Source organism: Pseudonocardia sp. ICBG601 (assembly GCF_020496245.1).
Genome location: NZ_JAHLJA010000148.1, coordinates 566,957 through 623,738, shown reverse-complemented (window position 1 = coordinate 623,738; position 56,782 = coordinate 566,957). Strand labels below are relative to the sequence as shown.

54 protein-coding genes and 1 tRNA gene (2 of these 55 cut by a window edge) are annotated in these 56,782 nt (G+C 74.1%); 43 read left to right on the top strand and 12 right to left on the bottom strand.

Features of this window, described 5'->3' with window-relative positions:
* On the bottom strand, positions 1-462 hold the 5' portion of the coding sequence (locus KPL57_RS32130) for a hypothetical protein (protein ID WP_226354389.1). 354 nt of this gene lie to the left of the window's left edge; 462 of the gene's 816 nt are visible here — the first part of the coding sequence; the start codon lies at positions 460-462; its stop codon lies off the left edge, out of view.
* 246 nt (positions 463-708) lie between these two features.
* Here KPL57_RS32130 and KPL57_RS32125 point away from each other — a divergent pair, with 246 nt between their 5' ends.
* The 7 genes from KPL57_RS32125 (at position 709) to KPL57_RS32095 (ending at position 6,993) form a co-directional block, all read left to right on the top strand.
* A complete protein-coding gene (locus KPL57_RS32125) occupies positions 709-2,757 on the top strand; it encodes an Hsp70 family protein (protein ID WP_226354388.1) in 2,049 nt (682 codons plus the stop codon).
* 281 nt (positions 2,758-3,038) lie between these two features.
* Positions 3,039-3,374 carry a hypothetical protein gene (locus tag KPL57_RS32120; RefSeq protein ID WP_226354387.1) on the top strand — a complete coding sequence of 112 codons (336 nt, stop codon included), beginning with the start codon at positions 3,039-3,041 and terminating at the stop codon, positions 3,372-3,374.
* A gap of 79 nt (positions 3,375-3,453) precedes the next feature.
* Positions 3,454-4,266 carry a DMT family transporter gene (locus KPL57_RS32115; protein WP_226354386.1) on the top strand — a complete coding sequence of 271 codons (813 nt, stop codon included), beginning with the start codon at positions 3,454-3,456 and terminating at the stop codon, positions 4,264-4,266.
* A 9-nt stretch (positions 4,267-4,275) separates the two neighbouring features.
* A complete protein-coding gene (locus KPL57_RS32110) occupies positions 4,276-4,998 on the top strand; it encodes an alpha/beta fold hydrolase (RefSeq protein WP_226354385.1) in 723 nt (240 codons plus the stop codon).
* 43 nt (positions 4,999-5,041) lie between these two features.
* Positions 5,042-5,380, top strand: a complete 339-nt coding sequence (locus KPL57_RS32105) for an MmcQ/YjbR family DNA-binding protein (RefSeq protein WP_226354384.1) — start codon at positions 5,042-5,044, stop codon at positions 5,378-5,380.
* Positions 5,381-5,395: 15 nt separating this feature from the next.
* Positions 5,396-6,349 carry a ketopantoate reductase family protein gene (locus KPL57_RS32100; RefSeq protein WP_226354383.1) on the top strand — a complete coding sequence of 318 codons (954 nt, stop codon included), beginning with the start codon at positions 5,396-5,398 and terminating at the stop codon, positions 6,347-6,349.
* On the top strand, positions 6,346-6,993 hold the full coding sequence (locus KPL57_RS32095; protein ID WP_226354382.1) for a maleylpyruvate isomerase N-terminal domain-containing protein: 648 nt from the start codon (positions 6,346-6,348) through the stop codon (positions 6,991-6,993). The genes KPL57_RS32100 and KPL57_RS32095 overlap by 4 nt, the downstream gene beginning before the upstream one ends.
* Here the strand turns inward: KPL57_RS32095 and KPL57_RS32090 are convergent.
* Positions 6,990-7,589, bottom strand: coding sequence for a hypothetical protein (locus KPL57_RS32090; protein WP_226354381.1), 600 nt, complete (start codon positions 7,587-7,589; stop codon positions 6,990-6,992). The genes KPL57_RS32095 and KPL57_RS32090 overlap by 4 nt on opposite strands.
* 205 nt (positions 7,590-7,794) lie before the next feature.
* Here KPL57_RS32090 and KPL57_RS32085 point away from each other — a divergent pair, with 205 nt between their 5' ends.
* The 4 genes from KPL57_RS32085 to KPL57_RS32070 are packed head-to-tail and all read left to right on the top strand — an operon-like array spanning position 7,795 to position 10,878.
* Entirely contained in the window at positions 7,795-8,703 is a 909-nt protein-coding gene (locus tag KPL57_RS32085) for a hypothetical protein (protein WP_226354380.1), read from the top strand.
* The gene (locus KPL57_RS32080; RefSeq protein WP_226354379.1) at positions 8,700-9,770 is read left to right on the top strand and encodes a PrsW family glutamic-type intramembrane protease; all 1,071 of its coding nucleotides are present in this window, start codon (positions 8,700-8,702) and stop codon (positions 9,768-9,770) included. The genes KPL57_RS32085 and KPL57_RS32080 overlap by 4 nt, the downstream gene beginning before the upstream one ends.
* 46 nt (positions 9,771-9,816) lie before the next feature.
* A complete protein-coding gene (locus KPL57_RS32075; protein WP_226354378.1) occupies positions 9,817-10,449 on the top strand; it encodes a pyridoxamine 5'-phosphate oxidase family protein in 633 nt (210 codons plus the stop codon).
* 54 nt (positions 10,450-10,503) lie between these two features.
* A complete protein-coding gene (locus KPL57_RS32070) occupies positions 10,504-10,878 on the top strand; it encodes a hypothetical protein (RefSeq protein WP_226354377.1) in 375 nt (124 codons plus the stop codon).
* Positions 10,879-11,084: 206 nt separating this feature from the next.
* Here KPL57_RS32070 and KPL57_RS32065 read toward each other — a convergent pair.
* Positions 11,085-11,158: transfer RNA gene (locus KPL57_RS32065), tRNA-Gly, on the bottom strand.
* Positions 11,159-11,321: 163 nt separating this feature from the next.
* On the opposite strand from KPL57_RS32065, the gene KPL57_RS32060 reads away from it, so the two are divergent.
* From KPL57_RS32060 to KPL57_RS32050, 3 genes are read left to right on the top strand one after another with little or no spacing between them, the layout of a single operon-like run.
* Positions 11,322-12,503 carry a UDP-N-acetylglucosamine 2-epimerase gene (locus tag KPL57_RS32060; RefSeq protein WP_226354376.1) on the top strand — a complete coding sequence of 394 codons (1,182 nt, stop codon included), beginning with the start codon at positions 11,322-11,324 and terminating at the stop codon, positions 12,501-12,503.
* Between the two features lie 26 nt (positions 12,504-12,529).
* Positions 12,530-13,114 (top strand): dCTP deaminase, encoded by a 585-nt coding sequence (gene dcd / locus KPL57_RS32055; protein ID WP_062398841.1) that lies wholly within the window; start codon positions 12,530-12,532, stop codon positions 13,112-13,114.
* Positions 13,115-13,160: 46 nt separating this feature from the next.
* The gene (locus tag KPL57_RS32050) at positions 13,161-14,366 is read left to right on the top strand and encodes a hypothetical protein (RefSeq protein ID WP_226354375.1); all 1,206 of its coding nucleotides are present in this window, start codon (positions 13,161-13,163) and stop codon (positions 14,364-14,366) included.
* A 61-nt stretch (positions 14,367-14,427) separates the two neighbouring features.
* Here KPL57_RS32050 and KPL57_RS32045 read toward each other — a convergent pair whose 3' ends face one another.
* Positions 14,428-16,902 (bottom strand): heterodisulfide reductase-related iron-sulfur binding cluster, encoded by a 2,475-nt coding sequence (locus KPL57_RS32045; protein ID WP_226354374.1) that lies wholly within the window; start codon positions 16,900-16,902, stop codon positions 14,428-14,430.
* Between the two features lie 521 nt (positions 16,903-17,423).
* On the opposite strand from KPL57_RS32045, the gene KPL57_RS32040 reads away from it, so the two are divergent.
* Genes KPL57_RS32040 through KPL57_RS32010 form a run of 7 tightly spaced genes read left to right on the top strand, consistent with a single transcriptional unit; the run spans position 17,424 to position 25,374 of the window.
* Positions 17,424-17,702, top strand: coding sequence for a hypothetical protein (locus KPL57_RS32040; protein WP_020622502.1), 279 nt, complete (start codon positions 17,424-17,426; stop codon positions 17,700-17,702).
* A 3-nt stretch (positions 17,703-17,705) separates the two neighbouring features.
* Positions 17,706-18,395, top strand: coding sequence for a hypothetical protein (locus tag KPL57_RS32035; protein ID WP_226354373.1), 690 nt, complete (start codon positions 17,706-17,708; stop codon positions 18,393-18,395).
* A complete protein-coding gene (locus KPL57_RS32030; RefSeq protein ID WP_226354372.1) occupies positions 18,382-21,438 on the top strand; it encodes an ATP-binding protein in 3,057 nt (1,018 codons plus the stop codon). The genes KPL57_RS32035 and KPL57_RS32030 overlap by 14 nt, the downstream gene beginning before the upstream one ends.
* Positions 21,435-23,342, top strand: a complete 1,908-nt coding sequence (locus KPL57_RS32025) for a hypothetical protein (protein WP_226354371.1) — start codon at positions 21,435-21,437, stop codon at positions 23,340-23,342. Before KPL57_RS32030 ends, KPL57_RS32025 begins: the two co-directional genes overlap by 4 nt.
* A complete protein-coding gene (locus KPL57_RS32020) occupies positions 23,332-23,928 on the top strand; it encodes a hypothetical protein (protein WP_062398831.1) in 597 nt (198 codons plus the stop codon). The genes KPL57_RS32025 and KPL57_RS32020 overlap by 11 nt, the downstream gene beginning before the upstream one ends.
* The gene (locus KPL57_RS32015; protein WP_226354370.1) at positions 23,925-24,950 is read left to right on the top strand and encodes a C40 family peptidase; all 1,026 of its coding nucleotides are present in this window, start codon (positions 23,925-23,927) and stop codon (positions 24,948-24,950) included. Before KPL57_RS32020 ends, KPL57_RS32015 begins: the two co-directional genes overlap by 4 nt.
* A gap of 28 nt (positions 24,951-24,978) precedes the next feature.
* On the top strand, positions 24,979-25,374 hold the full coding sequence (locus tag KPL57_RS32010; protein ID WP_226354369.1) for a hypothetical protein: 396 nt from the start codon (positions 24,979-24,981) through the stop codon (positions 25,372-25,374).
* Between the two features lie 185 nt (positions 25,375-25,559).
* Here KPL57_RS32010 and KPL57_RS32005 read toward each other — a convergent pair whose 3' ends face one another.
* From KPL57_RS32005 to KPL57_RS31990, 4 genes are all read right to left on the bottom strand, one after another.
* Positions 25,560-26,381: an ESX secretion-associated protein EspG gene (locus tag KPL57_RS32005; RefSeq protein WP_226354368.1), complete on the bottom strand. Its 822-nt coding sequence runs from the start codon at positions 26,379-26,381 to the stop codon at positions 25,560-25,562.
* Positions 26,378-27,754 carry a hypothetical protein gene (locus KPL57_RS32000; protein ID WP_226354367.1) on the bottom strand — a complete coding sequence of 459 codons (1,377 nt, stop codon included), beginning with the start codon at positions 27,752-27,754 and terminating at the stop codon, positions 26,378-26,380. Before KPL57_RS32000 ends, KPL57_RS32005 begins: the two co-directional genes overlap by 4 nt.
* A gap of 29 nt (positions 27,755-27,783) precedes the next feature.
* Entirely contained in the window at positions 27,784-28,110 is a 327-nt protein-coding gene (locus KPL57_RS31995) for a PE domain-containing protein (protein WP_226354366.1), read from the bottom strand.
* A gap of 77 nt (positions 28,111-28,187) precedes the next feature.
* Positions 28,188-28,712, bottom strand: coding sequence for a DUF3558 family protein (locus KPL57_RS31990; protein WP_226354365.1), 525 nt, complete (start codon positions 28,710-28,712; stop codon positions 28,188-28,190).
* Positions 28,713-29,004: 292 nt separating this feature from the next.
* Between KPL57_RS31990 and dnaK the strand changes: the two genes are divergently transcribed.
* The 4 genes from dnaK (at position 29,005) to KPL57_RS31970 (ending at position 33,350) form a co-directional block, all read left to right on the top strand.
* On the top strand, positions 29,005-30,873 hold the full coding sequence (gene dnaK / locus KPL57_RS31985) for a molecular chaperone DnaK (protein WP_226354364.1): 1,869 nt from the start codon (positions 29,005-29,007) through the stop codon (positions 30,871-30,873).
* A gap of 38 nt (positions 30,874-30,911) precedes the next feature.
* Positions 30,912-31,574, top strand: a complete 663-nt coding sequence (grpE, locus tag KPL57_RS31980; RefSeq protein WP_226354363.1) for a nucleotide exchange factor GrpE — start codon at positions 30,912-30,914, stop codon at positions 31,572-31,574.
* 88 nt (positions 31,575-31,662) lie between these two features.
* The gene (gene dnaJ / locus KPL57_RS31975) at positions 31,663-32,889 is read left to right on the top strand and encodes a molecular chaperone DnaJ (protein WP_226354362.1); all 1,227 of its coding nucleotides are present in this window, start codon (positions 31,663-31,665) and stop codon (positions 32,887-32,889) included.
* 5 nt (positions 32,890-32,894) lie between these two features.
* Positions 32,895-33,350 (top strand): heat shock protein transcriptional repressor HspR, encoded by a 456-nt coding sequence (locus KPL57_RS31970; protein ID WP_301549047.1) that lies wholly within the window; start codon positions 32,895-32,897, stop codon positions 33,348-33,350.
* Between the two features lie 109 nt (positions 33,351-33,459).
* Here KPL57_RS31970 and KPL57_RS31965 read toward each other — a convergent pair whose 3' ends face one another.
* A complete protein-coding gene (locus KPL57_RS31965) occupies positions 33,460-34,650 on the bottom strand; it encodes an MFS transporter (RefSeq protein ID WP_226354361.1) in 1,191 nt (396 codons plus the stop codon).
* 332 nt (positions 34,651-34,982) lie between these two features.
* Here KPL57_RS31965 and KPL57_RS31960 point away from each other — a divergent pair, with 332 nt between their 5' ends.
* From KPL57_RS31960 to KPL57_RS31945, 4 genes are all read left to right on the top strand, one after another.
* A complete protein-coding gene (locus tag KPL57_RS31960) occupies positions 34,983-36,473 on the top strand; it encodes an ABC transporter substrate-binding protein (RefSeq protein ID WP_226354360.1) in 1,491 nt (496 codons plus the stop codon).
* Positions 36,470-37,411, top strand: coding sequence for an ABC transporter permease (locus tag KPL57_RS31955; protein ID WP_100879042.1), 942 nt, complete (start codon positions 36,470-36,472; stop codon positions 37,409-37,411). Before KPL57_RS31960 ends, KPL57_RS31955 begins: the two co-directional genes overlap by 4 nt.
* Complete coding sequence (locus KPL57_RS31950) at positions 37,408-38,265, top strand: ABC transporter permease (RefSeq protein WP_226354359.1); 858 nt, start codon at positions 37,408-37,410, stop codon at positions 38,263-38,265. Before KPL57_RS31955 ends, KPL57_RS31950 begins: the two co-directional genes overlap by 4 nt.
* Positions 38,266-38,328: 63 nt before the next feature.
* Positions 38,329-39,132: a TauD/TfdA family dioxygenase gene (locus KPL57_RS31945; protein ID WP_226356610.1), complete on the top strand. Its 804-nt coding sequence runs from the start codon at positions 38,329-38,331 to the stop codon at positions 39,130-39,132.
* A gap of 69 nt (positions 39,133-39,201) precedes the next feature.
* On the opposite strand, the gene KPL57_RS31940 is transcribed toward KPL57_RS31945, so the two are convergent.
* Positions 39,202-40,374 carry a globin domain-containing protein gene (locus KPL57_RS31940; RefSeq protein ID WP_226354358.1) on the bottom strand — a complete coding sequence of 391 codons (1,173 nt, stop codon included), beginning with the start codon at positions 40,372-40,374 and terminating at the stop codon, positions 39,202-39,204.
* Positions 40,375-40,689: 315 nt separating this feature from the next.
* Here KPL57_RS31940 and KPL57_RS31935 point away from each other — a divergent pair, with 315 nt between their 5' ends.
* From KPL57_RS31935 to KPL57_RS31895, 9 genes are all read left to right on the top strand, one after another.
* Positions 40,690-41,499: a pyridoxamine 5'-phosphate oxidase family protein gene (locus KPL57_RS31935; protein ID WP_226354357.1), complete on the top strand. Its 810-nt coding sequence runs from the start codon at positions 40,690-40,692 to the stop codon at positions 41,497-41,499.
* A 211-nt stretch (positions 41,500-41,710) separates the two neighbouring features.
* Positions 41,711-42,055: a hypothetical protein gene (locus tag KPL57_RS31930; protein WP_226354356.1), complete on the top strand. Its 345-nt coding sequence runs from the start codon at positions 41,711-41,713 to the stop codon at positions 42,053-42,055.
* A 218-nt stretch (positions 42,056-42,273) separates the two neighbouring features.
* Positions 42,274-44,910 carry an ATP-dependent chaperone ClpB gene (clpB, locus tag KPL57_RS31925; RefSeq protein WP_226354355.1) on the top strand — a complete coding sequence of 879 codons (2,637 nt, stop codon included), beginning with the start codon at positions 42,274-42,276 and terminating at the stop codon, positions 44,908-44,910.
* Between the two features lie 50 nt (positions 44,911-44,960).
* Positions 44,961-45,290 (top strand): YbaB/EbfC family nucleoid-associated protein, encoded by a 330-nt coding sequence (locus tag KPL57_RS31920; protein WP_226354354.1) that lies wholly within the window; start codon positions 44,961-44,963, stop codon positions 45,288-45,290.
* A complete protein-coding gene (locus KPL57_RS31915) occupies positions 45,287-45,619 on the top strand; it encodes a hypothetical protein (RefSeq protein WP_226354353.1) in 333 nt (110 codons plus the stop codon). The genes KPL57_RS31920 and KPL57_RS31915 overlap by 4 nt, the downstream gene beginning before the upstream one ends.
* The gene (locus KPL57_RS31910) at positions 45,616-46,524 is read left to right on the top strand and encodes a hypothetical protein (protein ID WP_226354352.1); all 909 of its coding nucleotides are present in this window, start codon (positions 45,616-45,618) and stop codon (positions 46,522-46,524) included. Before KPL57_RS31915 ends, KPL57_RS31910 begins: the two co-directional genes overlap by 4 nt.
* A 74-nt stretch (positions 46,525-46,598) precedes the next feature.
* Positions 46,599-47,246 (top strand): hypothetical protein, encoded by a 648-nt coding sequence (locus KPL57_RS31905; protein ID WP_062403935.1) that lies wholly within the window; start codon positions 46,599-46,601, stop codon positions 47,244-47,246.
* A gap of 96 nt (positions 47,247-47,342) precedes the next feature.
* On the top strand, positions 47,343-48,323 hold the full coding sequence (locus KPL57_RS31900) for an SDR family NAD(P)-dependent oxidoreductase (RefSeq protein ID WP_226354351.1): 981 nt from the start codon (positions 47,343-47,345) through the stop codon (positions 48,321-48,323).
* Positions 48,324-48,353: 30 nt separating this feature from the next.
* Entirely contained in the window at positions 48,354-49,352 is a 999-nt protein-coding gene (locus KPL57_RS31895) for an adenosine deaminase (protein WP_226354350.1), read from the top strand.
* 7 nt (positions 49,353-49,359) lie between these two features.
* Here the strand turns inward: KPL57_RS31895 and KPL57_RS72880 are convergent, their stop codons facing one another.
* Complete coding sequence (locus tag KPL57_RS72880; RefSeq protein WP_374203816.1) at positions 49,360-51,975, bottom strand: LuxR C-terminal-related transcriptional regulator; 2,616 nt, start codon at positions 51,973-51,975, stop codon at positions 49,360-49,362.
* A 323-nt stretch (positions 51,976-52,298) separates the two neighbouring features.
* Here KPL57_RS72880 and KPL57_RS31880 point away from each other — a divergent pair, with 323 nt between their 5' ends.
* The 5 genes from KPL57_RS31880 to KPL57_RS31860 all read left to right on the top strand — a co-directional run bounded on the left by KPL57_RS31880 (position 52,299) and on the right by KPL57_RS31860 (position 56,634).
* Positions 52,299-53,135: a mycofactocin-coupled SDR family oxidoreductase gene (locus tag KPL57_RS31880; protein WP_226354349.1), complete on the top strand. Its 837-nt coding sequence runs from the start codon at positions 52,299-52,301 to the stop codon at positions 53,133-53,135.
* Positions 53,136-53,173: 38 nt separating this feature from the next.
* Complete coding sequence (locus tag KPL57_RS31875; protein WP_226354348.1) at positions 53,174-54,343, top strand: acyl-CoA dehydrogenase family protein; 1,170 nt, start codon at positions 53,174-53,176, stop codon at positions 54,341-54,343.
* Positions 54,344-54,371: 28 nt separating this feature from the next.
* Entirely contained in the window at positions 54,372-54,761 is a 390-nt protein-coding gene (locus tag KPL57_RS31870; protein WP_226354347.1) for a hypothetical protein, read from the top strand.
* A gap of 125 nt (positions 54,762-54,886) precedes the next feature.
* Positions 54,887-56,479 (top strand): AMP-binding protein, encoded by a 1,593-nt coding sequence (locus KPL57_RS31865; protein WP_226354346.1) that lies wholly within the window; start codon positions 54,887-54,889, stop codon positions 56,477-56,479.
* On the top strand, positions 56,476-56,634 hold the full coding sequence (locus KPL57_RS31860) for a flavin reductase family protein (RefSeq protein ID WP_308253060.1): 159 nt from the start codon (positions 56,476-56,478) through the stop codon (positions 56,632-56,634). Before KPL57_RS31865 ends, KPL57_RS31860 begins: the two co-directional genes overlap by 4 nt.
* A gap of 15 nt (positions 56,635-56,649) precedes the next feature.
* Here KPL57_RS31860 and KPL57_RS31855 read toward each other — a convergent pair whose 3' ends face one another.
* On the bottom strand, positions 56,650-56,782 hold the final stretch of the coding sequence (locus KPL57_RS31855; protein ID WP_226354345.1) for a nucleoside/nucleotide kinase family protein. It continues 509 nt past the right edge of the window; 133 of the gene's 642 nt are visible here — the last part of the coding sequence; its start codon lies beyond the right edge, outside the window; the stop codon is at positions 56,650-56,652.

Here is a 56,782-nt window from a genome sequence, read left to right as displayed (position 1 = left end):
CACCGCGCCGTCACCGGAGGCGGAGGTCGACCGGATGTCGATGTCCTGGTCGAAGTCGCCACCGTGGGTGTCGATGTGCTGGTTCACGGAGTTGTCGACGATGGTGTCGCGGTCGTCGATGTTCTCGGTGTGCCACACGTCCTTGACGTGCACGTTCTCGTGGGACGCGGCGGCCTTGTGGCCGTGGTCGCCGTGGCCGCCCTTGCCCTCGCTCCAGCCGCCCTTGTCGCCGCCGCCCCAGTTGAAGCCGGTGTCGTAGTGGCGGTCGAAGGAGACGGTGTCGTTGTCCTGCGCGATGACCAGCGCGTCGCGGACGTCCTCCGGGGACAGCTCGGAGAGGCCGTAGTGCTGCAGGACCGCGTTCGGGTTGTCGTTGAACCAGTCGCGGACCTGGATGCTCTCGGAGCCGTTGCCGAGCAGGAGCTTGATGAAGTCGATCAGCGAGATGTCGTGTGCAGCCATGACGGCCTCCGGTGTCGCTCGGGGTGTGACCGGTCCGTCGGCGACGACCGGTGTTGATGACGAAAGCTAGGGGCGCCGGCCGGTCCGGCCATCGGGGATCGCTCCGGGTCCCCAGGGGGGCCGTTAGGGGATCGGTCCCCAACCTCGAACTGCTGCGCCGCACGGGCTAACACCGGGGCCGCCCCCGTCGATGGGTCTCGCGAGAGGACTACGCCGGCGTGCCGGTTCGACGAGGGGGGAGCAGTGATGTCGTACCTGCTCGGGATCGATCTGGGGGCCACCTCGGTGACCGCTGCCGTGCTGCGCACGGGCGGTGCCGCGGAACCCGTGCGGCTGGGGGGCCGCGACGGGAGCGACGTGCTCCCGGCGGTGCTGGTCGCGACGCCCGGGGGTGACCTGCTGTGCGGTGAGCCCGCCCGTCGCCGGGCCCCGGCCGAGCCGGACCGCGTCGCCCGCGGCTTCCTCGACCGGGTCGGGGACCCGACCCCGCTCTCGCTGGGCGGCTACGCCTACGCGGCCGAGGACCTGTGCGCCCGGCTGGTGCGCGTCCTGGTCGACGAGGTGTCCACCCGGCACGGCGGCCCGCCGTCGCGGATCGGCGTCACCTGCCCGGTGGGCTGGGGACGCCACAAGCGCGACCTGCTGGCCGCCGCACTGCGTCGCCGCGGGCTGACCGTCTCCCTGGTGACCGCGCCGCAGGCCGTCGCGCTCGCCCACCGCGCCGTCGTGCCGGCCGGGGGGCCTCTCGCCGTCGTCGACCTGGGAGGCAACGGGACCACCGCGACCGTGCTGGCGGCGGCCGCACCCGGGGTGCTGCCCGACGCCGTCGGCCGCACGCTGAGCTGCCGGACCGGTGGCGCCGACGTCGACGACGCGGTGTTCGCCTTCGTCCGGTCCTCCTCCCCGGCCACGGCCGCCGCGTTCGACGCGCTCGACCCCGACGACCCGCGGACCGTCGCCGCCCTGACCGCCCTGCGCGACGAGTGCCGCGCCGCCAAGCAGCTGCTGTCCCGGGACACCGTCGCGACCGTCCGGGTGGAGATGCCCGGCCTGCGGACCGCGGTCCGGATCCACCGCTCCGACCTCGACGAACTCACCCGCCCGCTGCTCGAGCCGGTCGCCGACCTGGTGCAGGACGTCGTCGCCGCCGCCCCCGACGCCGAGGTGCTGCTCGCCGGCGGTGCCGCGCGGATGCCGGTCGTGGTGCAGGCGGTCTCGGCGGCACTGGGCCGCCCGGTCGCCGTCGTCGCGGATCCGGTGGCCGACGCCGCCCGCGGTGCCGCACTGGCCGTCGCTCCGGGGGCCGGGACCTCCTGGCCCGGTGTGCGGATGGCGCCGCTGACCGGTGTCCCCGCGCCCCGCGAGCCCGTCGACCCGGCCGGGCGCAGCCCGTGGGACCGGCCCGGGCCGGACGCCACCGAGCGCACCGACCGGACCACCCCGGCGTGGCCGACCCGCGGCGAGCGGGAGCGGACCGCACGGACCGAGCAGCCCGCCGCGGCCGCCACGGCCGTCGCGCTGCTCGACCCGGAGCCGCCGACCGGCCCGCTGACCGCGGTCCCCCGCCCCCGTACGGCGCAGCCCCCCGCCCCCGCACGGACCTCGGTCCTCGGGGCCGGACAGCCGCCCGCACCGTCCGCCGCCCGCCCGGAGCGGCCCGCCCCGGACACCCTGGTCACCCGGGACGCCCCGGCCACCGCCCGTCGCGCCACGGTCACCCGGCAGCGCCTGGTGGTCGGTGCCGGTGGTCTCGCCGGTGCCGCCGCCATCGCGGGTGCGCTGCTGTTCTGGCCCACGACGAGCCCCGGGATCGGTGAGCTGAGCGCGGCCCCCGTGCTGAGCTCACCGGCCGTCGCGCCGGCCCCGGTCGCCCCGGGGGCCGCCCCGGCCGCCGGCGTCGCCGCCGGTCCGGCCGCGGGTGCCCCCGTGGGCGGGAGACACGCCGCCACCGGTGGCGCCGGTGCCTCGGGTGGCACGGCCACCGGGGGTACTGCGGCCCGCCCCGCCGCGGGTGCCGCCGCTCCGGTCGCGGCCGTCGCCCCGGCCGCGCCCGCCCCGGCTCCGGCCGCGCCCGCCCCGGCCGTCCCGCCGCCGACCGCCTCCACCCCGCCGGCGTCGACCCCTCCCAAGACGCCGCCGCCGACCACCCAGACCCCGACGGAGGGCACGCCCGACCCGACCACCCCGCCGGTCACGACCCCGCCCACCACCGACCCGACCACCCCGGTCCCGGGCCCGACGACCACGGCCCCCGCGCCGACGTCGACCACCCCGGCCGCGGGTGCGGCTGCGTGATCATCCTGTCGGACAAGGAATCGATCACTGATCACCCTCTGCGCTGCGACGACAGCGCCGAGTGACCCCCACCCCGTCCTGCCCGGACCCCGGAGCGGGATGATTCGGACCGCCGGGCCGGCGTGGACACGGGAGCCCCCACGCCGGCTCGGCCCCATGCACTATGCGATACGGCCGTGCCCGAAGGTGTGACTGCTACCGCGTCGCGTCGCCCGTGTCCACCCCCTCCGACGTGGTAAAACACTGGTCGTCACGGTTCGGGCACGGTGTGAGAGGGGCGCGTGGTGACGCGGTTGGCGGGGGCGGTCATCGGCATGGCGGCGGGTGCGTTGGTGCTCGCGTATGTCGTGGTGGGCTGGCCCATCCTGGTGGTCGGAGGGCCGCTGCTGGTGGGGGTGGCCCTGACGGTCGGCATCCTGGTCCTCACCGAGCGCCCGCGGGCCGTGCTGGCGCAGCGCCGCGCGACCCAGGGCGGCACGTCCCCCTGGCAGGCCGCCGCCGGTACGCGTGACGAGCAGCCCGGCAGCGGGCTGATGAGCGGCTTCTTCGAGATGCCCGCGGCGCTGCCCGAGCAGCGGCCCGCCCCGTCGGACGCCCGCCCGGCCGGCACCCGGTAGCAGTACGTCACAATCGGCCGGTGCCGATCATCCTGCGTGCCGCCCGTGCCCTGACCCGGGCCCGCCCGTGCTGATCGGCATGCTCTTCGCGGTGTTCGCGATGCTCTGCAGCACCGTCGCCGCTATCCTCCAGGCCGACGCGGCCAACCAGGGCGGGCGCACCAGCGCCGTCCTGGCCCGCCCCCGGTTCATCGGCGGGATCGCGATGGACATCGTCACCTGGCTCTGCATGGTCGTCGCGCTGCAGTTCATCCCCATCTTCGCTGTGCAGGCGACACTCGCCGGGGCCATCGCGATGACCGCCCTGTACGCCCGCTACTTCCGCGGCGAGTGGCTGCGGCCGGTGCACCGGCTCGCCATCGGCGCCAGCATGCTCGGGCTCGCGTTCGTCGCCGGCAGCGCGGGGACCGAGCGCAAGCAGGCCCTGACCGGCCACGGCACGACCGTCGCCGTCCTGATCGCGGCGCTGGTCGTGATCATGGGTGTGACGCTGGCGATCACGAACTCGACCAAGCCGTGGCCGTCGGCGGTGCTCGCCGGGCTCGGGCTGGGCGGCGGCTCGGTCTGCATCCGCGCGATGCACGTGTCCGAGGGCGTCGACCTGGCCGGCCTGCTGCGCGAGCCGCTGGTCTACATCCTGGTCGGCATGGCGCTGACCGGCCTGTACAACTACGCCCGCGCGCTGCAGCTCGGCGACGTCTCCACGGTGACCGCGCTCTACATGGTCACCCAGGTCGTCGTGCCCGGGCTGGTCGGCATCACCCTGCTCGACGACACCGTCCGCCCCGGTCTGTGGTGGCTGCTGCTGCTCGGGCTGGCGCTCGTCGTCTACGGCACCTCCATCCTGGCGCGGCGCCGTCCGGAGAAGCGGACTCCCCCGCGGGTGGCCTAGTTTCGGGCCATGCCCTCCTTCGAGCGCCCCGGTGTGACCCTGCACTACGAGGAGCACGGCACGGGGTTCCCGGTGCTGCTGCTCGCCCCGGGCGGCATGAACTCGACGATCGCGGCCTGGGGCAACGCCCCCTGGGACCCGGTCGCCCACCTCGCTCAGCGGTACCGCGTCATCGCGATGGACCAGCGCAACGCCGGGTCCTCGGTCGCCGAGGTCCACGGCAGCGACGGCTGGGACACCTACACCGCCGACCAGCTCGCCCTGCTCGACCACCTCGGCGTCTCCGAGTGCGCGGTGCTCGGCATGTGCATCGGCGGCGCCTACATCGCGAACCTGCTGGTCACCGCCCCGCAACGCGTCCGGGCCGCGGTCGCGCTGCAGCCCATCGGCCGTGCCGACAACCAGCACCTGTTCGAGAAGAGCTTCGACAGCTGGCGCGCCGGGATCGAGGCCGACCACCCCGAGGTCCCCGACGACGACTGGGCCGCGTTCCGCACGAACATGTGGGGCGGCGGCGGGATGCTGTACTCCGTCCCCGACGAGGCGCTCGCCCACGTCGCGACGCCGTGGCTGGTGCTGATGGGGATCGACGCCTTCCACCCGGAGCCGGTGTCGCGCCGCCTCGCCGGGCTCGCGCCCGGCGCGGAGCTGGTCGAGCAGTGGAAGGTCGAGCCGCACGTCGACGACGGCCGCGCCGCCGTCGACCGGTTCCTCGCGGCCCACCTGGTCTGATTCCTCCACGACGCGCAGCGCCCGCCGCGGGCACCATGACCCCATGCCGAGCTGGGACGACGTGGTGCGGATCGGGTCCGGGCTGCCGGAGGTCGAGGAGTCGACCTGGTACCGGACGCCGTCGCTGAAGGTCCGTGGCAAGGGCTTCGCCCGGCTGCGCACCGAGGCCGAGGGCGGGCTGGTGCTGATGTGCTCGCTCGAGGAGAAGGAGGCGCTGCTCGCGTCGGGCGACCCGGCGTACTTCACGACCCCGCACTACGACGGCCACGGCTCCATCCTCGTCGACCTCGACCGGGTCGACGCGGGGCAGCTCGCGGAGCTCGTCGAGGAGGCGTGGCGGCGGAAGGCCCCGCCGTCGGTGGTGCGCCGGCGCGACGGTTGAGCCAGGATCGTCGTCGTGCGCTATGTGGTGATCGGGGCAGGGGCCGTCGGCGGGACGATCGCGGCGCGGCTGCACGCGGCGGGGCGGGAGGTCGTGGTCGTCGCCCGGGGCGCGCACCTCGACGTGATCCGCGAGCGCGGGCTGCGCCTGGACACCCCGGACGGGTCGACCACCCATCCGGTGGAGGCCGTGGGCACGGTCGGGGAGGCCCGACCCACCCCCGACGACGTCGCGATCCTCGCCGTCAAGTCGCAGGACACCCCGCCGCCGCTGGCCGCGCTGCTCAAGGCGGCCCCCGGGATCACCGTGGTGTGCGCGCAGAACGGCGTCGCCAACGAGCGGCTCGCCGCGCGCCGCACCGACCGGGTGCAGGCGATGCTGGTGATCCTGCCCGCCGAGCACTACGAGCCGGGGGTGGTCGCCGCGTCGTCGTCACCGGTCCCGGGCGTGCTCGACGTCGGCCGGTTCCCCTCTGGTGTCGACGCCACCACCGAGGCGATCGTCGCCGACCTCACCGCGGCCGGGTTCTCCTCCCGCGCCGACCCGGACGTGATGGCCGCGAAGTACGGCAAGCTGCTCACGAACCTGGCCAACGCCGTCGACGCGGTCTGCGGGCTCGACGACCCCGACGCGCCCCGCCTCGTCGAGGCCGTGACCGCGGAGGGCCGCGCCGTCCTGGACGCGGCCGGGATCACCGCCCGGACCGGCGACGACGACCGCGTCCGCCGGGAGGGCACCATCACCGAGCGGCCGGTCGCGGGCGCGACGCGGCGGGGCTCGTCATCGTGGCAGAGCCTGCAGCGCGGGACCGGCTCCATCGAGGCCCGCTACCTCAACGGCGAGATCGTGGCCCTGGGCGCGGCGCACCGGATCGCGACCCCGGTCAACACCGAGCTGATGCGGGTGGCCGAGGAGATGGCCGCGGCCGGGGAGCGGCCGGCGTCGCGGTCCGGTGCGGACCTGCTGTGACGGCCTACCCGCTCGACGTGGCGCGCCGGGCGTTCCTCGACGCGCTCGACGGGCTGTCGGCGTTGCTCGACCACGTCGACGACACCGGCCTGCACGCCCGCAGCCGCTGCCACGGCTGGCTCGCCGCGGACGTCCTCGCGCACCTGCACCTGGGTCTGGTCGAGATGCTCGCCGGGTTCCCCGCCCGCACCGACCGCCCCGCCGACGTCGACCTCGCGACCTACTGGACCGCGACGCCGCCCGGGTCCGGGGCGCCGGGCTGGGCGCACGAGCGCTTCGCCCGCGCCGTCGCGGCCGCATACGCCCGCCCGACCGGGCAGATCGTCCACGTCGCGATGACGCTGCGTGGCCTGCGCCGGCTCGTCGCGGACCTGGACGCGCCGTACCGGCTGGAGTTCCAGGGACACGTCCTCGACGTCGGGGACTTCGTCGGCACCTGGGTCGTCGAGGTCGTGGTGCACCACCTGGACATGACCGTCGCGCTGCCGGACGCACCGGCCCCGCCCGCGTCGGGGCTCGCGGTGGTGCGGGAGACGGTGACCCGGCTGGCCGGTCCCGACGTCGTCGCGGGGTGGGGGGACGACACCGCCCTCGCGCTCGCCGCCACCGGGCGGGAGCCGGGGATGACGCCCGTCCTGGGCTAGTAGGTGATGCTGACGGGCCCGTCCTGCAGCTGCGCGCGGGAGAACGGCACGCCGCCGGTCGCGCCGCTGCCCACGGCGATCCGGTAGAAGTCGTCCCGGGCGGCGACGTCGTCGATCGAGAACGAGAACGTGCACGTCGAGGAGTAGCCCGACCAGCTCGTCCCCGCGCCGGACGTCCCGTCGCCGAGGACGCCCGCGCCGACGATCTCGCCGTTCGCATCGGTGATCGTCACGGGTGTACCGCTGTCGAGCCAGCTGTAGAGCCCGGCCCCGTTGCACGCGCTGTGCGGCGGCAGGGTCGCGTAGGTGCTGGTCAGGGTCACGGCACCGGTCACGTCCATGGTGCGGTGCGCCCCCGCGGCCGCACCGAGCATCGCCACACCCAGCAGCGCCCCGACGACGCCCAGCACGACCCAGCCCCGGCGTGGCCCGGTCCCCGTCACGGGTCGTCCCGGGGGCACCGGGCCGAGCCCGGCGGGGACGTCCGGCGCGACCGGTCCCGCCCACGCCGGCGGCGGCTGCGGCACGCGCGGTAGCGGCCCACCCCACCACGGCTGCTCCGGCCCGGTGCTTCCCCGCTCGACGGTGCTGGTCATGTCCCCACGTCCCCCCGACGGCGGGCACCCGGTGCGCCCGCGACGCCCTCCTGTCGGGCCGGTGAGCTGCTCCGTTTCGCCCCGTCATCACAAGAGATGAAGTACGCCGTCCGGAGCAGGGCCACCGATAACGACAGGGTGGTGCGTGCGATGGGCAGGCAACACGGCCGGACTGGTCCGGCCGCCGTCGTCGGGGAGGGTCGTCATGGTGGAGCGGTGCCGGTGCGGGGCGGAGCTGCTGGGCTCGCTGCACTTCTGCGTGGGGTGCGGACGGCCGCGGGCGCAGGCCGTCGTCCCCCGGCCGCGGACCGGGGCGGTGCCGGTCGGCGCCGGGGCCCCGATGCCGCAGGGACGGACCGCCGTGCAGCACCCGTCGACGGCGCAGTACCGCCCCACCGACCGGTGCAGCCCCGCCGACCGGTACCGCCCCGCCGTGCCGGCGCCGGCCCCGTCGGCCTGGGCCGGCCCGCAGCCGACCGGCTACGCGCCGGGCTGGGACGCCCCGGCCGGATGGGGCCCGGTGGCGCCCGCCCCGTCGCGGACGCCGTGGGTCGTCGCGTCGCTGGTGCTGGTGACGCTGCTGCTGGCGGGGGCGGCGCTGCTCGTCCTGCGACCCGACCTGCTCCCCGGCACCGCGCCCACCGTGACCCCGGCGGCCGCGCCGGTGCCGGTGGTGGTCGCCCCGGCTGCGGCGCCGGTCGTGATCCCGCCGACCACCTACGTGCCGGGCTACAGCCCCTCGCCGACGACGTCGCTCACCGAGCAGGCCGCCGCCGACAGCCCGCGCGTGGCCGCGACGGCCGGCTACTGGGTCCCGCAGCTGTCCTCCAAGCGCGCCGGCACCAGCGACGGCGGCATCACCTACGACGAGCAGGGCATCCTCGACCACTACCGCGGCCTCGCCGCGCAGTACCCGGGCGCCGCGCTGCTCTGGTCCGGCGACTGGCCGGTCTTCCGCAACAGCGACTACTGGGTCGTGGTCGTCGCCCAGCCCTTCACCACCGCGGCCGGTGCGAACGCCTGGTGCGACGCCCAGGGCTTCGGCTCCGACGACTGCTTCGCCAAGAAGATCTCCTGGAGCGACGGCCCGCAGGGATCGACGGTGCACCGGTGAGCGCGCCGTACGGGCCGCGTCGGCGGACGCCGCTGCCGGACGTGTCCGTGCTGTTCCCGTGGCGGGCGTGGACCCGGCACCCGTGGTTCCGGTCGTGGACGACGTGGGTGTTCGTGGCGCTGATCGCGGTGCCGCCGCTGGCGACGACGCTGCCGACGTCCGGCTCCGACGACATCCTGCTGCCGTCGATCGTCTTCGCGTTCTACTTCGCCGCGGCCTGGTTCCTGGTGCTGTGGAAGGTCGTGGCGCCGGGCGGGGTGACGGGCCCGGTGCTCGCGCTCGTCGCCGGGATCGCGCTGGTCGTCGAGGCTCCGGTCGCGATGGCCCTCGAACGCGCCTTGGCGGCCGACACCGACACCCTGCTCGCCGGGATCGTGACCGTGGCCGTGCCGGAGGAGCTCGCGAAGCTGCTGCCGGTCGCGGCGCTCGCCCTCGTCCACCGACGGGCGTGGCACTCGCTCTCGCCGCGGGACTTCCTGTTCCTGGGCGCGACCTGCGGCCTGGTGTTCGGCGCCGTCGAGGCCGTCAAGTACGCGAACGACTACATGGTCATCGACGACGCGCGGTCGGGGCTGACGCTCGCGTGGCGCCTGCTGACCGGCCCGATCGTCCACGCCTGCTGGGCGGGGCTGTCCGCCTACTTCCTCGGGCTCGCGTCGCGCTACCGCGACGCCGGACCGTGGCTCGCCCTGGCCGGTCTCGGGATCGGGCTCCCCGCGCTGCTGCACGGGCTGAACAACCGGGTCGCCGGGGAGTACGGCGTCGCCTGGGCGGCGGTGGAGGGGCTCAGTGCGCTGCTGTTCCTCGGCTACGCCCGGATCGGGCTGGTCGCGGCCATGCCGCCGCGGGTCACGACCGGGACCCCGTGGGCCGTCGGGCACCCGCCGTCCCCGGTCGCGGCTCCGTGGCCCGCGGGGCACCCGCCGTCCCCGGTCGCCGATTCGGCCCGCCCGGCCCCTGCTCCGTGGTCGCCGCCGATCCGACCCGGCACCCCGCCGCCGTCGGCCCCGTCCGGCCGGGTCCCCGACCTCCCGACGACCCGGCTGCCCGTCGTCGGACGCCCGTGACCGGAATCCACTCGGCCCCGCCCGCGTGCGCGCCTACCGTTGGCCCATGACCTCCGACGCGCACGGCACCGAGATCCGTACCCTCGCCGAGCTGCAGGAGATCACCGGGCAGCCCATCGCGCCCGCGCTGGCGAAGGAACGCGACCACCTCGTGGACGTGCACCGCGCCTGGCTGGCGGCGTCCCGGTTCCTGCTCCTGGCGACGTCGGGCCGCGACGGCACCTGCGACGTCTCGCCGAAGGGTGACCCGGCCGGGTTCGTGCACGTCGTCGACGACCGCACGGTCGCGATCCCCGAGCGTCCCGGCAACGGCCGCGTCGACGGCTGGCGCAACGTCCTGGAGAACCCGCACGTCGGCGTGATCCTGCTGGTGCCGGGGCGCAACGACACGCTGCGCATCAACGGCCGGGCCCGGCTCGTCCGGGATGCGCCGTACTTCGACGAGCTCGTCGTGAAGGGCCGCCGGCCGCTGCTCGCCTGCGAGGTCGCGATCGACCAGGTCTACTTCCACTGCCCCAAGGCGTTCCTGCGCTCCGAGCTGTGGGCGACGACGAGCTGGCCCGCGCCGGGCGCGCTGCCCTCCACCGCGCAGCTCGCCAAGCGGCTCGCCCGTCCCGACGAGCCACTGGAGAAGATCGAGGAGTACTACGGTGCCGGCTACGCGGCCCGGCTCTACTGAGGGTCGCGCAGGTTACATCGAAACCGCAGGTCAGACCCTGCACAATCGGGAGACGTGACACCCCCCGTCCCGCCGCTGCGGCGATCCCTGCGCGCCCTGCTGTCCGCCGTCCTCACCGCGCTCGCGATCCCGGTCGTGCTCGCGGCGGGTGCCGCGCTGCCGCCGGCCGCGGTGGTCGTGGGGATCGTGCTGGCGGTGGTCGTCGCCGGGGTGGCCCGCACGCTGTCCTGGGTGGCCGGGGAGCCGGTCGGCGAGCGGGCGACGGCGCTGGCCGTGGCCAGCGGCCTCGGGGCGGGGACCGCGGCGATCGCGCTGGGCGTGGTCGCGGTGTTCGCCGGTCCCGCGGTGCTGGTGCTCGTCCCACTGCTCACCGGGGCCGGGGTCGCGACCTGGTGGGTCGCCCGCCGGGACGTGCCGCCCGCGCTCTGACTCCATGATCACCGGTTGTGGAGTCCGGAGTGCACTCCACGGCCCTCTGCGCTCCACAACCGGTGATCATGAGGCCGCACGGCGACCGCCATGCGCCACTGGTCGCGGGCCGGCGTCGCACGGGAATGGCGCGAGGCACCGTTCCCCGGGAACGACGAAGGCCCAGGCTCGGCGGGAAACCTGCCGCCGACCTGGGCCTTCGTGTGTGGAGCGGATGACGGGAATCGAACCCGCGTATTCAGCTTGGGAAGCTGATGTTCTACCATTGAACTACATCCGCATGGCGTGAGATCACCCTAGCACCACGATCCGCGTACCTGTCACGGACCTCCCCTGCCCGGTCGTCGCACGATCCGACCACCGGGCGCGCGTGTCTCGACCCGGCCGCCCGCTCCGCGCACACTCGTCACCGTCGGTCAGACCTCGGCCGGAAGGCGACTGCGATGACGGTGTTCGACCCGACGTCGGGCGACGTGTCCGGGTTCCCCCCGGACCACGAGCACGACGTCCTGCTCATCGCCGGCAGCCGTCCCGAGGTCGCCCGGCTCGCCCCGGTCGCCGGGGCCGTCGCGGCGGCGGACCGCATCCGCGGGATCACCGTCGCCACCGGGCCGGACCCGATGGCCGTCCACGAGGCGTTCGAGGCCCTCGGTGTCCCCACCGACATCACGATCCTGCTGCCGCTGGAGACCGGGCCCGGCATGGCCGACGTCGCCGCGGCGCTGTTCACCCGGCTCGACCAGCTGCTCGTCGACCAGGACCCGTCCGCGGTGCTGGTGCACGGCGGTGGGCTGGCGGCCGAGGTCGCGGCGACGGTCGCGTTCTGGCGACGGATCCCGATCGTGCACATGCAGGCCGGGATGGGTACCGACGACCTGCTGTGCCCGTTCCCGCAGGAGGCGCACCGGCGGGTCATCGGCCAGCTCGCGTCGCTGTTCCTCACCACGAGCGGGTCCGCGCTGGGCAGCCCGCTCGGCCCGAACGTGCTGACGATCGGCGACACGATCAACTCACTGCCCGGTCCGCAGCACCAGGGCTGTGTCGACGCGCTGGAGCGGATGCACGACCAGCACCGCAGGCTGATCGTCGTCGACCTGGCGAGGGCCTCGTCGTCGCCGGTGCTGCGCGGGATCGCGGACCTGCTGGAGCGGTACCCGCGGATCGAGATCGTGCTGTTCGGCGCGCTCGCCGCCGGGGAGACGGCACAGTCGCTCGGGACCCACCCGCGGGTGACGGTCGTGGCCGAGCCGGCGCTGCCCGACCAGCTGGCCGTGCTCACCGCGGCGACCGTCCTGGTGAGCGACGACCACGAGCTCGTCGTCGACGCACCCGGTCTCGGCACCCTCGCGGTCCTGGTCGACGGGCCGAACGTGCCGCAGCCCGGCGACTCGATCCGCAGCATCGCCGCGCACGACGCGGCCGCCGCCGTCGCGCAGGTGCTCGACGGCGACCACGGGCGCCGCGCCGCCGCGTCGGACGGTTTCGAGGCCGCCCGCGCCGAGCAGGCCGTCGCCTGGATGTTCGGGCTGACCCGCTCGCCGCAGCTGCCCGACGACCTCGTCGGCGGTGGCCGGCACAGCCCGGGCGAGGTGGAGTCGGACTCCGAGGAGTCCTCCGAGGCGTGACCGCGGGCCCTGGATAGGGTGTCGGCGTGCTGCTCTCCGACGGTGACCTGCGCAAGGACATCGAGTCCGGCCGGCTCGTGCTCGACCCGTGGGACGTCGAGATGCTCCAGCCGTCCAGTGTCGACGTCCGGCTGGACCGGTACTTCCGCGTCTTCCAGAACTCGCGCTACACCCACATCGACCCCGCCCAGCAGCAGGACGAGCTGACGACCCCGGTGGAGACGCCGGACGGCGAGTCGTTCGTGCTGCACCCCGGCGAGTTCGTGCTGGGCTCCACGTTCGAGCGCGTCGGGTTGCCCGACGACCTGGCCGGACGGCTGGAGGGCAAGAGCTCGCTCGGCCGTCTGGGTCTGCTGACCCACTCCACCGCCGGGTTCATCGACCCGGGCTTCACCGGCCACATCACCCTCGAGCTGTCCAACGTGGCGAACCTGCCGATCACGCTGTGGCCCGGGATGAAGATCGGGCAGCTGTGCCTGTTCCGGCTGTCCAGCCCGGCCGAACGGCCCTACGGCACCGAGGGCGTGGGGTCGCGCTACCAGGGGCAGCGGGGTCCGACGCCGTCGCGCGCGTTCCGCAACTTCCACCGCACCGACACCCGGCGGGCCTGAGCTCGTCGCCCCGCCGGGGGTGACGGCGTCGCTACCCTGGGCGGTGATGGACGCCGACCGCAGCTCCCCGGACCCGTGGGCCACCGGCCGCCGCCGGAGCGGCCGGCCCGACCGCGGCGTCCGCCGCGCCAGTCCGCCCCGGCAGGACGACGCCGGACCCGACGCGACCGGCGCCGCCGCCCGCGCCGACACGCCCGGACCCGACACAGCCGGACTCGACACGGCCGGGCGTGGCGCCGCCGGTGAGAGGGCCGCCGGGGAGAGCACGACCGGTGAGAGCCCGGCCCGCTCCGGGACCGACACCCCACCACCCCCCGGCACCGAGCTCGTCGTGTCCCCCGTGGCGCCCCCGGAGCCGGAGCCCGATCCCGGTTCGCGCGCCCTCACCCGCCGGCCCGCACCCGCCCCCGCGGACCCGCCACCGGCGGACCGCGGGACGGAGGACCGGGACCCCTGGGCCCCGTGGCGCCGCCTGCGCCCCCGCACCGTCCGCGGCGCCACCGCGCTCGGTCTCGCGGGCGCCGCGGTCCTGCTGCTGCCCTTCCTCGACGACCCGGGCCGCTGGTGGGTCCCGGTCGGCCTCGGGTTCGGCACCCTGGTGCTGCTGGCCCTGCTGCGGCTGGACCGGCTGCTGCAGGGGTGGGCACCGCACGTCGCCGGGGTCGTGCTCGTCGCTGCCCTGGTGAACGGGACGCGGGAGAACCCGTGGGCGTGGGCACTGGCCCTGTCGGTGGGGGTGATCGTCGCCGGGGCGCTGCTGCTGCCGCGCTGGACGGTGCTCGCCGCCGGCGTGGTGCTGCTGGTGGTGTCCGGGGTCGGCTACTCGTTCCGCTCGGCCGAGATCCGGCAGGACCAGGCCCGTGTCGACGCGCAGGCCGGCGCACAGTTCCGTACCGACCTCGGCGTCGCCCGCCCGCAGCTCGCGCTCGTCTCGCTGGACACCGGGGTCGCCTCGCCGAACCCGGCCCGGGTCTGCCGCCTCGTCCAGCCCGCCGCGCTCGACCAGCTCCGCGCCGCGACGGGTGCGGCGGGCTGCGAGGACGCCGTCGCCGTCCTGCACGGGCGGATGCCCGCCGGGGCACAGGTCACCGTCCCGGACCGGCGTCCGGACCCGGAGGTGGCGGTCGGCGCCACCACCGCCGTCGACGCCTGCGGCTCGGCGTGGGGCGCGGCCGCACCGCAGCTCGGCCGCGTCGTCCTTACCCGCACCACCACGACGACGTTCCAGGTCAGCTCCTTCACCCCCTGCTGACCCCGCACACGACGACGGCCGGGCACCCCCTGCGGGGTACCCGGCCGTCGTCGGTGGTGGGTCAGTTCTCGTTCGAGCGCTCCGGTGTCGCCTCCTCCGGCGACGACCCGTTGCTCGACCCGTTCGCCGCTCCATTCCCCGACGACGCCGGGGTCCCGGTGCTCGACGCACCGTCCGAACCGGCCGGGGTCGGGTCCTGCTTCGCGGCCTCGTCGGCCACCTCGGCGGCCGGGGTGGCGGTCCCCGGGGCGTCGGTGGTCGGCGCGCTCTGGCCCTCGGTCTCGGGCTGCGGCTCCGGCGCGGTGTCGGCAGGGGCGTCGCCCCGCTTCACCGCGGCGAGCAGCATCTGCGAGACGTCCTGGACCTGCACGGCCTCACCGGCGGTCTGGTTCACACCGTCGGTCATCATCGTGCGGCAGAACGGGCAGCCGACCGCCAGCGTGCCGGACGGCTCCGAGCCGCCACCGGCCTTCGTGAGGGTCTCGGCGGCCTCCTCGGCGCGGGTGAAGTTGATGCGCTTGCCGATGCGCTCCTCCATCCACATCCGGGCGCCACCGGCACCGCAGCACATCGACCGGTCGCCGTGGCGCGGCATCTCGGTCAGCGTGGTCGTCCCGGCCGCACCGGTCGCGTTGATCAGCGCGCGGGGCTCCTCGTAGACCTCGTTGTGCCGCCCGAGGTAGCAGGGGTCGTGGTAGGTGACCGGGCCGGTCTCCTCGCCCGCCGGGGCGGACACGGGGACCAGCTTCTTGTCCCGCACCAGCTTGTTGAGCAGCTGGGTGTGGTGCACGACCTCGTAGTGCCCGTCGAGCTGGGGGTACTCCCGGCCCAGGGTGTTGAGGCAGTGCGGGCAGGTCGTCACGATCTTGCGGGTGCCCGTCTCGCGGCCCTCGAAGACCGTGTTCAGGGTCTCGACGTTCTGCTGGGCGAGCATCTGGAACACGAACTCGTTGCCCGAGCGGCGCGCCGGGTCACCGGTGCAGGTCTCGCCCGAGCCGAGGACGGCGAAGTTCACCCCGGCGCGGTGCAGCAGCTCCGCGGTGGCCCGGATGGTCTTCTTCTGGCCGTCGTCGAACGCGCCGGCGCAGCCGACCCAGAACAGGTACTCGGTCTCGGCGTCCAGCTCGCCCTCGACGACCGGGACCTCGAAGTCGAGGCCCTTGGTCCACTCGAGGCGGTCCTTGGCGTTCTGGCCCCAGGGGTTGCCCTTGTTCTCCAGGTTCTTGAACAGCGAGTTGAGCTCGGTGGGGAACTCGGTCTCGATGAGGACCTGGTAGCGGCGCATGTCGATGATGTGGTCGACGTGCTCGATGTCGACCGGGCACTGCTCGACGCAGGCGCCGCAGGTGGTGCAGGACCACAGGATGTCGGGGTCGATGACGCCCAGGACGTCCTCGCCGCCGACCAGCGGACGGCCCGCGGCCTCCAGCGCGTCGACCGGGATGGCCTTGAGCCGCTCCTCGGCGCCCTCGCCGGTGATGCCGACCTCGTCGCCCGCCATGTCGCGGCTGCCGCCGGCGAGCAGGTAGGGGGCCTTCTCGTAGGCGTGGTCGCGCAGGGCGTTGACCAGCAGCTTCGGCGACAGCGGCTTCTCGGTGTTCCACGCGGGGCACTGCGACTGGCAGCGGCCGCACTCGGTGCAGGTGGTGAAGTCGAGCAGGCCCTTCCAGGTGAAGTCCTCGACCTTGCCGACGCCGAAGGTGTCGGTGTCGGGGTCGGCCTCCTCCAGGTCCAGCGGCTTGCCGTTCGACATCATCGGCCGGGTCGCGCCGAGGGCCTTGTAGCCGTCGTCGTTGCGCTTGAAGTAGATGTTCGGGAACGCGGTGAACCGGTGCCAGGCCACTCCCATCGTGGGCTTAGCGGCGATCACGATCAGCCAGATCATCGCGGACAGGACCTTGACCGCGGCGAACACCGAGACCAGCGCCGGGGACGCGGGCAGGACCGCGGACAGGGCGTAGGAGACCGGGGCGGACCAGACCGGCACGTCGAACGCGCCCATCGAGATCTTCGCGGCCCGCACGACCAGGATGCCCAGGCCCTCGAGGAACACGACGCCCTCGACGAAGTACGCGCGGCCCATGTTGGAGCCGTAGAACCGCGACATCCTGCCCTGGGAGCGCGGGTTGTTCAGCTGGCGGATCACGATCAGCGCGCCGATGCCGACGACGGTCGCGACGCCGAGGATCTCGACGTAGAGGGAGTAGACCGACCACTCGCCGATGATCGGCAGGTGGAAGGTGGGGCTCCAGACCTCCACGAAGGCCTCGGCCAGCGCCAGGATCAGACCCAGGAAGCCGACCATCACCAGCCAGTGGAGGATGCCGACCTTGGTCCACTTGAGCATCCTGGTGTGACCCAGGGTCTCCTTGAGCATCGTCGCGAACCGCGGCCCGAACGGGCCGTTGCGCGTCGGGTCGGACTCACCGAGCCGGATGATCTTCACCATCCGGGTCACGGTCATCGCGACGAGGGCCACGGCGACGATCGCCGACAGCACGGTGACGATGCCGAGCGTGTACTGCACCCAGGTCATCTGGAGGAACCTCCCTGTAGAACACCCAGCGGTCCCTGCCGGAGCGTGGTGCTGCCGTGACGGAACGGGACGGGAATCGATGAACCGGTCCGGTGGGGCACCGGGGCTGCGGCGGAGCGCGCGCGTCCACGGGCGCACGGCGTACCGTGCCGCCGGGACGGGGCGGGCCTCTCCATCGCAGTGCCTCCTCGGACCTCGCCGCCGCGCTGGTGTGGTGGGGCGCGACGACGGTCGGGCGAAGGGTAGTGCGCCCGGCCGAGGGTTGCCCGACCTCACCAGGGGTCGGCCGCGCGTGTTACCGAACAGTAGCCAAGGCCGACCATGACATCCCGGGTCAGGGTCGGGATGTCGGGGAGACACGAGTCACGCCCGATCGACGCTGGTCCGACCGTGTCGACCCGATCGCGCAGCGTGGCGCACCCGTGGGCCGGGTGGCTCAGCCCCTAGGATCCCGGACGGGTCTCGTGGTCTACTCGCCTGCGGGAGCGACCGGGACAAGCGGACTGCCGCAAGGAGGAGCTGTGAAGACCTCGTACGAGGCGATCCAGCTGGTACTCGCCCAGGGCGGACAGCTGACCACGGTCAACCTCCGCGACTGGATCACGAACAACATCGTGCCGCTGATCCTGCTCGCGATCGCCGTCATCCTGCTGTGGATCGGTGGTCGCGGTGACAACGCCGGCGTGGCCCGGCGCAGCATCGGGCTGCTGGTGGGTCTGATCGCACTGGGCATCGCCGTGACCGGCAGCGGTCCGGCCATCGGACAGGCGCTGGCCAACCTGCTCGTGACCCCGGGCTGATCCGTGCTCGTTCGCACGGACGACGAGGTCTACCGCGTCGACGCCGTCTGGCTCGGGCCGCCGCGGGCCACGTTCCCCTGGCGCGCCCGCTACGTCAGCTACGGCGTCGGGCTCCTCGTCATGATGCTGATCATGTTCGTCCAGCGCCGGCTCGGCATCGGTCTGGACTTCTTCTCCGTGGCCTGGGCGCTCGTCGGCACCGTCGCGATCACCCGCCTGCTCGGCAAGAAGATCGACTACGAGCGGCCGCTCGGTCAGGTCCTCGGCCAGTTCTGGGCCGAGGTGACCGGGCCGCGGGCCGGACGCAGGGCCGCGGGCGGCTCGGTCCGCGCGGGCCACGTCCGCGTCCACACCACCCGCGCCCACCCCGGCGTCCCGTCGGCCGGTGGCCGGACCCCCGCGCTGTCCACCGCGCAGCGCACCCGGATCGACTCCGCGGGGACGCGGCCGCCGGTCACCGTGGACGCCGTCGTGGACGCGCCCGCCACCACCGCCTCGGTGGTCCCGGGGCTCGAGGCGCCGGTCGCGGCACCCGCGCGCGTGGTCCCGCCGCTGCCGGAGCCGGGCAGCGCCCCGCGCAGGAGCCGGTTCCGCCGCGCCCGCGGTGGTGGCGGCGGTCGCGGCGCGAGCGTGCCCGCGCGCACCACCCGTCCCGACCCGTGGCGCCGGAGTGGCCACCGTGGCCGCACCTGAGCGGACCCCCCGGCCGAAGGCCCGGCGCGGCCGGGCCCGTGCCGGCGAGGGCGGTTCGGACTACACCCCGTCGATCGCGCTGCGCTCGATCGACGGGCACATCACGCGTACCAACGGGCAGGTCATGGCCTGGTACCGGCTCGCGGCGCAGGCGTGGAGCTTCCGCAGCGACAACCAGCGCGAGGTCCTGATCCGGCAGATCGCCGCGCAGCTCGGCGAGCTGCAGGGGCGCTGGCTGCACCTGCGCGTCACGACCCGGCCCTACCCCGTGCACATGTGGGCGGAGTCGTTCGACCAGAACGCGATCGGCCGCATGCCCGACGTGCCCGGCGCGCTCGGCTGGGACGGGTTCCTGGAGGGCGAGCAGCGCCACCTGATGGGCCTGTCGATGGCCGACAAGGAGGTCTTCCTCGGCATCGAGGTCTCCGGCCGCGGGCTGATCGACCGCTGGGTGGAGCGCGCCGCGCCCGTCCTGGACCGGCTCGTGCCGTCCGCGGTCAAGGCCGAGCTCGCCGCGCTGGAGACCGAGATCAACCACCTGGACGTGCTCGTCGCCGGGTCCGGCCTCGACGCCGTCCCCGCGAGCGCGGAGGACATGGCCTGGCTGATGCACCGCTCGGTCGCCCTCGGGCTGCCCGCCCCGCGCGGGCTGTCCTCGGTGCCGCGCGGGGTGTCGACCTGGGAGCCGGAGGACCTCGCCGCGTTCACCGAGGGTGTCGACCTGCACCAGGAGCCGTACGCGCCGACGGTGCAGGTCGTCGGGCGGATGCGCAGCCAGACCGTCACCCGCAACGTCGCGGTGCTGAGCGTCGGGCTGATGGAGGGTCTGCGGATCCCCGAGATCGACGACCCGTGGATGCAGCACTCCGACCGGCTGCCGTTCCCGGTGGAGTGGTCCGCGCGGATCTACGTGCGCCGCCCGGAGGACGTCACCGGCGAGCTGCAGCGCCAGATGGGCAAGGTGCGCAGCCAGATCCGGCACTACACCCACGACCACGACCTCGACCCGCCCATGTCGCTCGCGCGGCAGGCCGACCGGGTACTGGAGGTCGAGGACGAGCTCACCACCGGGCTCACCCAGCTCAACACCCGCCTCTACGGCTGGTGGCGGATCGCCGTCTCGGGCCGCGACGAGGCCGAGGCCACCACCCGCGCCCAGCAGGTCGTCGACCTGTACCGGCCCAAGGTGCAGATCGAGCACCCCGAGGCGCAGTACCGCTACGCCCGCGAGTTCATCCCCGGCGAGCCGCTGGCCGCGACGGCCTACCGGCGACGCGGGTCGGTCACCTGGGCGGCCGCGGCGGTCCCGGCCGCGACGGCCAGCGTCGGCGACCGCCGCGGGATCATGCTCGGCGAGACCTGCACCGCGACCCGCCGCCCGGTGGCATGGGACCCGTGGCTGGCCCAGGAGGTCCGGCGCGCGTCCGGCCTCACCGCGATCGTCGGCGGCCTGGGCTCGGGCAAGTCGTTCCTCACCGGGCTGGTCGTCTACAAGACGCTGCGCGCCGGGGCCCGCTGGACGGTGCTCGACCCGTCCGGCCCGCTGGCCGAGCTGACCCGGCTGCCGGAGCTGGCGCCGTTCTCCCGGCACATCAACCTGCTCCGCGCCGACCCCGGCATCCTCAACCCGTACCGGGTGGTCGCCGAGCCACGGCCGGACCACTTCCTCGACGACGAGGACCCGGAGCGCGCCTGGAAGCGGGAGCGCTCGCTGGCCGCGGCCACCCGTCGCCGGCTGGTGCTCGACGTGCTGTCCGGGCTGCTGCCCTACGAGATCGCCCGCCAGCCGCACACCCGGATCGTGCTGCTCCGCGCGGTCCGCGAGGTCGGCGGCTCGCCCGACCGGCACCCGGGCATGGTCATCGACGCGCTGCGCCGGCACGCGACCGAGGGCGAGGACCACGCCGGCGTCGTCGCGGACTTCCTCGACGAGCGGCGCGAGCTGCCGCAGGCCGCGCTGCTGTTCCCCGACGAGACCCGCGCCGACCCCTGGCAGGCCGACCGCGACTACCGGCTCACCGTGCTGACGATGCAGGGACTGTCGCTGCCGCGCCCGGGCAGCCCGCGCGAGGAGTGGACCGACAACGAGTCGCTCGGCGTCGAGCTGCTGAACCTGGCGTCCTGGCTGACCCAGCGCACGATCTACGACGCCGACCGCAACCTGCGCAAGGGCGTCGCGCTCGACGAGACGCACTTCCTGTCCCAGGTGCCCACCGGCAAGGTGCTCATCGACCGCCTCGCCCGCGACTCCCGCAAGTTCAACGTCCGCGCCCTGTTCGCCTCCCAGCTGGCCGGCGACCTGCTGCGGGTGTCGGGCTTCGCGTCGCTGGTCAACGCCGTGTTCGTCGGCCGGACCGACGACGAGGAGGCCCAGTCCGAGGCGCTGCGGCTGCTGCGCGTGCCCACCGACGTCGGCTACGAGGAGATGCTCGGGACCCTGTCCCCGCGCCCCCGCCACGACGACCGGCCCGACGACGCGCCCCGCCAGTTCGTCTTCGCCGACGGCCACGGCGGTGTGGAGAAGGTCCGCATCGACCTGGAGGCGCCGCACCTGGAGCACATCCGCGAGGCGCTCGACACCAACCCCGACGCCGCGCGCGTCGTCGCCCCGCGCCCGCCGGGCGGCCCGGCGATCACCGCGCCCGGGCATCCCGAGATGACCGCGCCCGACGAGCCGAGCCCGCTGCCCGCACGGCGCGCCCCGGCCCCCGTGGTGCTGCCCGACCTCGACGGCGACGAGATCGACCTGCGCACCGACACCCGGATCGGCCCCGGCGACGACGACCCGGTCCTGGCCGGCGGGATCCGTGCCGGTGGGGTGCAGGTCGTGTCGGTCGCCGCGACCGACGCCGCCGTCGGCCGCGCGGAGCTCTACGACGACGAGCAGCTCGACCTGCTCGACGAGCTCGACGACGACTGGGTGGTCGACGAGCCCGCCCCGACGAACGGCACCCGCCCGTCGAGCGGCGACGGCCCGGTCGACGGGTCCGCCGTCACGAACGGCCACCCCGCGGCCGCTCCCCCCGACGGGGACGGACGGTGACGGCGGGCCTCGACCCGTCCGGCGGCGCAGGCATCTGGGTCGTCCTGGGCGTGCTGCTCGCGGCCGTCGTCGTGTCGGTGCGGAAGACCCGCCGCCGCACGCCGCAGACGCCCGGGGTGACCCGCCGCCATCGCCGGCGGACGGCGGTCCTGGTGGTCACCGCGATCGCCGGCGGCACGCTGCTGCTCGGCTCGCCCGCCATGGCGCAGGCGCTGGACTGCAAGTCCCCGCCGGAACCGGACCGCCCCGGCACCGGACTGGTCGGCTCGCTGGACCGGCCCTCGGCCCTGCACGGGGAGGCCGGCAGCGTCTACGAGGAGGTCGGCTACGCCGGTCTCGTCTGGCACAACTACGACCTGGGCTGCGCCACGTCGGGGGTGCTGAACCCGTCGGTCACCACCGACACCTGGCTGGGCAACCAGGTCTTCAACCTGGCGAAGCTGACCGTCGGTGGGGTGAACTGGGCGCACTACCTCATCGCCGACGGCGGGTCGCTGTTCGCGCCGCTCGACCAGGTCATCACCACCGCGACCCGGGCGATGTACGAGACCGTGTTCACCACCTGGGTGGGCCTCGGCCTGCTCGGGTTCGCGATCATCGTGCTGCTGCTGGCGATGCGCGGGGAGCTCGCCCGCCAGGCCCAGCGCACCGGCATCGCCGTCCTCGCGCTGATGCTCGGCTCCGCCGCCTACCTCGCACCGGTCGACTGGTCCCGCGCCGCGGACAACCTGCTGCTCGACGGCGTCACGCAGATGCAGGAGGGCTTCCTCGGGCAGGTCGGGCTCGGCACCCGCGACACCCTCCCGACGGTGCTCGTCGACCAGGTCGCCTACCAGAACTGGCTGCGCGGCACGTTCGGCGCGCCGGACGTCCCGCAGGCCCAGGAGCTGGGCCGGGACCTGCTGCGGTCGCAGGCGTTCACCATCGACGAGATCGACCAGGGCCAGGACACGTCCGAGACGGCGGAGCGCAAGAAGGGCGAGTACGCCGCGCTCGCCGACCGCATGGGGGACCGCTACCCGTACTTCACCGGGGCCTCCGGCAGCCGGATCGGGGCCGGGACGCTCGCGCTGATCCAGGCCGCGTGCATCGCGCTGTTCCAGCTGCTGTCCAAGGTCCTGGTGCTGGTCGCGCTGCTGATCATCCGGCTGATGGTGGTGACGGCGCCGGCGATCGCCGTCGTCGCGCTGCTGAAACCGGACGTCATCCCGGCGATCCTGCGCATCGGCGGCGCCGCGATCGTGAACACGCTCGTCGTCGGGGCGCTGGCCGGGCTGCACGCGCTGCTGGTCGTGTCGCTGTTCGCCCCCGGGTCCGGCGTCGACCTGTGGCTCGCGCTGCTGGTCACCGGCGTGGTCACGCTCGTGCTGTGGGCGGTCGCGCGGCCGTTCCGGCGGCTCGTGTCGATGGTGACGCTGACCCGTGAGCAGTTCGGCGGGATCGTCCCCGGTATCAACGGCGGCCCGGTGTCGCGGGTGTGGAACCGGATGCGCGGCCCGAACGACGCCGACGAGCGCCAGTCCCGCTGGTGGTCCGAGCGCGGCGGCCCCGGCGGGTCCGGCGACCCGGGTGCGGCGCGACCGGAAGCCGAGACCGCGGCGGGACCGGGCGCCCGGGTCCGTCGTCGCGCGGCACCGGACGTGTCCTCCCCCCAGGCGGCCCGGATCGCCGAGCCGCGCCGCGGGGCGCTGCCGGTCGGGGCGTCCGGGCGGCCCGACACCGGGTTCGCCACGCGGGTCGACCCCGGCGAGGTCGACGACCGCTCCATCTACCGCCGCGACGCCGCGGGTCCCCGCCGCCCCGGCGACCCGACCCCGGTGACCCCGGAGCTCGTCGACGGCGTGCCCGTCTACAAGATCTACCGCCCGCGGGCGGCCCGCACCGGCGGCGACCGTGCCGATTAGGTCCTCCCGCGGCCGCGCCGGCGCCTACCGCGCGGTGTGGCAGTGGCCGCTGCGCTCCCCCGCCCGGCTCGCCGTGACGGTGGTGGTCCTGGGCGGGCTCGTGTTCGGGCTGGTCTCGCTCGGCGGTTCCGGCGGGGCGGCGTCCGGCGGCCTGATCGCCGGGGGCGGCTCCGGCGGCAACCGGTGGGACAGCGGATCGTCCGGCGTCTCCGCGACGCCCACCCCGACGCTGCTGCCGCCGGTGCCCGAGCTGACGCCCGAGGCGCTGCCCGTGTCGCAGGCCCCGCGGCAGGCGCTGGAGACGGCGCGGGTGTGGGCGGCGGCCTGGGTGAACCACCCCGACGGGATGACCTCCCAGCAGTGGGTCGCCGGGCTGCGGCCGTACACGACCGACGAGTTCCTCGGCGTGCTCGCGGGCGTCGATCCGTCGAACGTGCCCGCCTCCCGGGTCACCGGGCCCGCGACCCCGACCCGGGTCGCGCCGAAGAGCATCGAGGTCACCGTGCCGACCGACACGCTGACCCTGCGGATCCTGGTCGTCGACACCGAGGCGGGCTGGAAGGTGTCCCGCTACGACCGGGCATGAGCACCCCGCTGACGCGTGCGCTGCGGCCGCTGCGGCTGCTGCTGCCGTTCCTCGCGATCGGGATGGCGCTGGTGCTGTTCCTGACCGTCGGTTTCCTCGCGTTCAGCCCCAACCTCGGCGGCGGCCGGTCGAACGCGGCCTGGTGCGACACCGGGATCTCGACCGCGACGGTCGGCCGTGGCGGCGGGGGAGCCACCTTCGAGACGCTGTCCGACGAGCAGAGGCAGAACGCCGCCGCGATCATCTCGGTCGCCAAGGACATGCAGCTCCCGCCGAAGGCGTGGCTGGTCGCGCTGGCCACCGCGATGCAGGAGTCGACGCTCCGCAACATCGACTACGGGGACCGGGACTCGCTCGGGCTGTTCCAGCAGCGGCCGTCGCAGGGGTGGGGCACCCCCGCGCAGGTCACCGACCCCGCCTACAGCAGCCGGATCTTCTACGAGCGGCTGATGGAGGTGCCGGGCTGGGACTCGATGCCGGTCACCAAGGCCGCGCAGACCGTGCAGCGCTCGGCCTTCCCCGACGCCTACGCCAAGTGGGAGGGCCTGGCCGCGTCGCTGGTCGAGAACATCGGCGACGTCGCCAACCCGACGGGCTGCGCCCCCGGCACGACGGGCGCGCTGCCGCCGGGCGTCGCCGGGGCCGCGATCGGCTTCGCGCTCGGCGAGCTCGGCAAGCCCTACGTGTGGGGCGCGACCGGCCCGGACTCCTGGGACTGCTCCAGCCTGCTGCAGGCGTCGTACCGGGCGGCCGGCGTCACGATCCCGCGGGTGTCGCGCGACCAGTACAACTCCGGCGGTCACCTGCCGGTCCGGGACATGCAGCCGGGCGACTTCCTCTTCTACGCCCACGACACCTCGGACCCGACCACGATCTACCACGTGATGATGTACCTGGGCGACGGCAAGATGGTCGAGGCACCCAACCGCAACTTCCCCGTCCGCGTGCAGCCGGTGTCGTGGGAGTTCGGCGATCTCGTCCCGCTCGCCACCCGGCCGGGGACCACGCCGAACCCCGCCTGAGCGGGGTCGAGGCGCCATCATGGGCGGCATGCGCTCCCCGCTCTCGGACTACCTCGACTCCGCGTCGCCCGGTGCCTGCCCGGACCACCTCGTCGTGCCGCGGTCACTGGCCCAGTCGATGCCGCTGCGCTGGCAGCAGGTCTTCGTCGGGCTGCTCACCGACCTGCACGACGCCTACCCCGGCGTCGACTGGCCGGAGTACGCCGTGTCCGCGGTGCGGGCCGAACCGTTGACCGAGCTCGACGACGCCCAGCTCGCCACGCACGGCTACGTCACCGAGCTCGGTCCCGACGGCGACCTCGAGTACCGCGACGCCGACGACCGCGTCGTCCCGGGATCGCTGCCCGTCCGGGTGGAGGTGCCCGACACCGTGCCGCCGGCGTCGGCGGGGCAGGTGCCGCGGGGGACCGTCGTCCTGCGCTGACCGCGCCCCGCGTCGCCGCTTGCTGCTCGCGTCGGTCGGGCCCGGCCCGGCGCGCGGGGGCGTCGCCGAGATGCACCTCAGCGGGAATCGTCGATCTCCACGGCCCGCTGAGCTGCATCTCGGCGTGCGGCAGGGACACCTCCCGCGGAATCCGCTTACCCGGTAAGCGATTTCCCGGCCACCCCTCACCAGGCCCGGTGCGTCCCGACCGGTGCGCGACGGCGCCGCGCCCCGTCGGCGAGCCGGTCCAGCTCGCGGACCAGGTACGCGGCGTCGGCCGGACCGGCGTGCACGACGGCGTCGTCGGGGAGCGGGCCGCCGACGACGTCCGGGGTCGGGCGCCGCTGGACGTAGCAGCCGTCCGTGGTGGCGTGCACCAGCAGGACGCCCGGCGCGCGGCACGGGTCGTGTCCTTTCCGGCCGGCGCCGAGCTGGGCGACGCCCTCGACTTGCCCCATCCGCCGCAGCATCTCGGCCTCGGCCGCGCTGCAGCCCCGCCGCAGGAGCTCGTGGACGAGCCGGTCGGCGTCGCCGTCGGCGCCCTCGGCAGCCTCACCCAGCACCGCGACGGGGATCCGCACCCCGGCCCCGGGGCCGGGCACGACCTCGCCGAGCAGCTCGACCAGGACGGCCGACGCATCGTCGGGCAGGACGCGGACCAGCGCGACGTCGTCGCCGATCCGGGTGGCCAGCACCGCGCGCCCGGCCCGCCGCGCGACCAGCGCCCGCTGCCACGACGGCGGTGCGACCACGAGGTCGTGCTGGAACTCCGGTGCGACGACCGTGCGCAGGTCGTCGACCAGGTTCGGCTCGAACGCGGTGCCGGTGAACAGGCCACGCGCGGCGAGGGTGTCGAGACACTCCCGCACGACACGGGCCCGCTCGACATCGGTGAACCCGGGGCTGAGCAGCTCCAGGACCGCGGGGTTGCGACCGAGGTCGAGCAGGTCCCGGGCGACGTCGAACTCGGCGGCGGTGAGGACGGTGGCGCGGTTCCAGTCGATCATCGGTGGGGCTCCTCGGGGGCCAGGACGGCGTCGGTCGCGGCGATCTCGATGTCGAACACCTCGTCGGTGGGGACGACGTAGCGGTTGCGGTGGTCCCGGGCGTCGCGGCTGCCCGCGCCGCCGGCCATCGGGCCGTAGCCGCCGGGGGCGCCGCCGCGTCCGGTGGTCTCGCCGGGGCGGGCGGACCAGGCCGGCTCGGCGGTCCGGGCGCCGGGACCGAACGGCTCGTAGGGCCGCCCTCCACCGGATCCCGTGCCGCCGGGGAGGCGGTCGCCGTACCCGGGACCACGGGCCGACGGCGGGAGGAGCGGCTGGGCCCGGGTCCGGTCGCCGAACCGGCGTCCGAGGTCGACGCGGGTGGCGAGCGGGTCGGGGCCCGGTGCCGTCGTGGGGTACGGGCCCTGGGGCACCGCCGGCCGGTACGGGTCCGGGGCGGGCGCGGCCGGCGGGTCGAGGTGCTGGGGTGCGACGACGTCGACCGGTTCGGGGAGCCCGGTGCCGCGGTCGCGGTCGGCCATGCCGTCGCCGGTGGTCCCGGGACCACCGGGGCCCGGGTTTCGCCCGACGTCCGGTGTGCCGGAGCCCGATCCGACGGACCCCGATCCGCCGTTCCCCGCCCCGCCGTTCCCCGGCCCGCCGGGAGCACCGACGCCGTCCGGTCCGGGACGGTGCCCGCCGCCCGGCTGATCCGGGGCGCCGATTCCCGGACCGCCTCCGCCGAGAGGGGTGGCTCCGCCGCCGTCCCCGACACCGGCCGGGCCGGAGCCGCCGGCCCCGGCCGAGCCCGGCGCCGGACCTCCCGCACCGGCGGGCGTCGCGGCCGGCACCGGGTCGACGGTGCGGAAGCGGTCGTCGATCGCCGACGCCGTGTCGAGGTGCTCCTGGAGGGCGCGGTCGGCCTCCTCGCTGTGCCGCTGGTCGCGTTCGAGCGAGGTGACGTAGTCGGCGACGGTGGCGCTCAACCCGGTCATCGGGGTGCTCGCCAGCAGGTGGAGGTTGCGGACGCCGCTGGTGAAGATGCCCGGCGGGGTGGGGTCCAGGGCGGCGATGGCGGCCTGGGTGCGGTCGAAGGACTGCCCGTAGGCGTCCAGCTGGGTCGCGCCGTTCGCGGTGACGGGGGCGGTGCACAGCATCGAGGTGGTGATGCCGTCGAGGGACTGCTGGGCGGCGGACGCGGCGGGGCCCTGCCAGGAGATGCCCAGCTCGGCCATGCGTCTCCGGGCCTCGTCCGATGCGGAGCGCAGCTCGGCGTCCGCGGTGCGGAGTGCGGCTGCGGCATCGGCGACCGCTGTGGAGCCGGGTTCTCCGACCACCCAGGCGTACTTCTCCTGAAGAGACTTGGCAGCGAAGTTGAAGCCCTGGTGGAACGCCATTCCCGTGTCCTCGTGGTGGTGAGCGACGATCAGATCCGGAAGGACTTCTCGATCGCGGCCTCATCGATCCGGTACGACGCGGCAACAGCGCGTAGTGATGTGACGGCTTGCTCCAGCTCGGTCCGGTGCGCCGTGTGACGATCGATGATGGCAGCGAACTTCTCGTCGAATACCGGTGTCGCGATCCCCGATATCGGGTCCTTGCCGCACGGGCCGACCGTGCAGCCGAGCGCGTTCTGCAGGGCGGCGCGAATGGCCTCGGCCTGCTGTGCGAGTGATCGACCGACACCGAGGACGTTGTCGGGAGACACCTGACTGGTCAGGTCGCTCGAGGTCTGCGGATCCGACGAACTCATGGGCGGGCAAGGTAGTCGGCGGTCCGTAGGAACGTGGGTCCTTCGAGCGACTGCTTCGCGGTCGCAAATCGCGATGGTCAGTGCGGTGCGAGCACCGCGAGCGCCTCGTCGAGGACCTCGTTGGCCCTTTCACAGGGTGCGCGTACGGGACTACCGGCCTCGCGCAGTTCATCGGTGGGTACCGAGGCCTGGGCTCGTACGGATGTCGAGTCGTCGGTGTCGGCGACGGCTTCGCACACAGCCAGCCGGGAGGTGGACCGGTCGTTCTCGATCACGTCGTATCCCCGGGTCTGGCCGGAGGAGGAGTCGGTTGACCGGAGATCTGTCGCGGCGAGGGGGAGGAATTGCAGGTTGATGTCGATCCGCGGGGTTCCGGTGCCGAAGTAGCCGCACGAAGGGGCCCGCGTTCCGCGGATCACCACATCGTTCTTCCGGGGGTCGCGTAGCTCGAGCGTCCGAAGTGTCGGTGCGGACAGGAGATCGCAGGGATGCTTGTTCGTCACGTCGATCGGACCCGGCTGCGCCGTTTGTGGGGAGTCCGGCCCCGGCGGCGTGGCGCGCGGGCTGCACGAGGTGACCGCGACGGTGAGGACGACGGCCACCGACCCCAGGGCGATCCGACGCGCAGCCGGTACGAGCACGGTGATCCTCCGTCGACGATCGAGCGGCCACAGGCTAGCCCGCCCCACCCCCGTCGACGGCCGTTCGGACCACCCGCGAACGCCGTGGATAAAAGTTGAGTCCCCCGGGAACAAGTCTTCCGGGTCGCCCGTTGACCCCCATGAGAGCAAGTTGAGCAGGACCCACTCAAGGGCGATGCACGAGGCGCTCCCCGGCCTGGTACAACTTGAGCCGGACGCACTCACACCCCCACACATCTCGGAGGCAGTCACCATGGCTCGTACGGTCGGTATCGACCTCGGGACCACCAACTCCGTCGTCGCCGTCCTCGAGGGTGGCGAGCCGACGGTGATCGCGAACTCGGAGGGTGCCCGCACCACTCCGTCGATCGTCGCGTTCGCGCGCAACGGCGAGGTCCTCACCGGTCAGTCGGCGAAGAACCAGGCGGTCACGAACTCCGACCGCACGTTCCGCTCGGTCAAGCGTCACATCGGCACCGACTGGAAGACGTCGGAGATCGACGGCAAGACCTTCGCGGCGCAGGAGATCAGCGCCCGCGTCCTGCAGAAGCTGAAGCGGGACGCCGAGGCCTACCTGGGCGACGAGGTCACCGACGCCGTCATCACGGTGCCCGCGTACTTCGAGGACGCGCAGCGCCAGGCGACCAAGGAGGCCGGCCAGATCGCCGGTCTGAACGTGCTCCGGATCGTCAACGAGCCGACCGCGGCCGCGCTGGCCTACGGCCTCGACAAGGGCGACAAGGAGCAGACCATCCTGGTCTTCGACCTGGGTGGCGGCACGTTCGACGTGTCCCTGCTGGAGATCGCCGAGGGCGTGGTCGAGGTCAAGGCCACCAACGGCGACAACCACCTCGGTGGTGACGACTGGGACGAGCGGGTCGTCAGCTGGCTCGTCGACAAGTTCAAGTCCTCCCAGGGCATCGACCTGACCAAGGACAAGATGGCGATGCAGCGGCTCCGCGAGGCCGCCGAGAAGGCGAAGATCGAGCTGTCGAGCTCGTCGTCGACCAGCATCAACCTGCCCTACATCACGGTCGACTCGGACAAGAACCCGCTGTTCCTGGACGAGACGCTGTCCCGCGCCGAGTTCCAGCGGGTCACCCAGGACCTCCTGGACCGCACCCGCAACCCGTTCAACCAGGTCATCAAGGACGCCGGCATCTCGGTGAACCAGATCGACCACGTCGTGCTCGTCGGTGGCTCCACCCGGATGCCCGCCGTCACCGAGCTCGTCAAGGAGCTGACCGGCGGCAAGGAGCCCAACAAGGGCGTCAACCCGGACGAGGTCGTCGCCGCCGGCGCCGCGCTGCAGGCCGGTGTGCTCCGCGGTGAGGTCAAGGACGTCCTGCTGCTCGACGTCACCCCGCTGTCCCTCGGCATCGAGACCAAGGGCGGCGTCATGACCAAGCTGATCGAGAAGAACACCACGATCCCGACCAAGCGCTCGGAGATCTTCTCCACCGCGGACGACAACCAGCCGTCGGTGCAGATCCAGGTCTTCCAGGGCGAGCGCGAGATCGCCGCGTACAACAAGAAGCTCGGCATGTTCGAGCTGACCGGCATCGCGCCGGCCCCGCGCGGCGTCCCGCAGATCGAGGTCTCCTTCGACATCGACGCGAACGGCATCGTCAACGTGTCCGCCAAGGACATGGGCACCGGCAAGAGCCAGGAGATGACGATCACCGGCGGGTCGGCCCTGTCCAAGGACGACATCGACCGCATGGTCAAGGAGGCCGAGGCGCACGCCGAGGAGGACGCCAAGCGTCGCGAGGAGGCGGAGACCCGCAACCAGGCGGAGACCCTCGTCTACCAGACGGAGAAGTTCGTCAAGGAGAACGACGAGAAGCTCCCCTCCGACGTCAAGGACGCGGTCAACGCCGCCCTGGGCGAGACCCAGGAGGCGCTGAAGGGCACCGACCACGAGGCCGTCAAGTCCTCGATGGAGAAGCTCGCCACCGAGTCCCAGAAGATGGGGTCCGCCCTGTACTCGCAGCCCGGTGCCGAGGCCGCCGCGGGTGCGGCCGGTGACGCCGGTGCGGCCGGTTCCGCCGGTGAGCAGCAGGACGACGTCGTCGACGCCGAGATCGTGGACGACGACAAGGACGCCAAGGGCGACAAGTGACGGCCGGCGGCCATCCACGGGACGACAGGACGGTCGACATGGCTGACGAACAGAAGCAGGAGGAGCCGGTGACGTTCCGGGACCGCCGCAAGGTGGACCCGGAGACCGGCGAGGTCCGTCCCGACGCCGACGCGACCGGGGCCGCCGACACGGCGGCCCCGGCCGGGGACGGCGAACAGGTCGCGGGCCCGGCCGACGGGGAGGACCCGGAGGTCGAGAAGCTGCGGGCCGAGGTCGCCGAGCGCACCGCGGACCTGCAGCGGGTCAGCGCCGAGTACGCCAACTACCGGCGCCGGGCCGACCGGGACCGTGAGCAGACCAAGGTGGACGCGAAGGTCTCCTTCGCGAACGACCTGCTGGTGGTGCTCGACGACTTCGAGCGCGCCGCCCAGCACGGTGACCTCACGGGACCGTTCAAGGCCGCGGCCGACAAGGTCACCACGGTGCTGACCAAGCTCGGTCTCGAGCCGTTCGGGGCCGAGGGCGAGTCCTTCGACCCGCAGCTCCACGAGGCCGTGCAGCACGAGCCGGCCGAGGGCTCCGGCCCCACGGTCACCGTGCTGTCGACGGTGCTGCGCCGTGGCTACCGCATCTCCGACCGGGTCCTCAGGCCGGCGATGGTGACCGTGCAGGACCGCCCCGAGGCTCCGGCCGGGGGCGGCGCGGACGCCGGCGACGGCGAGCCGCAGAACCCGGCCTGACCAGGACGGGCAGGGACGTGACCGCGCGGTGCGGTGGGAGGCGACCGGCCTCCCGCCGCACCTCGGGTCCGATCGGGAAGGAGGCGGAGTGACCCAGCGCGACTGGATCGAGAAGGACTTCTACCGCGAGCTGGGCGTCTCCTCGACGGCGTCCCAGGACGAGATCAAGAAGGCGTACCGCAAGCTCGCCCGCGAGCTGCACCCGGACGCGAACCCCGGCGACGAGAAGGCCGAGGCCCGATTCAAGTCGGTCTCCGAGGCCTACGGCGTGCTGGGCGACGAGTCCAAGCGCAAGGAGTACGACGAGACCCGCTCGATGTTCGCGGGCGGCGGTGGCTTCGGCGGGTTCGGCACCGGCGGCGGCTTCCCCGGCGGCGCACGCCCCGGTGGCGCCGGCCAGGGCGGCTTCGACATCAACGACCTGTTCGGCCAGGCCGGCCGCTCCGGCGGTGCCGGGGCCGGCGACTTCAGCGACATCCTCGGCGACATCTTCGGCCGCACCGCGCGGAACAACGCCGGCGGTGCGGGCGGGTACGGCACGGCCGGTGCCCGCCGCGGCCAGGACGTCGAGAGCAGCCTGACCATCTCCTTCGACGACGCGGTGCGCGGCGCGACGGTGCCGATCAAGCTGTCCTCGCCGGGGCGCTGCGAGCGATGCGGCGGCACCGGGTCCCGGCCCGGCAGCACCCCGCGCACCTGCCCGACCTGCTCCGGTCAGGGTCTGGTGAACCGCAGCCAGGGCGCGTTCTCGTTCTCCGAGCCGTGCCGCGACTGCCGCGGGACCGGCCGCATCATCGACGACCCGTGCCCCGAGTGCCACGGCGACGGCGTGTCCACCCGGACCCGGTCGCTGACGGTGCGGGTCCCCGCGGGCGTCGACGACGGGCAGAAGGTCCGGCTCGCGGGCCAGGGCGAGCCCGGTCGCGGCGGCGCCCCCGCCGGTGACCTCTACGTCACGGTCTCGGTCACCCCGCACCGGATCTTCGGGCGGTCGTCGAAGAACTCCGACGACCTGACCCTCACCGTGCCGGTGACCTTTCCCGAGCTGGCTCTGGGTGCGACCCTGACAGTGCCGACACTCGACAGCACCGTCTCGCTGCGGATCCCGCCGGGGACCGCCAGCGGCCGGACGTTCCGGGTGTCGGGGCGTGGGGTCGAGCGCAAGAACGGGAAGAAGGGCAATCTGCTGGTCACCGTCGAGGTGGCGGTGCCGCAGAAGCTGGACGAGGCGGCGACGAGCGCGCTGGAGGCCTACGCCGAGGCGACGTCGTCGTTCGACCCGCGGGCCGATCTGCTCGGTAGCACCAGGAGGTGATGGCGGTGGCCGGACGACGCACCCCCCGGGACGGGGAGGAGCCGCTGACCGTCGACGTGGCACACGACAGCCCGGTGTTCGTCATCTCGGTCGCCGCGCAGCTGTCCGGCCTGCACGCCCAGACCCTGCGCAGCTACGACCGGATCGGCCTGGTCAGCCCGGGCCGGTCCGCGGGCGGCGGGCGTCGCTACTCCCAGCGCGACATCGCGCTGCTGCGCGAGGTGCAGCGGCTCTCCCAGGAGGAGGGCGTGAACCTCGCGGGCGTCAAGCGGATCATCGAGCTGGAGCAGATGGTCGACGAGCTCTCGGCACGCCTCGAGGAGGCCACCGCCGAGCTCGACGCGGTCCGTGCCGCCGCCGCGCAGGCCACGGCGGCGGTGCACCGCTCCTACCGGCGCGACCTCGTGCCGGTGGACCGGCGCCAGGCCGTCGTGCGCTGGCGCCCCGCCGACGACGGCTGAGTCCCACGCGGTACCCGCCGCACCCCGCAGGGCGCCGCCGCACCCATCGCGACGGGTGCGCGGACCACATCCGGGGTGCGACGGCCCCTGATGGTGCGGGCCGGGCGGCTCAGGCCGCCGTCAGGACCCCGCGGCGGGCCAGCAGCCCGAGCACCACGGCGCCCAGCAGCGGGACCGCGGCCAGCACCGCGAACGGAAGCGCCGGCGGGAACGCCGGGTCCAGCAGCGCGCCGACGCCCGTCGAGCCGACGAGCACCATCAGCCCGCCGAACGAGGCCAGCACCCCGAAGTGGGCGCCCAGCCTGCGCTCCCCGGCCAGCCGGGGCACCAGGTCCTGCGCGACCGGCACGGCGAACATCTCGCCGAAGGTCAGCAGCAGCACCATCAGCACCGCGGGTGCGAGCGCCCACCACCCCGGCAGGCCCGGCAGCAGCCGCGCCACCGCGACGACGGTGAACGACGCGGCCATCAGGAAGAACCCGAGCACCACCGAGCGGCCGGCCCCGATCCGGCGGCCCCACGTCGTCACCCGCATCTGCAGGGTGATGACCAGCACCGACATCAGCACGAACAGGAAGCCCAGTGCCGCGGTGCGGCCGATGCGCTCCAGCTCGTCGGGCAGCGCCAGGTACAGCTGGTTGTAGGACAGCAGCCAGCCCGAGTAGCCGGCCGCGAACAGCATGAAGCGACGGTTGCCCAGCACCTCGCCCCAGCCCGCGAGCATCGGCCGTCCGGCCTGCTCGGCCTCCCGCCACGGCAGCCACCGCCAGTGCGCCAGCCCCACCAGCACGAAGCCGACGGCGGCGACCAGGCAGGCCAGCTGGAAGTCGACCAGCATGAGCGCGGTGCCGACCAGCGGCCCGGTGACCGTCCCGACCTGACCGGCGACGGCGAACATCGCGAACACCTCGGTCCGCGGCGGGCCCTCCCCGGCGCGTTCCCGCTCCCCGGCCTCCCGCGCCAGCGAGGACTCGACGGCCGGCGAGAACAGGGCGGCCGCGAACCCGGTCAGCAGCGCCCCGCCGATGACCGCGGGCAGCGTGCCGGCGGCCCCGAGGAGGATGAATCCGGTCACGCGCAGCGCACACCCGGCGAGCACGACGGGCTTCGCACCGAACCGATCGGTCAGGGTCCCGCCGATCACGAACAGCCCCTGCTGGCTGAACGTCCGCAGCCCCAGCACCAGCCCGACGGCCGCCGCGGCGAGCCCGAGATCCTCGGCCAGGTGCGTGGCCAGGTAGGGCAGCACCATGTAGAAGCCCACGTTGAAGGCCAGCTGGGTGCTGATCAGCAGTTTCATGACCGGCGGGAGCCCGCTGAAGTGCGCCCAGCGACCCACGCGGAGCGGGGCCGCGGGACGCGGGTCCGACTCGGGATCGGCGGGTCGGCGGAGGAGACTGCGGAGCACCACGAAGTGGTACCAGGTCGCCCTCTGCAGTCGCGACTCGATGGCAGTAACGACATATGCGCATGCATGAAGATGCTTGACCGTGTGTACAGGCTTACCGAAGATCTTCCGGGCGCCGGGTGACACACGGTCGAGGGCGCCGGAGAGGACAGGTCGCAATGCCCGCCGCGCGCGCCGTCGTAGCACCCCGTCGTTCCCGATTGCGGGTCGCCGCCGTCCTGGCGGTGAGCGCCGCGGTCCTGACTGCATGCGGTGGCACCGGCGGCGGGAGCGGCCGGGTCGTCCCGGACGGGCAGGCCACCATCGCAATGGCCTTCGGCCCGTCGGCCGGCTACGGGGTGGACACCGACGACGCGTTCGTCGTCTCCCAGCTGGGTGTGACCGAGTCCCTGGTGGCGTCCGGGCCGGACGGGCAGCCGCGACCCGCACTGGCGACGGCGTGGGCCCAGCAGCCCGACCCGCGGACCTGGCGGTTCGAGCTGCGTCCCGGCGTGACCTTCCAGAACGGCGAGCCGCTCACCGGGCAGGCCGCCGCGACCGCCCTGAACTGGGTGGCCGGCGTCGCCGCGCCGCCGCGCGCGGTGCGCGGGATCGGCCTGCAGGCGGCCGCGGACGGCGCGGACGCCGTGCGCGTCACGACGACGAAGCCCGACCCGATCCTGCCGCTGCGGCTGTCCAGCGCGAACACCGCGATCCTGGCGCCGTCGGCGTACCGGGCCACCCCGCCGTCGGTCCAGCAGACCGGCACCGGCCCGATGACGATCACCCAGACGAACGGCACCCAGTCGGTGACCCTCGCCCGCAACGACCGCTACTGGGGCGAGCGCCCGCAGCTGGCCGGTGTCACCGCGAACTTCGTGCCCGACCCGGCCGCCCGCGCCCTGGCCCTGCGGGCCGGTGACGCCGACATCGCCCAGGAGCTCCCCGAGTCCAGCGCGCTGGAGTTCACCGGCGACGAGTACGTGAACCAGACCGTCGCCGCGCCCCGGACGGCCTCGCTGATCCTCAACCAGTCCCGCAAGCCCTTCGACGACATCCGGGTCCGCCAGGCCGTCGCGGCCGCCGTCGACCGCACCGCGCTCGGTGAGCAGGCGCTCGCCGGGTCGGCCGTCCCGGCCTCGGAGCTGTTCGGCCCGGCCGTGGCGTGGGGCTCGCAGGACGCCCCGCCGCCCGCCGACCCGGCGCGCGCCCGGCAGCTGCTGACCGAGGCCGGCTACGGCCCGGGCAACCCGCTGCGCATCGAGCTGGGTGCCTACGGCGCCCGCCCCGAGCTCCCCACGCTGGCCACCGCCGTCCAGGAGATGCTCCGCGGGGCCGGCATCGAGGCCACCGTGCGCATCGGCGACTACGACGCCCGCGAGCCGCAGCTGCTCGCCGGTGACTTCGACATGTACCTGCTCTCGCGCAGCTACCTGCTCGACGTGCCGGACGCCGGCGCCACGCTGACCAGCGACTACACTTGCCAGGGCTCCTACAACCTCAACCACTACTGCTCGCCGCAGTTCGACGCCCTGCTCGCGCCGTTGGCCACCGAGACCGACCCGGCCGCACGGCAGAAGGTCTTCACCGAGGCCGCCGCGAAGCTGAACGCCGACGTCGTCGGGGTCCCGCTGGTGCACACCAACGCGAACGGCGTCGGGCACCGGGTCACCGGCTACACCGTCGACCCGCTGGCCAAGTCGCTCGTCGTCCCCGGGCTGGCGACGACGGAGTGACCGCACTCGTCGCGCGCAGGCTGCTGGCGCTGCCGCTGGTCGCCGTGGCCGCGGCGGTGCTGGTGTTCCTGCTCCCGCGGTTCTCCGGCCAGGACACCGCGCTCGCGATCCTGCGCAGCCGGACCGGGGAGTCCGACCCGGACCCGGCGGTGCTGGCCGCGCTGCGGGAGCAGTACGGCCTCGACGGCTCCTGGTGGGACCAGTTCACCGGCTGGGCCGGCGCGCTGCTGCGCGGCGACCTCGGGATCTCCTGGACCAGCCGCACCCCGGTGTCGGGCCTGCTCTGGCCCGCGCTCGGGGTGTCGCTGACCCTCACCGTCGCCGCGCTGGTGCTCGCGGCCCTGGTGGGCATCCCGCTCGGGGTGCGCGCCGCGCGCCGTCCCGGCGGCCGGCTCGACCGGGTTCTGACCACCGGCTCGGTGCTGGGCGTCGCGATCCCCGAGTTCGTGCTCGGGACGGCGCTGGTGCTCGCCTTCGCCGTCACCGTGCCGGTGCTGCCCGCGACCGGCTGGGGCGACGTGGACCAGGCGGTGCTGCCGGTGCTCACCCTCGCCGCGTTCCCGGCCGCGCTCGCCGCCCAGCTGGTACGCGCCGAGACCGTCGACGCACTGGCGCGCCCACACGTCGCCGTCGCGCGGTCCAAGGGCATCAGCGACGGACGGGTGCTGTGGCGCCACGGCGGCCGCCTGGCCCTGACCTCGGTCACCTCCCTGTCCGGGCTGTTCCTCGGCGGGCTGCTCGGTGGCTCGGTCGTGGTCGAGGTGCTGTTCGCGATCCCCGGCCTGGGCCGCCTGCTCTACGACGCCGTGCTCGGCCAGGACCTGCCGGTCGTGCAGGCCGGGCTGCTCGCGATCGTGCTGGTCGCCGCCGTCGCCGGGATCCTCGCCGAGCTGCTCGCGCTCGCGCTGGACCCGGTCGCCCGGAGCGCCGTCCGGTGACCGCGTCGGCACTGGCCCGCCCGGCGGGCGCACCCGCGCGCACCGCCCGGCGCTCGACGTGGTGGCAGGTGGGGGCGCTGGTCCTGCTCGGGGTGCTCGTCGTGGTCGCCCTGCTGCCGCTCGACCCGGTCGCCAACGACCTGTCCCACCGCTTCGCCGGGCCGTCGGCCGCGCACCCGCTCGGCACCGACCAGCTCGGCCGCGACGTGCTCGCCCGGCTCGCCGTCGGCGCCCGGCTCTCGGTCGGGTTCACCCTGGTCGCGCTCGCGCTGTGCGCGGGTATCGGGACGGTGCTGGGCGTGCTCGCCGCCTGGTGCGGACGGGCGGTCGGGCAGCTGTTCCAGCGCACCATCGACGTGCTCGTCGCGATCCCGGCGGTGCTGATCGGGCTCGTGGTGGTCGCCGCGTCCGGCGGGGCGCCGGGGGTGTGGTCGCTGCTGGTGGCGATCGTCGTCGCCGGGTGGACGCCGTTCGCCCGGCTCACCTACCAGCTCGTGGTCCGCGAACGCGCCCGCGAGTACGTCGAGGGCGCCGTCGCCGTCGGCGCCGGGCCGCTGCGGATCGCGTTCCGGCACGTGCTGCCGAACCTCGCCCGGCCGCTGCTGTCGCACCTGTGCCTCCGGTTCGCGAACGTCCTGCTGACCGTGGCCGGGTTGTCGTTCCTCGGGCTCGGTCCGCAGCCGCCCACCCCGGAGTGGGGGGCGATGCTCGCCGACGGGCGGCAGTTCCTGTTCAACGCCCCGCAGCTCGTCCTGCTGCCCGCGCTGGCCGTCGTCGGGACGGCGCTGCTCGTCACCTCGCTGGGCCGCGGGCTGGAGCGCCGGTGGACGACCGGTCCGACCGGACAGTTCTGACATCGCCTCGTTCCTGCCAGACTGCTGCGAGTACGGATGAACGGCAGGAGGTACGTCGTGGCGATGACCGGAACCGACGGACGGCGCAGGGGCGAGGCGCGACCGGAGCTCAAGAGCCTGGTGGACGAGACCGGGGTCGTGCCCCGCGCGGCGTCGCTCGGCGAGGCCCGGGAGGTGCTGGCCCGCGACGGCGTCGTCCGGATCCCCGGCGCGGGCCCGGACCCGGAGGCGATGGTCGTGGCCGCGGCCACCCTGCTCGGCGGACGGCTTCGCGAGCTGTTCGGCATCCGGCCACAGGGCGGGACCGACTCGCCGGTCCTCGGCCTGCACAACGACGGCGCGTTCCTCGAGGCCGACGTGCACGGCCGCACCGTGCGGCTGCGCGACCCCGACGAGGACTTCCTGTTCATGCACTGCACCTCCCCGGCGCCGTCCGGGGGCGACTCGGTGCTCGTCGACGGCTACGTGCTCGCCGAGCGGCTCGCCGCGGAGCACCCGTCGCTGCACGGGTTCCTGACCGGTTGCGACGTGGACTTCTTCGGCAGCCGGACGAACCCGCCGCGCGGTGTGCCGTCGACCCCGCTGCTGCGCCGGATGATCGAGCACACCCGTGGCGGCCGGCGCGCCGTCCGGGCCAGCGACTACGCGCTGCCGGTGCCGCGCGAGCCGTACTGGGACATCCACCTCGAGCACATCGAGTCCTACGCCGATGTGCTCGCCACCGCGTTCGAGGCCGCGCCGCGGTTCCGGCTGGAGAGCGGGGACCTGCTGGTCCTCGACAACTACCGCTTCCTGCACGGGCGCGACGCGTTCACCGGCAGCCGGGAGCTGCACGTGCTGTCGGTGCGCACCACCGAGGCCTTCTGACCGGCCCCCGCGACGACGACGGCCGCCCTCCCGGTGCGGGAGGGCGGCCGTCGTGGCGTACGGGCCCGCTCAGTCCATCGTGAACGGGTCGTAGGTGATGCGGTCGAGCGGCGTGCCCGCGACCAGCATCCGCGACACCGTGGAGCGGATCATCGACGGCGACCCGCAGACCAGGACGTCGTGGTCGCTCCAGGCACCGAACCGGGTCACGACGTCGGCCAGGGTGCCGGTCTCGGCGCCGGAGGGCTCCTCCTCGTACTCGACGACCGGGATGACGTCGAGCCACGGGTAGTTGTAGGACAGCTTGCGCAGCGAGGTGAAGTCGTACAGGTCGTCCCACGTGCGGCCGCCGACGAACACCTGGGTGCGCGGCGGCTGGGGGCGCTGGCCGACCTCGTCGAGCAGCGCCTTCATCGGGGCGACGCCGGTGCCGCCGGCCACCATCAGCAGCTCGCGACGGGTGTTCTGCGGGACGGCCATCCGGCCCATCGGCGGACCGATCCGCCAGGTCTCGCCGACCCGGCTGTGCGCGACGATCGCGCGGCTGACCCAGCCGCCCTCGACCGCGCGGACGTGGAACTGGATCGTCCCGTCCCGACGCGGGGCGTTGGCCGGGGACAGGTAGCGCCACAGCCGCGGGCGGTGCGGCGTCTCCACCGAGACGTACTGGCCGGCCTGGTACGGCACCGGCTGGTCGGTCGCGACGGTGACCACGGCCAGGTCCCAGCCGATCCGGCGGTGCTCGACGACCCGGCCCAGCCAGGAGGCGGGCCCGCGCTCGGCCGCGGCGGCCTGCTGCATCGCGTCCGCGACGATCCCGTAGGCGCCGGTCCAGGCCTTCTCGATCTCCGGGGTCCAGTTCTCGCCCGCGAACGTGGCGATCGCGGAGAGCAGCGCCGCACCGACCGCGTCGTAGTGCTGGGACAGCACGCCGAACTTGCGGTGGTCGCGGCCGAGCTGCTGCAGGAACGGGACGAGGTCGTCGGGCTGGTCGACCATCTGCACCACGTGCACGAGGGCGCGCAGCAGCCGGCTGCGCTGCACCTCCATGTTCACGGGGAACAGGTCACGCGTCTCGGGCGCCTGGCTGAACAGCGTGGCGTAGAAGTGCTTGCCGATCTCCTCGGCCTGCGGCTCGACGAGGGCGAAGCTGGTCCGGATGAGCTCGACGGTGCGGTCCGCCTCCGAGGCGGGGCGTCGCGGCGGGGCGACGTCGCCGGCGATCAGCTGGTCAGCAGTCATGCCTGGCGGACACTCTCCTCGGTCGTGCTCCGTGCCGCGGTGACACCGGGCGTCGACGCCCGCGTTCCGCCGGTTAGGGTACGCGAGAGACTCCATCCGCCGGAACGGCGTACGCCGACCGACCCGCCAGGGTGTGGTGAGCGGGTACGCATTGTCACTCATCATCCGTTCGGGGACGGCGGTCACTCGTCATGGCGTGGGTAGCGCCGTGGTCAGGATAGCGTCCATCGCGCGGAATGCCGACGTGGCGGTGTCCCGGGCCGGTCGGAGCCGTGATCGTTTGGTCCTGGCCGCGCCGGATGGCACGGTTGTCCTGTGCCGTTGCGAATCCCCGCCGTCGTCCTGCCCGGACGGGACCGTCCGGCCACGCCGCCGGTGGTCGTCCCCGCGACCCCGGAGCGCGGCGTGTCCGACGCCCCGGAGGCTCCGGACGGACCGCACCGGCCCGGCTCCGCGGGCGAGCACGCGTTGCAGGCCGAGGTGGGCAGCTCCGCCCGCGCCGGCCGGTTCTACGACGACCAGCTCCGCGACCGGCTGCTGCCGCGGATGATCGAGTTCGTCGGACGGATGGAGATGGCCTTCGTCGCGACGTCCGACGCGCACGGCGAGTGCGACAGCTCGCTGCGGGCCGGCCCGCCCGGGTTCCTGCACGTGCTGGACCCGCACACGCTGGCCTACCCCGAGTACCGGGGCAACGGCGTGTACGCCAGCCTCGGCAACCTGGTGGAGAACCCGCACGTCGGGATGCTGATGGTCGACTTCACCGAGTCGCTGATCGGGCTGCACGTCAACGGCCGCGCCCGGATCATGGACGACGACGCCTTCCGCGCCGTCTACCCCGGGCACGCGCGCGACCACGCCGCCGGCCGCCGCGCCGAGCGCTGGGTGGTGGTGGACGTCGAGGAGGCCTACATCCACTGCCGCAAGCACATCCCGCGGATGGAGCGGGTGACGCAGCGGCGCGCCTGGGGGACCGACGACCCGGCCCGCAAGGGTGGCGACTTCTTCGGCGCCAAGGGGACCGAGCCGCGGGTGCCGCGGCCCTCCCGGCGCCGGTTCCCGAGCACGACGCACCTCGGCGCGGGGGCCTCGCGGACGCTCCGGCGCCGCCCGCACGGCCGCTGACCTGGGGCGACGGTTGCGCACCAGAGGATACTCCGATCGAGTGAACCGGAAGCCGTGACCCCGGTCGATCCCGGTCGTTGACAGCAGCAGATCGTCACCGACCGAGCACGCTCGGTCGAACCCCCGGGCGATCGGACGGCAGGCGACACCCACGGGCTCCGGGTGCCGCTCGCGTCGTCCTGCATCGGAAACACCACAGGAGAAGTCAGACATGCTGTCGAAGAAGAAGCTCGGCCTCATCGTCGCCGGTACCGCCGCCACGCTGGCCGCGGCCGCGCCGTTCGCCTTCGCGGGCGACTACGGCCACGACAAGGGCGAGCACCACGGCGCCCCGGCGAAGGCCTGCGCCTTCGAGGGCGGCGACGCCGACGCCAAGGGCAAGATCGTCACCGAGGGCTCGGCCAACGCCCTGGCCCAGGCCCCGATCGCCGGCTCGAACATCGGCCAGGCCGGCAACTGCAGCGACTTCCTGAACGACAACGTCCGGGACAACCTGAACGGCAACTTCAGCGACAACGACAACCGCATCACGGTGATCGACAACAGCGAGCGCTGATCGTCGCACCCGTTCCACCCTCGGCCCGTCCGGATCGCTCCGGGCGGGCCGCGGTCGTTCCCGGGAACTTTCCGGTGTTGAGTGGAATGGACTCAACTTTTCTGCGGTTGACCCTGTCGAGAGGCGCACCGGCCGGGCAGACTGTGGAGCAGCGGCCCGGGGTGCCGCTCCCCATCCACAGACCATCGACCTCAGAAGGACCGGGAGGAACGCGGAGCATGGACTCCTTCAACCCCACCACCCGTACCCAGCAGGCCATCTCCGCAGCCGTCCAGGCCGCGACGCTGGCCGGGAACCCCGACGTCGGGCCCACCCACCTGCTGGGTGCGCTGCTGGCCCAGGGCGACGGCATCGCCGCGCCGCTGCTGGCCGCCGTCGGGGCGGACGCGGCCGCCGTCCGATCCGAGCTGACCGCGCTGGGCAACCGGCTGCCGTCGGCGTCGGGGTCGTCGGTGAGCGCGCCGCAGCTGTCCCGGGACGCGCTGGCCGCCATCACCGCGGCCCAGCAGCTCGCCACCGAGATGGGCGACGAGTACGTCTCCACCGAGCACCTGCTCGTCGGGCTCGCGCGGTCCGGGGGCCCGGTCGCCCAGCTGCTGGCGCGCCACGGCGCCACGCCGGACGCGCTGCGCGAGGCGTTCGGCAAGGTCCGCGGCTCGGCCCGGGTGACCAGCCCGGACCCCGAGGGCAGCTACCAGGCACTGGAGAAGTACGGCCAGGACCTGACCGCCCGGGCGCGCGAGGGCGAGCTCGACCCGGTCATCGGCCGGGACACCGAGATCCGCCGCGTCGTCCAGGTGCTGTCGCGCCGCACCAAGAACAACCCGGTGCTGATCGGCGAGCCGGGCGTCGGCAAGACCGCGATCGTCGAGGGCCTGGCCCAGCGCATCGTGGCCGGTGACGTGCCCGAGTCGCTGCGCGGCAAGCGCGTCGTCTCCCTCGACCTGGGGTCGATGGTGGCCGGTGCGAAGTACCGCGGTGAGTTCGAGGAGCGGCTCAAGGCCGTTCTCAAGGAGATCACCGACTCCGCGGGCGAGGTCGTCACCTTCATCGACGAGCTGCACACGATCGTCGGTGCGGGCGCGTCCGGCGAGGGCGCGATGGACGCCGGCAACATGATCAAGCCGATGCTCGCCCGCGGTGAGCTGCGGATGGTCGGCGCGACCACGCTCGACGAGTACCGCCAGCACATCGAGAAGGACCCGGCGCTGGAGCGCCGTTTCCAGCAGGTGCTGGTCGGCGAGCCGTCCGTCGAGGACACCGTCGGCATCCTGCGCGGGCTCAAGGAGCGCTACGAGGTGCACCACGGCGTCCGCATCACCGACGCCGCCCTGGTCGCCGCGGCCGCGCTGTCGGACCGCTACATCACCGCCCGGTTCCTCCCGGACAAGGCCATCGACCTCGTCGACGAGGCCGCCTCCCGGCTCCGGATGGAGATCGACTCGCGCCCGGTGGAGATCGACACCGTGGAGCGGGCCGTCCGCCGCCTGGAGATCGAGGAGATGGCGCTCGACAAGGAGAGCGACGCGGCGTCGAAGGATCGGCTGGTCGCCCTGCGCGCCGAGCTGGCCGAGAAGCGCGAGGAGCTGGCCGCGCTGACCGCGCGCTGGCAGAACGAGAAGAGCGCCATCGACGTCACCCGCGAGCTCAAGGAGCAGCTGGAGCAGCTGCGCGGCGAGTCCGAGCGGGCCGAGCGCGACGGCGAACTGGGCCGGGCCGCGGAGCTGCGCTACGGGCGCATCCCGCAGCTGGAGAAGGAGCTCGCCGCCGCCACCGAGACGGTCGAGCGGGCCGAGGACGTGATGCTCAAGGAGGAGGTCGGCCCGGACGACGTCGCCGACGTCGTCAGCTCCTGGACCGGCGTGCCCGCCGGCCGGATGCTGGAGGGCGAGACCGCCAAGCTCCTGCGCATGGAGGACGAGCTGGGTCACCGGGTGGTCGGCCAGGCCGAGGCCGTGCGCGTGGTGTCCGACGCGGTGCGCCGTGCGCGTGCCGGCGTCGCGGACGAGAACCGGCCGACCGGCTCGTTCCTGTTCCTCGGGCCCACCGGCGTCGGCAAGACCGAGCTGGCCAAGGCGCTCGCGGAGTTCCTGTTCGACGACGAGCGGGCGATGATCCGCATCGACATGAGCGAGTACTCCGAGAAGCACTCGGTGGCCCGCCTCGTCGGTGCCCCTCCCGGCTACGTCGGCTACGACCAGGGCGGTCAGCTCACCGAGGCGGTGCGGCGGCGGCCCTACAGAGTCGTGCTGCTCGACGAGGTCGAGAAGGCCCACCCGGACGTCTTCGACACGCTCCTGCAGGTGCTCGACGACGGTCGTCTCACCGACGGCCAGGGGCGCACGGTGGACTTCCGCAGCACGATCCTGGTGCTGACGTCCAACCTGGGCAGCCAGGCGATCGCCGACCAGTCCCTGGACGAGAAGGGACGCACGGACGCCGTCATGGCGGTCGTCCGGTCGCACTTCAAGCCGGAGTTCCTCAACCGGCTCGACGACGTCGTGGTCTTCCACGCGCTGTCGACCGAGGAGCTGACCCACATCGTCGACATCCAGGTCGGGGTGCTGGGGCGCAGGCTGGCCAAGCGGCGGTTGTCGCTGGAGGTCTCCGACGCGGCCCGCGAGTGGCTCGCCATGAACGGGTTCGACCCGGTCTACGGCGCGCGCCCGCTGCGCAGGCTGGTGCAGTCCGCGATCGGCGACCAGCTCGCCCGCGAGCTGCTGTCCGGCGGCGTCCGCGAGGGCGACACGGTCCGGGTCGACCTGGACCCGTCGGCCGACGGCGGGACCGGCGGCCTGATCGTGGGCAAGGCGGTGGGGGCCGCCACCGACCCGGCGGTCGCGATCGCGAACTGATCCACCGGTTCGCCCGTGGGCCCCGGCGGTGCACGTCATCGTCGGGGCCCATGGAGCACCTCACCGCCGAGCAGCCGGACGCCGGGCGGACCTGGCTGGACGAGTACCGCACCCGCATCGAGTCGATCCGGGTCCGGGCCGAGCAGGCCCGGGACCGGGTCGCGACGGTGACCGCGACCGCACGCACCCGCGACGGTGCGGTCGTGGTCACCGTCGACCCGTCGGGGAGCCTCACCGACCTGCAGTTCGGCGTGCGCGCCGAGGAGATGCCGCGGGCCCGGCTCGCCGAGACGGTGCTGCGGCTGAGCCGGGAGGCCGCGGCGGACGCGGCGGCGCAGGTGGAGGCGATCATGGCACCGCTGACAGGGGCGGGGCGATGACCGAGACCGGTTTCTCCGTCGACCCCGGGAGGCTGTCCGACCACTCGCGCCGGGTGTCCGCGCTGGCCGAGGCGACGGCGGCCGCGGTGCCGCGCTGGGCGGACCTCTCCCCGGACGCCTACGGCGTGCTCGGCACGGTCCTGACGGGTGCGCTGCTGGCGCCGACCACGATCGGCGCACTGCAGGTGTCCCGAGGGGCCGAGGCGCTCGCGACGGTGGCGGGCGACCTCGCCGAGTCCGCCGCGTCGTACCGGACCTTCGACGCCGACCTGGCCGTCGAGGTCTGCGCAGTCGACGGCGGCCCGTCACCCGCCCGGAGCGGATCGTGAGCGCGCCGACCCCGCACCGGTTCGACGCGCTGCCGCCCACCGCCGAGGACCTCGCCGACGACCGGTTCGAGGGCGCGGGCATCGCCTCGTCCTTCCACGACATGGGCAAGGCCGTCGACGGGCAGGACGGCCTCGGCATCGTCTCGGCCGGAGCCGCGCTGGCACTGGACTACGTCAGCGTCGTCCAGGACCCGGTGGCCACCCTGGGCTCGGCGGTCGCCGGCTGGGCGATGGAGCACATCGAGGTCCTGCGTGAGGTGCTCGACGTCCTGTGCGGTGACGGGAATCAGATCGGGGAACGAGCCGACGGCTGGGCCCGGTTGTCCCGACACCTGGAGGGCCGGGCCGAGGAGCTGGACCGGGCGATCACCGACGTCCCGGCCGTCTGGACCGGTGCCGCGGCCGGGGCCTACCTCGCCGCCGCCACCCAGCAGGTGACGACCCTGCGGGAGCTGGCCGGTGACACCCGGGAGCTGGCCGGGCTGGTCCTGGACTCGGGGGTCCTCGTCGGGACCGAGCGGGCACTCATCCGCGACGCCATCGCGGACTTCCTGGGCGCCATCCTGTCCAGGATCGTCCTGGCCACCGCGGTCACCGTCGCCACGGCCGGCGCCGGGGCGGTGACGGTCCCCGCCGTCGTCCTCGAGATCGTGCAGTTCGCCCGCACGCTCGTCGCCCGGCTCGAGGAGATCCTCCGGATGCTGGAGGACGCCGCGGGCACCGCCACCCGGATCGGGCAGAGCCTGCAGTCGCGTTCGCTGTCGAACGCGGCCCGTGCCTCGCGTGCGGAGTCCGCGGGCGCGGTCGCCCTCGACGCCGTCGTCGAGAGCCAGAAACAGCAGGCGTCCGCCCGGGAGACCGTTGCGGAGTGGGACGGGCCCGTCCCGACGGCACCGGGCGGCTGATCCACGACGAACGTGCACGTCCGGAGCCGTGGCGTTACCACTCCACGGGGCCCGTCGGGACTACGCTGCCCGGCATGTCGGTCTGGTTCGTCATCGCCCTCGTCGCGATCGTCGTCGGTGTCGGTCTGCTGCTGTTCGACCGGTTCCGCGGGGGCGCGACGCGGGACCGCCGCCGCTGGGCGTCCATGCGGGAGTGGGAGTACCTCGAGTCCGACCCCGTCCTGCCCAGCCGCTGGCGCTACGGGACGATCCACCAGGGCGGCCCCGGTGTGGCCCGCAACCTGGTCTCGGGCGACGTCCCGACCCCGGACGGCCCGCGCAAGGCCTACGCGTTCGACCACGAGCAGGCCGGCCGGATCAGCTCGGTGCTGTGCGCGGTGCAGGTGCACGAGTCGCTGCCCGCCGCCGTCGAGCTGCGGCTGCCCTCGGCCCCGCTGCCCGACGACGCGGGCCTGGACCTGCTGGAGCCGGTCGGTGAGCGCTACGCCTTCGTCAGCGACGCCGACGCCGTCCGTCCGCTGCTGACCCCGCGCGTCGCCGACGCCAGTGACGCGGTCGGCGAGGACGTCGAGCTCCTCTGGGCCGAGGACGCCTGGGTGCTGGCCGCCGCGCCCGTCGGCATCTCCGCCGATCGGATGCAGGACCTGCTCGCCGATCTGGCCGAGGTCGCCACCGCTCTGGAGGAGGGGCTGCACGCCCGCCGTCCCGCGATCGAGTCCTGATCGGCGGGTATCTACGCAGCGTTGATCCACCGCAACGCGATGTGACCACCCGAACGCGTTAAGCCGAACGGGTACCGCTAGCCTGATCGTGTGGCTATGGCTCTCATCACCGGCGGCGGTACGGGTCTCGGCGCGGCTCTGGCCGACCGACTGGCCGCGCGCGGATACGACCTCCTGCTCGTCACCCGCGACCCCGAGCGGGTCGCCCCCACCGCCCGGGAGCTCGCCGCCCGGTACGGGATCCGCGCCGACGTGCTCCTCGCGGACCTCGGTACCCGGCACGGCCTGTTCCGGCTCGAGGCCTTCCTCGCCGGACCGGAGGCCCCGGCCGTCGACGTGCTCGTGCACGACGCGCTCGCCGACGCGGCCGGCGCCGCACCGGACGCCGGTCGGGCGAGCGTCGACCTCGGCATGACGGCGACGATGCGCCTCACCCATGCCGCGCTGCCCGGCATGCTGCGTCGCGGCACCGGCGGGATCGTCGCGATCGGCGGGGACGAGCAGTCGGCCGGGTGGGCGGTCTCGTTCGTCACCTCGCTCGCCCCGACCCTGACCGGCGACGTGCACGTCGTCGCCGCCCGCGGCGACGACCGGCCGGAGTGGACCGCCGACGCCGCCGACGCGGTGCTGGACGACCTCGACGCCGGCCTCGTCGTGAGCGCCCCGCAGAGCGGCCCGGCCCGCCGGGGCCCGGCCCGGCGCGCGGTCGCCGCGGGCGTCCGAGCGGCCCGGCGCGGCGCCGAGCTGTTCGCCGATGCGACCTGGGAGCCCACCGGCACGGCGGCCGTCACCACCCCGGCCGTCGCGTCCACCCCGGCTGCCGCACCCGCGCCGGACGCCACGCCCGAGGAGCTGCTCGGGGGCGGCGGACACCGGGAGCCGTCCCGGCTGCCGGACCTGCCCTCCCGCCCGGGCGCGGGGCGTGCCGTCGTCGCCGCCGGGGACTGCGGGCGGCACTGGGCGGCCGGTCCGGTGCGCACCGCGGCGCAGCGCGCCCGGGCGAGCGCCGCGGCCCGCGACCGTTCCCGTGGTCACCAGGTCTCGTCCTACATGACGTCGACGGTCACCAGCTCCTGACCGTCCGGAGCGGCACGGGATGATGTCTCGGTGACGATCACCGGGACCCCGCCGCTGCCGAAGGCCGAGCTGCACCTGCACATCGAGGGCACGCTCGAACCCGAGACCGTGTTCGAGCTGGCCCGGCGGCACGACGTCGAGCTGCCGTACGCCTCGGTGGAGGAGCTGCGGGCGGCCTACGACTTCACCGACCTGCAGTCCTTCCTGGACGTCTACTACGCCAACATGGCCGTCCTGCGGACCCGTGACGACTTCGCCGCGCTCGCATCGGCCTACCTGCGGACCTGCCCGGAGCAGGGGGTCCGGCACGTCGAGATGTTCTTCGACCCGCAGGCGCACACCGCCCGCGGTGTCCCGATCGGCGACGTGGTCGGTGGGCTCACCGACGCGATCGAGCACCACGCCGACGACGTCTCCGCCGGGCTGATCCTCTGTTTCCTGCGCGACCGGTCGGCCGCCGAGGCGGAGGAGACCCTGCGGGCGGCGGAGCCGTACCTGGACCGGATCGTCGGGGTCGGGCTCGACTCGGCCGAGGTCGGGCACCCGCCGTCGAAGTTCACCTCCGTGTTCGACCGTGCCCGTGAGCTGGGGCTCAAGCCGGTCGCGCACGCCGGCGAGGAGGGGCCTGCGGGCTACGTCACCGAGGCCCTCGACGAGCTGGGCGTGCTGCGCGTCGACCACGGCATCCGCGCGATCGAGGACGACGCCCTCGTCGCCCGCCTGGTCCGCGACCGCACCCCGCTGACGGTGTGCCCGCTGTCCAACGTCCGGCTCGCCTGCGTCCCCGGCATCGGACTGCACCCGCTGCCGGAGATGCTCGCGGCCGGGCTGAACGTGTCGGTGCACTCCGACGACCCCGCCTACTTCGGCGGCTACGTCGACGCGAACTACGCCGCCGTCCGCGACGGCCTCGGATTCGGCGAGCCGGAGCTGCGGACCCTCGCCGCCAACTCGGTCTCCTCGTCCTTCCTGGACGACGCGGCCCGGGACCGGCTGCTGGCCGAGGTGGCGGCCTGGCGGCCGGCCTGAGCGCCGGTCACGGGTGCGACCACCAGCTCGCGAGCTGGGTGCGGCGGGCGAACCCGAGCTTGGTCAGGATCCGCCCGACGTGCCCCTCGACGGTCCGGTGCGACAGCACGAGCTCGGCGGCGATCTCCCGGTTGGTGCGGCCGCGGGCGACCAGTGCCACGACCTCCCGTTCGCGCGGGGTCAGCACCACCTCGGCCGGCAGGACCGTCGTCGCGGCCGGTGCGAGGGCGTAGCCGAGGGCGTCGTCGCGGCGCAGCGCGGCGCCGTGCCGGAACGCGGCCTCGAACGCGGTGGAACCGAGGATCTCCCGGCTGCGCCGCTCGTAGCCCTGTCGGCGCGACTGCCAGTCCGGGGAGCCGTAGAGCTGCTGGCCGAAGGACCCCCAGCGGGCCGACGCGGCGCCGAGCAGCACCGCGGACCGCTCGTGCCGCCCGTCGACGGCGGCGGTCCAGGCAGCCAGGTCGAGCGCCAGTGACAGGCCGATCGTGTCGTCGAACCCGGTGACCAGCTCCAGGCTCTCCCGTGACCGGCGGCGGGCCTCTGCGACGTCGTCGCGGAGCAGGGCGATGAACCCGAGCCCGTCGGCGGCGTAGCTGCGGAACCACGTCTCGCCGGCCGCGGTGCTGCGCGCGTGCACCGCCCGCAGCCGGGACTCGGCCGCGTCGAGCGCGCCGCGGGAGATCTCCAGCAGCCCGACGTGCACGTCCAGCGTGGCGAGCGGGACGGCGCCCGCGTCGACCGCCCGGTAGCGGCGTTCGGCGTCGGCGAACAGGTCCGCGGCCTCGGTGAACCGGTCGGAGAAGAACGCGGCGAGCCCGGCGACGTGCACCGCGAACGCCGCGAGGCCCGGGTCACCGGCCGCGTCGGCGGTCCCGCCGGCCTCGGCGGCCAGCTCGGCCGCCGCCTGCGGATCGCCCTGGAGCGCGGCGACGAGTCCGGCGGCGGCGAGCGCGCCGGCCCGGTCCGGAGTGGGGTCGGGGGCGGCGGCGAGGGCCCGGGTGAGGCCCCGTCGGTGCTCGGTCATCGACAGGCAGGTCGCCCACAGGAACCACGGCGAGCCGAGCAGCCGCAGCGCGGCCGCCGGGTCGGCGCCGTCGCCGGACGCGTGGTCGAGCGCCGCGCGCAGGTCGGCGTGCTCGGCGTTCGCTCGCCGGGCCAGCGACACCTGGTCGGGCCCGTACCAGGCGTCGGCCAGCTCGGCGTGGGCGGCGAGGCGGTGGCGCAGGTGCCGGTCGCGCAGCACCAGGGCGTCGTCGGCGGAGAGCCGGTCGCGGCCGAACTCGCGGATCGTCTCGAGCATCCGGAACCGGACGTCGCCGGTGCCGTCCTCACGGATCAGGATCGACTTGACGGCCAGGCCGGACACCGCGTCGAGCAGGGCAGGGCCGGGCACACCCGAGGGCAGCTCGGCGGAGCGGGCGCACACGGCGTCGAGCGCGTCGAGGTCGAACGAGCCCGGGAACACCGTCGCGTGGCTCCACAGCGTCTGCTCGGTCGCGGTGCACAGCTCGTGGCTCCAGGCGACGGTGGCGAGCAGCGTGCGGTGCCGCGCGGGTCCGGCCCGGTCGCCGTCGGTCAGCACCCCGAAGCGGTCGGTCAGCCGGGTCAGCAGCCCGTGCACCGACAGCACCCGCAGCCGGACGGCGGCGAGCTCGATCGCCAGCGGGACGCCGTCGAGCCGCCGGCAGATCTCGACGACGTCGGCCAGGGTCGCGGCGTCCGGTGCGAAACCGGGGAGCACGGAGGCGGCCCGGTCGACGAACAGCGCCACGGCGGGGACGTCGAGGGCGTCGGGCACCGGGCCGTCGGGCACGGTGAGCGGGGCGACGGGCAGCACGTGCTCCCCGGCGATCCCGAGCGTCTCGCGGGAGGTGGCGAGCACGCGCACCCCCGGCGCGGTCCGCAGCAACGGGTGCAGCAGACCGGCGACCGCGTCGAGCAGGTGCTCACAGTTGTCCAGCACGACCAGCGCGCTGCGGTCGCGCAGGTGCGCGAGCAGCACCTCGGCGGCCGGGCCGCCGGCCGCGGCTGCGTCGATCCCCCGGCCGCCTCCGGCCGCGAGACCGAGCTCGTCGAGCAGCGCCTGCGCGACCAGGCCCGGGTCGTGCAGCGCCGCGAGCTCCACGAACCACACACCGTCCGGGACGTCGCCGGCGCAGGCCGCCACCACCTGCCGGGCCAGCCGGGTCTTCCCGACCCCGCCCGGACCGGTGAGGGTGACCAGCCGGTGCCGGCGGACCGCGGTGGTGGCGTCGGCGATCTCGTCGGCGCGACCCACGAACGTCGTCAGCTCGGGTCGCGGCCCGGTACCCGGTGCGGTCGCGACGGGGTCGCGGCGCAGCAGCCGGACCCGTTCCTTCAGCGCGGTCATCGAGTACGGCCAGCCGATCCGCGGGGCGATCCCGGTGGCGGGCAGCCCCGGCTCCGCCGCGAGCAGCGCGACGATCGCGGGCTCGAACGGGTCCGCGACGCTCCCCGAGCGGGGCCGCCGGTCGGGCGGCTCGTCGGCGGCGAGCGCGCGCCGCACGGTGTTGCGGGAGACACCGAGGGTCCGGGCGATCGCCTTGATCGCCTCCCCCGACGCGTGCCGCGCCCGGATGTCCCGCCAGGTGGCCGTGTCCACGGCAGGGTCCTCCCACGTCCTCGTCGACGCACTCCGCACCGGAGCCTAGACCGCCGGGGTGCGGGATCGACACCACGCGCGGACCCCCCGTGCCCACCGGGGTCCGGCGGCCGAGGGCGGGGTCCGCGCCCGGCGTCGCAACCGGACCCCTCGTCGTGCGTGGTCGCATCGGCGCAGGTCGGCGACTCGACGCCGACACCGCACCCGTGGATCGGGTGCCCGCGCGAATGCCCGCTGGCCGGACCCCCGGGCCGCCGATCACTGTGGTCCCGGTCATACGGGGTCCGGACGGACCCGCTCCGCTCGACGACGAGAGGGCCGACATGGGCACGCTGGACGGCAAGGTCGCACTGGTCACCGGTGCCGCACGGGGGCAGGGCCGGTCGCACGCGATCCGACTCGCCGAGGAGGGCGCCGACGTCATCGCGGTCGACGTGTGCGCCCCGGTCGAGACGGTCGGCTACAAGCCCGCCGACACCGCCGACCTCGACGAGACCGTCGCTCTGGTCGAGAAGATGGGCCGCCGGGTCGTCGCCCGCCGCGCCGACGTACGGGACCTCGCGGCACTGCAGTCCGCGGTCACCGACGGCGTCGCCGAGCTGGGCGGGCTCGACGTGGTCGTCGCCAACGCCGGCATCTTCTCCAGCGCCCCGGTGCACGAGCTCACCGAGGACCAGTGGCAGACGATGATCGACGTCAACCTGACCGGGGTCTGGAAGACGGTGAAGGCGACCGTCCCGACGCTGCTGGAGCAGGACCGGGGCGGCTCGATCATCCTCATCAGCTCCACCGGCGGCGTGCAGGGCCACCCCGGGTTCGCCCACTACGTCGCGGCCAAGCACGGCGTCATCGGGCTGTCGCGCACCATGTCCAACGAGCTGGGCCCGAAGAACATCCGCACCAACGCGATCATGCCCACCTCGGTGCTCACCGACATGATCGACCACGTCGGCATGTACCGGCTGTTCCGCCCGGACCTGGAGAACCCCACCCACGAGGACTTCCGGGACGCGCTGTCGTCGGGGATGAACGTGCTCCCCACCCCGTGGCTGGACCCGCGCGACGTGAGCGAGGCCGTGCTGTGGCTGGCCTCCGACGAGTCCCGGTTCGTCTCCGGCATCGCGCTGCCGGTGGACGCCGGAACCATCCAGAAGCTCTGAACCACCCCCGATCCGCACCGACCGAGGAGAGGCCGGCAATGACGCAGACCCTGGACCACCCCACCACCGACCTGGTGTCGGCCGCCCGGAACCTCACCGGTGTGATCGACGCCGAGGCCGACCGGATGGAGACCGAGCGGCGGATCACCGAGCCCGTCGTCGACGCCCTGGCCGACTCCCGGATCTTCTGGATGCTCGTGCCCCGCGCGTTCGGCGGCGGCGGGCTGGGCATCGTCGACGCCCTCAAGGTGATCGAGGAGCTGTCCCGCGCGGACGGCTCCACCGGCTGGGCGGTCATGGCGAACGCCTTCAGCACCGGCATCGCCGCCGGGTTCCTCGGCGACGACGGGGCGCGCGAGATCTTCGCCGGTGACGACAAGGGCATCACCTCCGGGATGATCCTGCCGACCGGCAAGGGCGTGCGCGTCGAGGGCGGCTACCGGGTCACCGGCCGCTACGGCTTCGCCAGCGGCTCCGGGCACGCGTCCTGGATCGGCGCCGGGTTCGTCGTGCACGACGACGAGGGCAACCCCGAGGTCGTCGACGGCACCCCGGTCTGCCGGGTCGCGTTCGTCCCGCGCGAGAAGGTCGAGTTCCTCGGCGGCTGGAACGTGATGGGCATGGTCGCGACCGGCTCCGACGACTACGCCGTGCACGAGGTGTTCGTGCCCGAGGCGCACACCATGGACACCTTCTCCACCGTCCCGGTGCGGCCCGAGGCCGTCTACAAGCTGGGTCTGCTCGGCATCGGCGTCGGCGGGCACGCACCCGTGGCGCTGGGCATCGCGCAGCGCGCGCTGGAGGAGATCGCCCGGATCACCGCGGTCAAGTCCCGCCCCGGCTACGACGGCCCGGTCGGCGACTCCCCCATGTTCCGCCGCGAGTTCGCCGCCAACGAGGCGCTGCTGCAGGCCGCGCGGCGCTACGTCTACGACGCGCACGCCGACGCCGAGGCCGCCGCGGCCGCCGGGGAGATCACCGACGAGCACCGCGCCCGGCTGCGCCAGGTCACGACCTGGGTGCAGTCCGTCGCCCAGGACGTCGTCACCTTCGCCTACAACTGGGGCGGCAGCGCGTCGCTGCGCACCCCCAGCGTGCTGGGCCGCTGCCTGCGCGACATCTCCGTGGGCGCCCAGCACATGCTCGTCGAGCCGATGACCCTCGTCGAGGCCGCCGGCCCGATCCTCGCCGGCTACACCACCCGCTGACCCCCGTCCCGCGAGAAGGAGAACAGACATGTCCGACGCCGAGGCGCTCACCGCCGCGTTCGCCGCCGCCGACAAGGGGGACGCGGTCCCGCTGGTCACCCTGATGCACGACGGCATGACCTGGGCCGGGTTCACCCTCACCGGCACCCAGCAGGTCTACACCAAGAACGAGTTCCTGGAGGCCTTCGGCGTCCTGGGCAAGCTCGACGAGTTCGCCAACGAGGTGACCCGCACCGAGACGACCCCCGAGGGGATCGTGATCGCCTGGATCCGCATCTACCGCAAGCTCGGGGACAAGGTCCTCGACGTCACGATGGTGACCACCCACCAGTTCGTCGACGGCAAGGTCGTGCGCAGCACCGACTGCTGCCCGCCCGAGTTCGCCGCGTACTGGCAGGAGACCGGTCTCGCGGCCTGACCGGCCGCAGCGGGACGCGGGGCCGCGCCGCCGAGGCGGCCCCGCGTCCCCTTTCGTGCACTCGCACCGAGGGGGGTGCGGGACGCACCGTGGTCGGCGGCAGCGAGATCGAAGGAGATCCCGAAGTGAGCACACCCCCGACGGTCGTCCGGCCCGCGTCGGTGCTGGAGGCGTTCCGCCGCACCGCGACCACCGCGCCCGACGACGTCGTCCTGCGGTTCCTGGGTACCGACCTCACCGCGGGGGAGGTCGACCGGCGCTCGGACGCGCTGGCCGCCGCCCTGCGCGCCGACGGCCTCGCCGTCGGCGACCGGGTCGCGCTGTACCTGCAGAACGACCCGCAGTACGTGGTCGCGCTGCTGGCCGCGTGGAAGGCCGGGGCGATCGCCGTCGCGGTGAACCCGATGCTCACCGCCCGCGAGGTGCGGCTGATCCTCGACGACTCCGGCGCCCGGGTGCTCGTCGCGCTGGAGGAGCTGCACCGGGCGCACGGCGCCGCCGCCGTCGACGGCTCCACGGTCACCACCGTCGTCACCACCGACCCGTTCTCCGACGCGCCCGACCACCGCCCCGCCGGCGCGGTCGTCGGCACCCCGGACGGGGCGGTCGACCTCGACGCGCTGGTCGCCGCGCACGACGGCGCGACGGTCCCCGAGCACGTCCCGGCCCCGGACGACACCGCGGTCCTCACCTACACCTCCGGTACCACCGGCCGCCCCAAGGGCGCCCGCAACACCCACGCCAACGTCGTGCGCGGCGGGATCGCCTACCGCGACTGGTACGGCATCAGCGGGGGCGGTGTTCTGGGCATCGCGCCGCTGTTCCACGTCACGGGCCTATCCGGGCACATCGCGGCCGCGCTGGTGTCCGGGGTGCCGCTGGTGCTCACCCACCGTTTCGAGCCGGGCGTCGTGCTGGACGCGATCCGCACCACCCGCCCGAGCTTCACCGTCGCCGCGATCAGCGCGCTGATGGCGCTGTGCCGGGCCGACCCGGACGCCCGCGCCACGTTCTCCTCGTTCACCGCGATCGCGTCCGGCGGCGCGCCGATCGCCCCGGCCGTCGTCGAGGAGTTCGAGACGGCGACCGGGCACTACGTGCACAACGCCTACGGCATGACCGAGACGACCTCGCCGACGCACGCCGTGCCGGTCGGCGAGCGCGCCCCCGTCGACCCGCGCTCCGGCGCGCTGTCGGTGGGCCGCCCCGTCCCGGACTGCGTGACCCGCATCGACTCCTCCGACGACACCGGGATCGGGGAGCTGCAGGTGTCCGGCGGCCGGATCGTGCCCGGCTACTGGGAGCGGCCCGAGGAGACCGCCGCCGCGATCACCGACGGGTGGCTGCGCACCGGCGACGTCGGCTTCGTCGACGACGACGGCTGGTTCTACGTCGTCGACCGCAAGAAGGACATGATCGTCGCCAGCGGCTACAAGGTGTGGCCGCGCGACGTCGAGGACGTGCTCCTCTCGCACCCCGCGGTGCTGGACGCGGCCGTCGTCGGCGTCCCCGACGCGCGCCGCGGCGAGACCGTCAAGGCCGTCGTCGCGTTCCGGCCCGGGATCGTCGACCCGCCGACGCCGGAGCAGCTGATCGCCTGGTCGAAGGAGCGGATGGCCGCCTACAAGTACCCGCGGATCGTCGAGGTCGTCGACGAGATCCCGAAGACCGCGACCGGCAAGATCCTCCGCCGGGCCCTGCGCGGGGACGCCCGGTGAGCATCGACCCGATCCGGTTCCGGGAGGTCCTGGGCGCGTTCTGCAGCGGGATCACCGTGGTCACCGCGCTCGACGCCGACGGCGCCCCGCTCGGCCCGACCTGCCGGTCGTTCAGCTCGCTGTCGTCGGACCCGCCGCTGCGCCCGGGCGGCTGACCGGGGCGCCGGGGCTCAGTCGGCGGTCCGGACCCGCACGACGAGATCGGCCCGTTCCCGCCCGCGCACGATCAGCCCGGCGTTCGTCTCGTCGCTGCCCATCGTCCAGGCGACGGCGTCGGCGTGCCCCATGCCGTGCGCCTCGTGG

Coding starts and splice junctions, on each gene's coding strand:
- KPL57_RS32125 (WP_226354388.1), top strand. CDS start 709: ATGTCGTACCTGCTCGGGATCGATCTGGGGGCCACCTCGGTGACCGCT.
- KPL57_RS32115 (WP_226354386.1), top strand. CDS start 3,454: ATGCTCTTCGCGGTGTTCGCGATGCTCTGCAGCACCGTCGCCGCTATC.
- KPL57_RS32110 (WP_226354385.1), top strand. CDS start 4,276: ATGCCCTCCTTCGAGCGCCCCGGTGTGACCCTGCACTACGAGGAGCAC.
- KPL57_RS32105 (WP_226354384.1), top strand. CDS start 5,042: ATGCCGAGCTGGGACGACGTGGTGCGGATCGGGTCCGGGCTGCCGGAG.
- KPL57_RS32090 (WP_226354381.1), bottom strand. CDS start 7,589: ATGACCAGCACCGTCGAGCGGGGAAGCACCGGGCCGGAGCAGCCGTGG.
- KPL57_RS32085 (WP_226354380.1), top strand. CDS start 7,795: ATGGTGGAGCGGTGCCGGTGCGGGGCGGAGCTGCTGGGCTCGCTGCAC.
- KPL57_RS32075 (WP_226354378.1), top strand. CDS start 9,817: ATGACCTCCGACGCGCACGGCACCGAGATCCGTACCCTCGCCGAGCTG.
- KPL57_RS32060 (WP_226354376.1), top strand. CDS start 11,322: ATGACGGTGTTCGACCCGACGTCGGGCGACGTGTCCGGGTTCCCCCCG.
- KPL57_RS32050 (WP_226354375.1), top strand. CDS start 13,161: ATGGACGCCGACCGCAGCTCCCCGGACCCGTGGGCCACCGGCCGCCGC.
- KPL57_RS32045 (WP_226354374.1), bottom strand. CDS start 16,902: ATGACCTGGGTGCAGTACACGCTCGGCATCGTCACCGTGCTGTCGGCG.
- KPL57_RS32015 (WP_226354370.1), top strand. CDS start 23,925: ATGAGCACCCCGCTGACGCGTGCGCTGCGGCCGCTGCGGCTGCTGCTG.
- KPL57_RS32010 (WP_226354369.1), top strand. CDS start 24,979: ATGCGCTCCCCGCTCTCGGACTACCTCGACTCCGCGTCGCCCGGTGCC.
- KPL57_RS32005 (WP_226354368.1), bottom strand. CDS start 26,381: ATGATCGACTGGAACCGCGCCACCGTCCTCACCGCCGCCGAGTTCGAC.
- KPL57_RS32000 (WP_226354367.1), bottom strand. CDS start 27,754: ATGGCGTTCCACCAGGGCTTCAACTTCGCTGCCAAGTCTCTTCAGGAG.
- KPL57_RS31995 (WP_226354366.1), bottom strand. CDS start 28,110: ATGAGTTCGTCGGATCCGCAGACCTCGAGCGACCTGACCAGTCAGGTG.
- dnaK (WP_226354364.1), top strand. CDS start 29,005: ATGGCTCGTACGGTCGGTATCGACCTCGGGACCACCAACTCCGTCGTC.
- grpE (WP_226354363.1), top strand. CDS start 30,912: ATGGCTGACGAACAGAAGCAGGAGGAGCCGGTGACGTTCCGGGACCGC.
- KPL57_RS31965 (WP_226354361.1), bottom strand. CDS start 34,650: ATGAAACTGCTGATCAGCACCCAGCTGGCCTTCAACGTGGGCTTCTAC.
- KPL57_RS31945 (WP_226356610.1), top strand. CDS start 38,329: ATGACCGGAACCGACGGACGGCGCAGGGGCGAGGCGCGACCGGAGCTC.
- KPL57_RS31940 (WP_226354358.1), bottom strand. CDS start 40,374: ATGACTGCTGACCAGCTGATCGCCGGCGACGTCGCCCCGCCGCGACGC.
- KPL57_RS31930 (WP_226354356.1), top strand. CDS start 41,711: ATGCTGTCGAAGAAGAAGCTCGGCCTCATCGTCGCCGGTACCGCCGCC.
- clpB (WP_226354355.1), top strand. CDS start 42,274: ATGGACTCCTTCAACCCCACCACCCGTACCCAGCAGGCCATCTCCGCA.
- KPL57_RS31920 (WP_226354354.1), top strand. CDS start 44,961: ATGGAGCACCTCACCGCCGAGCAGCCGGACGCCGGGCGGACCTGGCTG.
- KPL57_RS31915 (WP_226354353.1), top strand. CDS start 45,287: ATGACCGAGACCGGTTTCTCCGTCGACCCCGGGAGGCTGTCCGACCAC.
- KPL57_RS31905 (WP_062403935.1), top strand. CDS start 46,599: ATGTCGGTCTGGTTCGTCATCGCCCTCGTCGCGATCGTCGTCGGTGTC.
- KPL57_RS31900 (WP_226354351.1), top strand. CDS start 47,343: ATGGCTCTCATCACCGGCGGCGGTACGGGTCTCGGCGCGGCTCTGGCC.
- KPL57_RS31880 (WP_226354349.1), top strand. CDS start 52,299: ATGGGCACGCTGGACGGCAAGGTCGCACTGGTCACCGGTGCCGCACGG.
- KPL57_RS31875 (WP_226354348.1), top strand. CDS start 53,174: ATGACGCAGACCCTGGACCACCCCACCACCGACCTGGTGTCGGCCGCC.
- KPL57_RS31870 (WP_226354347.1), top strand. CDS start 54,372: ATGTCCGACGCCGAGGCGCTCACCGCCGCGTTCGCCGCCGCCGACAAG.